Source organism: Bradyrhizobium australafricanum (assembly GCF_020329495.1).
Taxonomy (GTDB): Bacteria; Pseudomonadota; Alphaproteobacteria; order Rhizobiales; family Xanthobacteraceae; genus Bradyrhizobium; species Bradyrhizobium australafricanum.
This window is the reverse complement of the sequence record NZ_JAGKJL010000052.1, coordinates 1-57457: the sequence shown is the minus strand read 5'-3', so window position 1 is coordinate 57457 and position 57457 is coordinate 1. Positions and strand designations below refer to the sequence as shown.

The following is a 57457-nucleotide window of genomic DNA, read 5'->3' as shown; positions in this document are numbered from 1 at the left end:
GCCGACCTTGCCGCGCTGAACGCGCTGGTCGACCGGCTCGACCATGACGCGGCGCTGCAGCCGATCAGGGCAAACCTGCTCTATATCGAGCAGCCGATGCCGCGCGATATCACAAGAGCCTCGCCGCTCGGGAAGCTGGCGGCGCACGGCTTCATCATCGACGAGGCCGACGATTGCTATGATGCATTCCCGCAGGCGCGCGCGCTCGGCTATCGCGGCATCTCCTCGAAATCGTGCAAGGGCATCTACAAGTCGATCATCAACGCCACTCGCGCGGCGGCGTGGAACGCGGATGGCGGCCAGTATTTCATTAGCGGCGAGGACCTGACGTGCCAGGCCGGGCTCGGCGTGCAGCAGGACCTCGCGCTCGGGGCGCTGATCGGTGTCGCCCATGCCGAGCGCAATGGGCATCATTATGTCGATGGCTTTGCCGACACCCCGGCTGACGAGGCCGACGCCTTCCTCACCGCGCATCCCGATCTCTACACGCGCGAGGGCGGCAAGGTCCGCCTCGCGATGCATGATGGCGATCTGCTGACCGGATCGATCGCCGCCGCGCCGGGCTTTGCCAGTTCGATCCATCCGGACTGGTCCACCATGCAGCCGCTCAAGCGGCCAACACCACGCGTTTCGCAGGAGCAGACAGTATGACGACCAAACGCCTCGGCCTGATCATGAACGGCGTCACCGGCCGGATGGGGCTCAACCAGCATCTGATCCGCTCGATCGTCGCGATCCGCGAGCAGGGCGGCGTGCAGCTCGCGAACGGCGACCGCGTCATGCCCGATCCGATCCTGGTCGGTCGCGACGCCGAGAAGGTCGGCGCGTTGGCAAGACGCTACAATATCGAACGCCACACCACTGATCTCGACCGTGCGCTCGCGGACAAGGGCGACACGGTGTTCTTCGACGCCGCGACCACGCAGGCGCGGCCCTCGCTGCTGACCAAGGCGATCAATGCCGGCAAGCATGTCTATTGCGAGAAGCCGATCGCGACCAATCTCGAGGAGGCCGTTGCGGTCGTGAAGCTCGCCAATGCCAAGGGCCTCAAGCACGGCACGGTGCAGGACAAGCTGTTCCTGCCGGGCCTGAAGAAGCTCGCTTTCCTGCGCGACTCCGGTTTCTTCGGCCGCATGCTCTCGGTGCGCGGCGAGTTCGGCTATTGGGTGTTCGAGGGCGGCTGGCAGGAAGCGCAGCGGCCGTCGTGGAACTACCGCGCCGAGGACGGCGGCGGGATTATTTTGGACATGGTCTGCCACTGGCGCTACGTGCTCGACAATCTGTTCGGCGAAGTCGAGAGCGTGACCTGCCTCGGCACGACTGACATCCCCGAACGCTATGACGAGAAGGGCAAGAAATACCAGGCGACCGCCGATGATTCCGCCTACGCCACCTTCCGCCTGAAGGGCGGCGTCATTGCGCACATCAACATGAGCTGGGTGACGCGTGTCTACCGCGACGACCTCGTCACCTTCCAGGTCGACGGCACCCATGGCTCGGCGGTGGCGGGCCTGACCGACTGCGTGATCCAGGCACGCCAGGCGACGCCGCGGCCGGTGTGGAATCCGGACGAGAAGCGGATGCATGATTTCTATGCCGACTGGCAGAAGCTGCCTGAGAACGTCGTCTACGACAACGGCTTCAAGGAACAGTGGGAGATGTTCATCCGCCATGTCTGCGAGGACGCGCCCTGCAAATACACCCTGCTCGAAGGCGCCAAGGGCGTGCAGCTCGCCGAATGCGCGCTGAAGAGCTGGAAGGAGCGGCGCTGGATCGACGTCGCCCCGATATCAGTCTGAGAAGGGACCTTGCCATGAACAAGCCTGTCCGACCGATGTCATCGTTGTCGCTGAAACTGCCGATCGCTGGCGGCGGCCTCGAGACCTATCGCCTGGCGGCGTCGCGGACCTTTCCGGCGAAGCTCGAGGGTACGCTGAACCGCGTGGCATTCTCGGCCGCGCATGTGGTCGCCGATCCGCGCGCCGACGTCGATCCCTGGCTGGCCGCGGCGATCGACTGGGACAAGACGATCGCGTTCCGTGAGCATGTCTGGGACCTCGGCCTCGGCGTCGCCGAAGCCATGGACACCGCGCAGCGCGGCATGGGGCTGGACTGGGCGACCTCGCTCGAACTGATCCAGCGCTCGGTGAAGGCGGCGAAGGCCAAGGGCAACGCGCTGGTGTTCTCCGGCGCCGGCACCGACCATCTCGCCGTCGAGGACGCCAGGTCGATCGACGATGTGATCCGTGCCTATGAGGAGCAGATCGCGGCAGTGGAGAAGGCCGGCGGCCGCATCATCCTGATGGCCTCGCGCGCATTGGCAAAGCTCGGCAAGAGCGCGGAGGACTACGCCAGGGTCTACGACCGTGTACTGTCGCAGGTGCGTGAGCCCGTGATCATCCATTGGCTCGGCGACATGTTCGATCCGGCGCTATCAGGTTACTGGGGCACCGCCGATCTCGACAAGGCGATGGATACGGCGGTTGCGATCATCAACGCCAATGCGGCCAAGGTCGATGGCGTCAAGGTCTCGCTGCTCGACAAGCGGCGCGAGATCGACATGCGGCGCCGGCTCGATCCGCGGGTCAAAATGTACACCGGCGACGACTTCAACTATGCCGAACTGATTGCCGGCGACGACAAGGGATTTTCCCACGCGCTGCTCGGCATTTTCGATGCGATCGCACCGGCGGCGTCCTACGCGCTGTCGCGGCTCGCGGCCGGCGATGAGGCCAGCTTCCACGATGTGCTTGGACCGACGGTGCCGCTGTCGCGCCACATCTTCAAGGCGCCGACGCGCTTCTACAAGACCGGCATCGTGTTCATGGCCTATCTCAACGGGCACCAGGATCATTTCACGATGGTCGGCGGGCAGGAGAGCGCGCGCTCGACCTTGCATCTTGCAGAGCTGTTCCGGCTCGCCGACAAGGCTGGTCTGCTCGCCAATCCGGAGCTCGCAACGCGCCGGATGGCGACGATCCTGGCCACGCGCGGCATCGACGCCTGATGCGCGACTTTTCCAACGACCACCGCTGGCTGTCGCTGAACACGGCGACCGTCCGCAAGCAGGGCGATCTTCTCGCCATCGTCGAGGCCTGCGCGCGCCATGGCATCCGCGCCATCGATCCCTGGCGCGACCAGGTTGCAGCCGTCGGCCTCGATCGCGCCGTCCGTGCGGTCAGGGATGCCGGGCTCGATCTGTCGGGCTATTGCCGCGGCGGCATGTTCACGGCAGATGGCGCGCATCGCAGCGAGGCGCGCGACGACAATCGCCGTGCGGTCGACGAGGCGGCCGCGCTCGGCGCCTCCTGCATCGTGCTGGTGGTCGGCGGCCTGCCGCAATATTCGCGGCCGGGCAGCGCGGCGTCGAAGGACATCGCGGCCGCGCGCAATCAGGTGCACGACGGCATCGCCGAGATGCTGGATTACGCGAAGCAGGCAAAGCTGCCGCTCGCGATCGAGCCGCTGCATCCGGCCTATGCCGCCGACCGCGCCTGCGTGAACACCACAAGGCAGGCGCTCGATATCTGCGACGCGCTCGATCCCGACAGAACCGGCGCGATCGGCGTCGCGCTCGACGTCTATCACATCTGGTGGGATCCGGAGTTGATGAGCCAGATCGCACGCGCCGGCCAGGATCGCCTGCTCGCGTTCCATGTCTGCGACTGGCTGGTGCCGACCAAGGACATCCTCAACGACCGCGGCATGATGGGCGACGGCGTCATCGACATCAGATCGGTGCGCGCCGCCGTCGAGGCGCAGGGCTTTGACGGCTATTCGGAGATTGAGATCTTCTCGAATGACTGGTGGGGCCGTCCGCTGGACGAGGTGCTGCGAACCTGCATCGAGCGGCACCGGACGGTGGTCTAGAACGCCGGCAGGTGGACACAGCGCTGCTTGCCCGCTTCCCGCCTCATCAGGACTCCTCGTTGCGGTGCTCGATCTCCAGCGTGACGAGCCGCGCCAGCAGCGTTGCCGGATAGAGCTGGCCGAAGATCGCCTCGAGATTGCACAGGCTCCGCGCGATCGGATGCAGCGGAGCGACGTCGCCATAACCTGTCGTCGTGAGCGTGGCGAAGCTGAAATAGAGGACGCGACTCGCCAATGTCGGGCTGTCTTCCACCTTCATGCCGGGAAATGCGTCGGGCCTCAGCGTGCCGACAAAGGTGTAGAGCGCCGCGAAGATCACGGCGACCGTGAGATAGAGCAGGACCGCGCCGATCACACGGTGATAGGTGACGCGGCCTGGCGCGAACGTCGCGCGCGCCACCGTCACGGCCATGGTGAGGCCGACGAGCAGCCAGGATGCGGCGAACAGGTTGAGATCGAAAATTGAAGGTGAGCGTAGTCTCAGGATCCCGCCCGTGACGATCATGACGAGCGCGACCAGCATCGTGACGACCGCCAGCGTGCTGCCTGACATCAGGAAGACGCCGCCGACCAGGACCAGCGCGAGCAGGAGCTCAAAAATCTGGAATTCGAACAGGCCCAACGCCTGCAACGGCGCCACCACGAAAATCATGACCAGGAGCAGGACAGTGAGCACCGTCAACAAGGAATCGCCCCAGCGCTCGCGTAGCTCGCCAGTGCTCATCCAGCCGCGCTTCATTCCCGCCCCGTCATTCGGCATTGCATCAGGACGCCGGTAACAGACATTGCTGCGCGCCGGCCGCAAAGGCAAGATGGGGGGCTGGCATTCTGTGGCGCGCCCGGCGATCCGGATCGCCGGCCGGCCGTCTCAGGGGCTCGCGACCCGCTGCAGCGTGTTGAAGCGGGCTTTCTGCTCGCTGCTCAGCATCGCATAGAACTCGTCCAGTGCGGGCTCGATCAGCTTCGCGGCCTTCTGCATGGCCTCGAGCCGGTGCTGCATCGCCTCCAGCCGGCCGACCGGCGTCAGCGGCACGTCGTTCGGGCAGGCCGCCTGCAGGTCCGCGATGGCTTTTGCGGTCGCATCGCTCAGGCGGTCGAGCGCCTCCTTCTGCTTGCCCGCCGGATGAAGCGAGGCCGCGATCCGGTTGATCGGCAGGTGGGCCAGGTCGGATTTCGAATCGCCGCAATTGCCGGCTTGCGCGGTCGCCTCCTGTTGCGCCGAACGCTCGCCGACGTGCGGACCAAGCGCATTGAAGCGGGCCTGTTGCTCGTCGCTGAGCGAGCTGTAGAAATTCTCCAGCGCAGGCCGCACGATCTTGATCGCCTCGAGCGTCGCGCTGATGCGGTTCTCCATCGACCGCAAGCGGCCGGTGGGCGTCATGGCATAGCTGTCCGTGCAGGAGTCCTTGAAGATATCGGCGGCCTTTGCCGCTGATGTCTTCAACTCGTCGAGCAGGGCGCGCTGCTGCTGGTCCGGCCGTACCGCCCGCGCGATGCCGGCAAGCGGCCAGGCCGTGACGCCCTTGTCCGGTTCGCCGCAGAGCTGCTTGATTGCATGCGGGCTCGTGTCGGTGCGTTGACGGGACCGATCGCGGCCTGCGGTCGCCGGATAGTCGCCAGGATTGATGCTGGCATAGGCGGAGTAGGGACTGTTGGTGTCCCAGAACACGGTGTCGACGAAGTCGTCATAGGCGTAGGCCCAATAGCCGGGCTCGTAGGCGTAGGACCAGAACGTGTAGTCAAAGATGTCCGAATAGGCGTAGGGCCAGAACACCGGCCCAAGCCACGCCACGAAGGCCGCGTGGCTGCCGCGGCGCCAGGCATGCCGGGGCGCCCAGCCGCCTTGGCGCGCCGCAAGCCCTGCCTGGCCTTGCGCACCTGCCTGCTCGCGGAAGCGCGCGGCAAATCGCTCACGCTGAGCCGCCTGTGTCGCGGCCGTGATCGCGACAGCAGCGCCAACCGTCGCTGCCGGCGCCAATCTCTGCTGGCGGGCAACGTCGGCCTGCTGCGCACGCTGCTCGCGCTGCAACAGACGGCTCTGCGCCTGCAGGGCACGGTCATGGACGCGTTGCGCGCGTGCACCTTGGACCTTTTGCGACTGCAGTTGCTGCACGCGTTGCTGCAGGCGATCGATCCGGGTTTGCCGCTCGGTGGTCTGGCGCGAGAGCGCGTCACGCTGCCGCTGCTGCGCCGCCTGCTGGCGTTGCTGGATCATTTGCTGCTGCTGCTGCGCGCGCTGTTGAACGCGCTCCGTCGGCGACGGCCGCTCGCTCAAGCGCGAAGGTGGGCTCGGACGTGATGGCGCCGCGATATGCGGAGCTTGACGCTGCGGTGCTCCGCGACGGAATTCGGGGCGTGGCGTTGCGACACGCGCGGCGATATGGGGGGCCTGGCGCACCGACGGGGCGGCGAAATGCGGGGTCGGGCGCGGCGCCATCGCCGGTCGTTGCGGGGCGTGGAACGCGGGTGCCGCCGGCCGTGCCATCGCGGGTGGCCGAGCCATTGCAGGCGGTCTCGCCATTGCGGGCGGCCTGGCCATCGCGGGAGGGGCGGCGTGTACCATCGGGGCGGGACGCGCCATTGCGGCCGGTGCAGCCGGCCTTGCCGCCGGTGGACCCTTTCCGTGTGGCTGGGCGGACGCGCCGCCGTGCGCCACGAGCATCGAGCTGCCAATCAAAAAGACAACAAACAAAGCGCTGCGGGAAAGCATGAGCTTAGCTCTCCGTTCAACAGTCGCCCGCAGTACTTTAACGCACCGACGTCGGATTCGTTCGTTGTGGCTACGGCCGGCGTTACGGTCTTCCGGCGAGGGGAACCGTCAGGAGACGTCCTGCGTGAGGGTCGCCGCGATCCGCTCCGTCGCCCAGTCGACCTGATCGGCCGTGATCACCAGCGGCGGAGCGATCCGGATGGTGTGCTCGTGGGTGTCCTTGGCGAGGATGCCGCGCGCCTGCAGCTCCAGACAGTAGCGGCGGGCGCCGCCGGCTTCCGGGTGCAGCTCGATCGCCAGCATCAGCCCGCGCCCGCGCACCTCGCGGATCACATTGGCGCGGATGTCCTGCAATCCGGCGAGGAAGCGGTCGCCCTGTTGCGCCGCGTTCTCGATCATTCCCTCGTCGATCAGCACGCGCAGCGCCGCCCGCGCCACCGCGCAGGCCAGCGGATTGCCGCCGAAGGTCGAGCCGTGCTGGCCGGGCCGCAGCGTGCCGAGCACAGCGTTGTTGGAAAGCACCGCCGACACCGGATAGAAGCCGCCCGATAGCGCCTTGCCGAGCAGCGTCACGTCGGCTTCGATCCCTTCGTGCTGCTCGGCGAGCAGCTTGCCGGTGCGGCCGAGCCCGGTCTGAATCTCGTCGAGCACAAGCATCACATTATGCGCGGTGCACAGCTCGCGCACGCGGGCGAAATAGCCTGGCGGAGGAATCACGACGCCGGCTTCGCCCTGGATCGGCTCGACCAGGAAGGCCGCGGTGTTCGGCGTGATCGCCTGCGCGAGCGCGGCGGCATCGCCGAACGGGATGATCTTGAAGCCCGGCGCGAACGGGCCGAAATGGTCGCGCGAGCCGGGGTCGGTCGAGAAGCCGACGATGCCGAGCGTGCGTCCGTGGAAATTATTGGCGCAGACGATGATCTCGGCCTGCCCGTCCGGCACGCCCTTGACCTCATAGGCCCATTTGCGCACCGACTTGATCGCGCTCTCCACCGCTTCAGCGCCGCTGTTCATCGGCAGCACCTTGTGCGAGCCGGTCAGCTCCGCGAGCTCGCGGTAGAAGGGAGCAAGCTGGTCGTTGTGGAAGGCGCGCGAGGTCAGCGTCAGCCGATGCGCCTGCTCGATCATGGCTGCGAGGATCTTCGGATGACAGTGGCCCTGGCTCACCGCCGAATAGGCGGAGAGACAGTCGAGATAGCGGTTGCCATCGGTATCCCAGACCCAGACGCCTTCGCCGCGCGACAGCACGACCCCGATCGGCTCATAGTTGTAGGTGCCGAACTGCGCTTCGGTTGCGAGGAAATCAGTGACCGATGCATTCATCATGCGTCACTCCCGCTGCAGCGCACGAGAGACTACATCAAATCGTGCCTGCAGTTGATTTGGGCATCAGTTCCTCCACAGGGAAGTGTGTCGCCGGCCGAATTCGCAGGGGACAATTTATGCGCTGATGCTGCAGGGCACACTGAGGAAGCCGCGGAAGCGCACTCGCCCGCCGCGCACCGGCTCGCCGTCGAGCGCGTAGTTCGGGAAGCGTTTGAGGAACCGCGAGATCGCGATGGCGCCTTCGAGGCGCGCCAGCGCCATGCCGGCGCATTGATGCGCGCCGGTGCCGAAGGCGAGGTGGCGGTTCGGCGTGCGCGCGACGTCGAAAGCTTCGGGGTTGGGAAATTGCGCGGGGTCGCGGTTGGCCGCGCCGATGCACAGCGTGACCAGCGTGCCCGCCGGCAGCTTGATGCCGCCGAGCTCGGTCTCTTCCACGATCATGCGGTTGCCGAGCTGGTTCGAGCTTTCGTAGCGCAGCATCTCCTCGACCGCGGTCTTGACCAGCTCGGGTTGCGCGATCAGCCGTTGCTTCTGATCCGGATTTTGGCTGAGCGCCACCAGCCCGTTGCCGATCAGATTGGTCGTGGTTTCGTGGCCGGCGTTGAGCAGGAAGATGCAGTTGTGCAGCAATTCCTTCGCGGTCAGCCGCTCGCCATTGTCCTCACCCTGGATCAGCCTTGTCAGCACGTCGCGTTCGGGATTGCCCGGCTTGGCGCGGCGGCGTTCAACCAGCGTTTCGAGGTATGCGAGAAAATCCTTCACCGCATTGTTGCCGCGGTCGAACGCGTCCTTGCCGATCACCGGCTCCAGCGCGCCCAGGATCGCCAGTGACCAGTCGCGCAGCGGCTCGCGTTCGTCGTGCGGCACGTCGAGCAGATTGCCGATCACCTCGACCGGAATTGCCGAGGCGAAGTCGCCGATCAGCTCGAAGCGGTCGCGGGTCTCGATCCGGTCGAGCAGGCTGTCGACCAGCGCGATCAGGTCAGGCTCCATGCCGGCGATCGCCCGTGGCGACAATGCGCCCATGATCAGCCGCCGCACGCGGGTATGCGCCGGCGGATCGTTGAAGACGAGGCTGGTCGTGTGATGCTCGTAGAGCAGCGAGTTGCCGTATTTCGGCAAGAACTCCTTCTTCTTGTCGGAGGAGAACGCCTTGGTGTTCTTGTAGGCGGCGATGAGGTCGTCGTAGCGAGTGAGAAAATAGCAGCCGTTCGGCAGCCGCTTGACCGGCGCGTTCTCGCGCAATGCGCGATAGGTCGGATAGGGGTCGGCGTAGAACTCCGGCGTCAGCTTCTCGAGGTCGAAGCCGTCAGCCAGCTCGCGCGCGTGTCCGTTCATGGCGCACCCAACCCAATTAGTTTCATTTGCAACTATCGTAAGCCGCGGGCGGCGGCCGCGCAACACAATTTGCTAGGTGCCGGGAACAGCGCGCCGGGCGCCGCGTGGTGCGAGCAAATCGCAGAGCCATATGCGGTTTTGCGCTTTGATGAAGCGCGCGCGCCCCTCTACAGTCGCGACCAAACAACAAGACCGGAAACGCCAATGCATGCCCGTGCCGACACTGCGGCCTCCTGGCCCGAGGAGATCTTCTCGATATTGCAGCGCTTCGAGGTGCGTCAGGTGCCCTACGTGCCGGACGCCGGGCATTCAGAGCTGATCGAGCGGGTGCTGGGGTCGTCCTCGATGCGCGGCATCGCGCTGACCACCGAGGAAGAGGGCGTGGCGCTGCTCGCGGGTGCCTGGGCCGGCGGCCAGCGCGGCGTGCTGCTGATGCAGTCGAGCGGGGTCGGCAATTGCATCAACATGCTGTCGCTGGTGCAGATCTTCCGCCTGCCGTTCCTCACGCTGGTGACGATGCGCGGCGAATGGGGCGAGTTCAATCCCTGGCAGGTGCCGATGGGCTCGAACACGCAGGGGATTCTCGAATTGTCCGGGATCAAGGTGCTGCGCGCCTCGCACCCTGAAGAGGTCCGCGAAGTCGTCGAGGCCGGCGCGGCGCAGGCCTATAACGCCTGCACGCCAACCGCCGTCCTGCTGTCGCAGCGCCTGATCGGGGCAAAGGTCTTCACCAAATGAGCAAAGCCAATCTCCTCGACCGCCGTGCCGTCGTTTCCGAGCTGCTGAAAGATCGCAAGGGCGCCTTCGCCGTCGGCGGCCTCGGTGCCTCGACCTATGACATCGCTGCCGCGGGCGACCACGACCGCAACTTCTATCTCTGGGGCGGCATGGGCGGCGCCGTGATGATCGGGCTCGGCCTCGCGCTGGCCCAGCCGACGCTGCCGGTCGTCGTGATCACCGGCGACGGCGAGATGCTGATGGGGATGGGAAGCCTCGCCACCGTCGGCCTGCAGCAGCCGAAAAATCTCTCGATCATCGTGCTGGACAATGAGGCTTACGGCGAGACCGGCGGCCAGGCCAGCCATACCGGCGGAACCGCCGACCTCGTGGGTGTTGCCAAAGCCTGCGGAATCGGGGATAGCCGGGCGATCAGCACGATGGCTGAGGTCGAGGCTTTTGCCTCGTCTTTGCAAGACGTTACGGCGGGGCCGCGGTTCGCCAGCGCGAAGATCGACGGGGCCAATCTGGAGCGCGTGCTGTCCAGCCGCGACGGCACCTACCTCGTGAACCGCATCCGAGGGTCGATCGGCCACACTCCTATTTAAAGTGGCTTTCGCGGTGCAATAGAACCTTGACTTTTGGTAAAGTGAGTGATTACTCACGACCCAAATGTCTACCTTACGCATGACGAGTGACTTGCGGCGTCAGTTGATCCTGAGCGCCGCAAAGCGGTGTTTCGCCCGCAACGGCTTTGCCGGCACCACGACAAAGAGCGTGGCGGCCGCGGCTGCCATTTCGGAAGGGCTGCTGTTCAAGCATTTCCCGTCCAAGGCGGCGCTCTATGCCGAGATCCTTGCCGAGGAGTGCGAGGCGGATCCCGATCTCGCGCATCTGCTCGGCCAGGAGCCCTCCACCGCGACGCTGGTCGAGCTGGTGCAAGGCATGGTCGGGCACTTCATGCAGCTGCGTGATGCGCCGGACCAGGAAGAGGCGCAGCGGATGCGGCTGATGGTGACGAGCCATCTCGACGACGGCGAGTTTGCGCGCCTGCTCTACGACAAGGTCGGCAAGCTGATCGGTCCGACCTTCGCCGCCTCGCTCGAGCGGGCGATCGCCGCCGGCGAGGCCACGAAGATCGGCGACGAGCCGCTCAACCTGTTCTGGTTTGCGCACCATACCGTGCTGATGGGTGCGCTGACACAGCTGCCTGCGACACCATGCCTCCCCTACGGCGATGCCGCCGCGGCCGAGCGGCAGCTTTGCCAATTCATCCTTCGCGGCATCGGACTTACCGAAGCCGCAATTTCAACTCATTTGGGCCGCCAGCCGTCGCCGATCGCAGGACCGTCGGTAACTGCAGAAAGTGCATGACATGAATATTCAGACCGAAAGCCACATCTCGGGGCAACCGATCAAGGAGAAGCAAGCCAAGCGTCCCGTCCGCATGGTGCGCTGGTTCATCATCGTAGGCCTGTTGCTGGCCCTGCTCGTCGGTGCGCTGGTCGGCTTCAATGCCTTCCGCAGCCACATGATCGCGCAGTTCTTTGCCAACAATAAGCCGCCGCCGGCGAACGTGTCGGCCGTCGAGGCGAAGACGGAAGTGATTCCGAACCTGCTGACCGCCGTCGGCGATCTCGTCGCCGTGCACCAGGTCAACGTCACGACCGACGTGCCGGGCCGCATCACCGAGATCCTGTTCACCGCTGGCAGCCACGTAAAGGCCGGCACGCCGCTGGTGCAGTTGTTCGACGCACCGGAGCAGGGCGACCTCGCCAACTACAAGGCGCAGGCGACCGTCGGCGAGTTGCAGCTCGACCGCGCCAAGCAGCTCGCGTCGCGCCAGTTCGGTCCGCAATCGACCGTCGACACCGCGCAGGCGGCTTACGACCAGGCCAAGGCGGGCATTGCCAAGACCGAAGCGCTGATCTCCCAGAAGCTGGTGCGCGCACCGTTCGAAGGCGATCTCGGCGTGCGCCAGGTCGAAGTCGGCCAGTACCTGACGGCCGGCACGCAGATCGTGTCGCTGACCGATCTGTCGGTGCTGTACGCCAACCTGACCGTGACCGAGAAGCAGAGCTCGCAGATCAAGGTCGGCCAGGCCGTACGCGTCTCGGTCGACGCCTATCCGGGCCGCACCTTCGAAGGCAAGATCACGACCATCGAACCGCAGATCGCGACAGACACCCGCAACATCCGGGTTCAGGCCACGATCCAGAATCCGGACAGCATCCTCAAGCCCGGCATGTTCGCGACCACCACGATCGTGCTGCCCGGGAAGCCGCCGGTCGTGACCATTCCGGAAACCGCTGTCGACTACACGCTGTACGGCGACTCGGTGTTCCTGATCACCGAGAAGAAGGGCGACGACGGCAAGACCACCCTGACCGCGGACCGCACCTTCGTGAAGACCGGCAACCGCGTCGAGGGCCGTGTCGAGATCCTCAAGGGTCTGAAGGCGGGGGACAAGGTCGTCGCCGTCGGCCAGATCAAGCTGCAGTCGGGCATGCCGGTTGCGATCTCGACCGATCCGCCGCCGCCGGTTCCGGCCGAACCGCCGCGCTACTGATCTTCATTCATCGAACTCGGAGGGCCATCGGCCCTCCGCCACATCTTGCCGCAAGCCGGCAGAACACGAATCGAGTTGGCGATGGCCTTCACTGATATTTTCATCAAGCGCCCGGTGCTGTCGGTCGTCGTCAGCCTGCTGATCCTGCTGATCGGCCTGCGCGCGGCGATGGTTTTGCCAATCCGGCAATATCCGAATCTTTCGAACACCGTCGTGACGATCACCACGTCATACCCCGGTGCGTCGCCCGAGCTGATCAACGGCTTCATCACCACGCCGATCGAGCAGGCCGTCGCGTCGGCCGAAGGCGTCGACTACATGACGTCGAACTCGGTGCTCGGCACCTCGACGATTCAGGTCTACGTCAAGCTCAATCACGATCCGAACCAGGCGCTCACCGAGGTGCTCGCCAAGGTCAACTCGGTCAAATACCTGATCCCGAAGGAAGCCTTCGATCCCGTTGTGACCAAGGCTACCGGTGACACCATCGCCGTGATGTATCTCGGCTTCTCCAGCGAGGAGCTGACCGGATCGTCGATCTCCGACTACCTGACCCGCGTCGTGCAGCCGGTGCTCTCGACGGTCGATGGCGTCGCGTCGGCCGACATCCTCGGCGGCCAGACCTTCGCGATGCGCGTCTGGCTCGATCCGACTCGCATGGCCGGCCGCGGCGTGTCGCCCAACGACGTCGCCGCCGCGATCGCCGCCAACAACTTCCAGGCCGCCGCCGGCCAGACCAAGGGCTTCTTCATCGTCTCCAACGTCTCGGCCAATACCGACCTTCAGAACATCGATCAGTTCAAGCGGATGATCGTGAAGGCGAAGGACGGCGGCTTCGTGCGCATCGAGGACATCGCGACGGTGGAGCTCGCCGCGCAAAGCACCGACGCCAGCGTCGCGTTCAACGGCGAGCATGCGATCTTCATCGGCATCAAGGCGACGCCGCAGGGCAACCCGCTGACCCTGGTGAAGGGCGTGCGCGCGCTGTTCCCCGACCTCGAGCGCAACCTGCCGCCGTCGATGAAGATGAAGGTGGCCTACGATTCCACCAAGTTCATTCAATCGTCGATCGATGAGGTCGAGAAGACGCTCACAGAAGCGGTCCTGATCGTCGTCGTCGTCATCTTCCTGTTCCTGGCCTCGCTGCGGTCGGTGATCATTCCCGTCGTCACCATCCCGCTGTCGCTGATCGGCGTCTGCATCCTGATGCTGGCCGCCGGCTTCAGCTTCAACCTGCTGACGCTGCTGGCGATGGTGCTGGCGATCGGCCTCGTCGTCGACGACGCGATCGTTGTCGTGGAGAACATCCATCGACATCTCGAGGAGGGCCTGCCACCGGTGCAGGCATCGCTAAAGGGTGCCCGCGAGATCGTCGGTCCCGTCGTCTCCATGACGATCACGCTGGCGGCGGTGTACGCGCCGATCGGCTTCCTCGGCGGCGTGACCGGCACGCTGTTCCGCGAATTCGCCTTCACGTTGGCTGGCTCGGTGATCGTGTCGGGCGTGATCGCGCTGACGCTGTCGCCGATGATGTGCTCGGTGTTCCTCAAGAGCGCGGAGGAGGGGCGTTTCGCCAGGCTGGTCAATCGCGTGTTCGGCGCGTTGACGCGCGCCTATGGCCGTCAGCTCGACCGTTCGCTCGACTACCGCCCGATCACGGCGCTGTTCGCCGTGACCATCCTCGGTCTGGTCGGCTTCCTCTACATGCACATCCAGAAGGAGCTGGCGCCGCAGGAGGACCAGGGCATCGTGTTTGCGGTGACCAAGGCGCCGAAATACGCCAACATCGACTACATCGATTTCTACGGCGACAAGATGGACAAGGAGTTCCAGAAGTTTCCCGAGACCGACCTGCGGTTCATCCTGAACGGCATCACCGGTCCGCAGGGCGGCTTCGCCGGCATGCTGCTCAAGCCGTGGGATGAGCGCAAGCGCAGCGCGCAGGCGCTGCAGCCGCTGGTTCAGGCCGAACTGTCCAAGATCGAGGGCATCAGCGCGTTCGCGTTCAGCCTGCCGCCGCTGCCCGGCGGCCCCGGCGGTCTGCCGGTGCAGATGGTGATCTCTTCGACGGCCGGATTCCAGCAGGTGTTCGACCAGATGAGCAAGCTGAAGGATGCGGCGCGCAAGAGCGGCCTGTTCATCGTCACCGACAGCGATCTCGACTTCAACCAGCCGGTGGTCCGGGTGAAGGTCGACCGCTCCAAGGCGAGCGACCTCGGCATCACCATGCAGTCGATCGGCGGCGCCCTGGCGACGCTGCTCGGCGGCAACTATGTCAACCGCTTCAATCTGGAGGGACGCTCCTACCAGGTGATCCCGCAGGTGCCGCGCGCCAGCCGGCTCGCGCCTGAGGCATTCAACGATTACTACGTCCCGACCGCGACCGGGCAGCTGGTGCGGCTGTCGACCGTGGTTTCGGTCGAGACCGGCGTCGATCCCAACGCGCTGACCCACTACAACCAGCTCAACTCGTCGACCTTCCAGGCCGTGCCGATGCCCGGCGTCTCGATGGGCCAGGCGGTGGAGTTCCTGCAGGGTGAAGCCAAGAAGCTGCCGTCCGGCTTCAGCTACGACTTCTTGGCCGACTCCCGGCAATACGTCCACGAAGGCAACCAGCTGCTGGTCACCTTCGCGTTCGCCATCATCATCATCTTCCTGGTGCTGGCGGCGCAGTTCGAGAGCCTGCGCGATCCGTTCGTGATCATGATCTCGGTGCCGATGGCGATCGTCGGCGCCCTGATCCCGCTGTTCTTCGGCGTCGCCACCATGAACATCTACACCCAGGTGGGCCTGCTGACGTTGGTCGGACTGATCACCAAGCACGGCATCCTGATGGTGGAGTTCGCCAACGAGTTGCAGCTCAACGAGGGACTGGACCGCCGCGCGGCGATCGAGATGGCCGCCCGGATCCGCCTGCGTCCGATCCTGATGACGACGGCGGCCATGGTCACCGGCCTGCTGCCGCTGCTCACGGCCTCGGGCGCCGGTGCCGCCAGCCGCTTCTCGATCGGGCTTGTGGTCGTGGCCGGCATGACGATCGGCACGTTGTTCACGCTGTTCGTGCTGCCGATGGTCTACACGGTGATCGCGACCGACCACCAGGCCGCGGCCCATTCCGATCGCGCCAAGCAGATCGCCGACTACGAGCTCGACCGTCGCGGCGGCGCGCTGAAACCGACCTGAGCCCTCCAAGCTCATGCTCGCAGGGAAGGCGGCACTGGCGAAAGCCACTGCCGCCTTTCCTTTGTCTCGTGATAGCCTTTGCCGACGGCGGGCAGAATGCACTCGCCTTAAGGAAATCCGGAGGAAACAGGCATGGCGAGCGAGTTTGCGGCGGGCAATTACCGGTTCATTCCGGCCGTCTTCCAATATTCAAGCGGCGCGCAGGCGAACGCGGGCTATGAGATCGAGCGGGTGCGCTTCGATCGCCTGCTGCCGCTCGCGGAAGGTTTTGCGCGGATCGCGACCTACATCCGCGACGCCGGCCGGCCGCTGACCGCGTTCTGCGCCTGCGAATTGCGTTCGCCGGCCGCCTTCACCGAGGACGGCTTCCGCGCCTTCAACCAGCACTACGTCAAGACGCTCGCCGAATGGGGCCTGTTCGACGGCACCATCAATCCGGTGGCGCGCAGCAACGTCTGTCCCGAGATCGATCCGCCGGCCGAGCCGTCGTTCCATGCGTTCTCGTTCACCCGGCCGAGCACGACGACGTCGCCCTCCTTCGTGATCGCCGGCGGTGCCGAGGCACGCGGCGGCACCGCCAGCTATCCCGACCGCATCGTCTGCTATCGCGATCTCAGTCCTGGCGCGTGGCGGGAGAAGGTCCGCTTCACCGCGAGTGAGATGGAACGCCGTCTGGCGGAGTTCAGCTTCGGCTGGCAGGAGACGACGGCGGTGCAGGCCTACACCGTGCACGACATCCATCCGGTGCTCGTCGACGAGCTGGTCCGCCGCGGCGCCACCCGCTCCGGCCTGACCTGGCACTTCTGCCGCCCGCCGGTGGTCGATCTCGAATACGAGATGGATTGCCGCAGGGTGCTAAGGGAAGTGGTGATTTAGCTTCCGCCGTCATTGCGAGGAGCGAAGCGACGAAGCAATCCATAGCTCCGCATGCGCGGTGATGGTGGATTGCTTCGCTTCGCTCGCAATGACGAGAACTTGGTGTCCCGTCATCCTGAGGAGCGCGGAGCGAGCCTCGAAGGATGAACGGCCCGGTCGGTGGCCGTCGACCCTTCGAGACGCGCGCAAGATGCGCGCTCCTCCAGCGACAACGGCGAAGCCGTTGCGCGGGGGTGACGGAAAGAGCATAGGCGCTCGCTGTGGCACGAATCCACTACCGCGCCTTCGGATCGAGCGCGTCGCGCAGGCCGTCGCCGACCAGATTGAACGACAACACGACCAGGAAGATCGCAAGCCCAGGCCAGACTGCCATCCATGGCGCGCTGGTCAGGAAGCGCTGCGCGGCGTTGAGCATGCTGCCCCAGGACGGCGCCGGCGGCTGCTGGCCGAGGCCGAGGAACGACAGCGCGGCCTCGGCGATGATCGCGGCCGCGATCGACAGCGTCGCCTGCACCAGCAGCGCCGGCAGGATGTTGGGCAGGATGTGGACCAGCGCGATGCGCCAGCGCGGATTGCCCATCGCGCGCGCCGCCTCGACATAATCCTCGACCTTGACGCTCATCACCTGGCCGCGGGTCAGGCGGATGAAGATCGGGGTCGCCGAGACGCCGATCGCGATCATGGCATTGCTAAGACTCGGGCCGAGGAACGCTGCGAGCGCGATCGCCAGGATCAGGAACGGGCAGGCCAGCATGGCATCGGTGATGCGGCTGATCAGCGCGTCGATGAAGCCGCCGCGATAGCCGGCGACGAGGCCGAGCGGCACGCCGACCGCAAGCGCGATGCCGACCGAGATGACGCCGGCAAGCAGCGAGGCGCGGGCGCCGAACACGACGCGGGCGAACACGTCGCGGCCGAGTTCATCAGTGCCGAACCAGTGCTGCGCCGACGGCGCCTTGCGTACCAGCGACCAGCTCGCCGCGACCGGATCATAGGGCACGATCAGCGGCGCGAACACGGCGAGCAGGATGAAGAGCGCGATCACGGTGAGCCCGAGCACGGCACCCTTGCGCCGGATCAGCCGCCGCCAGGCGCGCCGCGCCGGGCTCTCGAGCGTTTCGGCGGCGGCAAGCGGAGCGAGGGGGCTGAGTGCAGCGTCGGTCATCCGATCAGCCCCTCAGCCGCGGGTTGACGAGGATGTAGGCGATGTCGGCGATCAGATTGAGCGTGATGTAGATCGTCGCCGTGGTCAGCACCACGCCCTGCACGACCGCATAGTCGCGGTTGAACACGGCATCGACGATCAGCTTGCCGAAGCCCGGGATCGAGAAGATCTGCTCAGTGAGCACCGCGCCCGACAGCAGCGTGCCGAGCTCGAGCGCGCCGAGCGTGATGATCGGCGTCAGCGCGTTGCGCATCGCATGCTTGAGGATCACGGTGCGCTCAGACAGGCCCTTGGCGCGCGCGGTGCGGACATAGTCGCTCTCCAGCACCTGCAGCATCGCGCTTCGGGTATGCCGCATCAGGATCGCCGCGATCGCATTGCCGAGCACGAAGGCCGGCATGACCGATGCGGCGAGGCTCGCGCGCCAGTTTTCGCTGAGCGGCACGTAGCCGGAGGCCGGCAGCCAGCCAAGTTCGACGGAGAACAGGAAGATCAGCATGATGCCGAGCCAGAAATTCGGCGTCGAGATACCCCACAGCGCGAACAAATTGGCGCCATAGTCCCACGCCGTGCCGATTTTCACCGCCGAGATGATGCCGGCGGGAATGCCGATCAGGAAGGCGACCACGATCGCCATGCCGGCGATTTGCATCGTAACCGGCAGCTTCTGCGCGATCAGGCTCGACACCGGCATCTTGTTGCGCAGGGACTCGCCGAGGTCGCCCGTGAGCACGCCCTTGACCCAATAGGTATATTGCACCGGGATCGGTTGATCCAGGTGATATTGCTGGCGTATCTGTTCGATGACGGCCGGATCGCGCTCCTCGCCGGCCATGACGAGTGCCGGATCGCCGGGCAGCAAATGTTGCAGCGAGAAGATCAGGAGCGAGACGAAGAACAGCGTCGGGACCAGCTGAACCAGCCGCTTGGCGAGGAAGTTCAGCATTGTCGGCCCCGCGTGTCCTGCGCTGTGGCGATCATTTCAATTTCAGCCCGACCACGCGCACCAATCCGTCCGGCATCTGCCGGTAACCCTCGACCTTGGTGGAGTGGGCGATCAGGAGTGTGCGGTGATAGATGTAGATGATCGGCTCGTCATTGAGCACGATCCTGGTCATCTTCTCGTAGATTGCCTTGCGCTGGGCGGGATCGTTGATCAGCCGTGCATCTTCCATCAGCTTGTCGGCTTCCGCGTTGGAATAGCCGCCGTCGTTCTGCGGCGCCTTGGTGTGCAGGAAGACATAGGAATTGCCGTCGGGATCGATCCGGCCGCTCCAGTTGATCTGAAACACCTGAAATTCGCCGGCCTGGGCCTGCTTGAAAGTCGTCGCAAATTCGACCACGCGGATCTTGATGTCAAAGCCTGCTTCGGCCGCCATCGACTGCACGACCTGGGCTACGGCTTCGTTCTCGGCGCCTTTGGGGACCATGTAGTCGATGGCGACGGGCAGCGTGACACCGGCCTCCTTCAGCAGCGCCTTGGCCTTGGCAATGTCGCGTCCCCGAACCGGAAACGCCTTCTGATAGTAAGGGTGTGTCGGGCTGACCCACTGATTGCCCGGCGTGAACTCGCCGTTGAAGACGACCTGGTTGAGCGCCTCGCGGTCAATCGACAGATCGAGCGCCTGGCGCACCTTTTCCGACTGGCTGAGCGGCCCCTTGCTCTTGTCGTTGCCGATGTTGATGGTGAGGCCGAGATAGCCGAGTTCAGGTGCGGTCGACAGCACGAGCCGCTTGTCACTTCGGACGTCCTTGATATCGGTGGCGAGCACGCGCTCGATCAGATCGAGCCCGCCGGATTTCAGATTGGCGAGCCGCACCGTGGCATCGACGATAGGAAGGAACACGATGCGATCGATGAAGACGTTGTCCTTGTTCCAGTAATCCCCGAATTTCTCGAACACCATGCGGTCCTGCTGTACGCGTTCGACGAACTTGTAGGGTCCGGCGCAGACTGGATGCAGCCCGAATTTGTCACCCGCTTCCTTCACCGCCTTCGGCGAAACCATCATGCCGGCGCGGTCGGTCAACTGGGCGATCAGCGGCGAGTAGGGCGTCTTGAGCACCAGCTTGATGGTCAGGGGATCAACGACGTCGACGTGGTCGAGCGCAGCCAATTCCGGTTTGCGAAACGAGGTCGGCAGCGTCAGATGGCGCTCCAGCGAGAATTTGGCGGCTTCGGCGTCGAACGGCTCACCGTCGTGGAACTTGACGCCCGGCCGTAGCTTGATCGTCATCTCCTTGCCGTCGGCCGAGTTCTCGTAGGACAGCGCGAGTTGCGGAACGATGTTCAGCTTCTCGTCAATGTCGAACAGCTTGTCGCAGAAGGCTGAAAAGACGATGCGGCCGACATAGGTGCGTCCGATTGAAGGATCGAGGATGTCGGGGTCCTCGGCGAGCCCGATGCGAAGTGTCGTCTCGGCACGCGCGCTCGTTCCGCACCAGGTCACGAGGGCCGCCATCAGGACCGCCAAGCGCCAAAATCTCATCGCCAACCCCTTATTCCCTACGCCTTTGTTCCCTGTGAAATAACCCCGGGCTGTCCCGAGGCTTCCGCCGCATTGAACGCCGCTACCAGCTTTTCCAGTGTCGGCGAGAACCCGCCATCGGAGGGCACGATCGCCTCCGCGTCGGGCAGCTCGCCCGTCCGGTGACAGGCCGTTGCATATCCGGTGCCATCTTCGCGCAACTGCGGCACTTCGCTGCGGCAGCGCGCGATCACATAGGGGCAGCGGGTATGGAAGCGGCAGCCGGACGGCGGATTGAGCGCGCTCGGCAGCTCACCCTCCAGCACGATGCGGCTGCGCTTCGCACGCGGCTTCGGCACCGGGATCGCCGACAACAGCGCGCGGCTGTAGGGATGGCGTGGCGCGGCGAACAGCGCTTGTGCATCCGCGGTCTCGACGATGGTGCCGAGATTCATCACGGCGACGCGATCGGCGATGTGCTTCACAACGGCGAGATCGTGCGAGACGAAGATGTAGGCGAGCTTCAGGCGATCTTGCAGGTCGCGCAGCAAATTCAGGATCTGGGAACGGATCGAGACGTCGAGCGCCGACACCGGCTCGTCGCAGATGATCAGCTTCGGCTCGACCGCGAGCGCGCGGGCAATTGCGATGCGCTGGCGCTGGCCGCCGGAGAATTCGTGCGGATAGCGCCGCGCGAAGCGCGGCTCGAGCCCGACCAGACGCAGCAGCTGCTCGACCCGCTCGCGGCGGGCTGGCGGCGGCACGAGATTGTGCAGTGCCAGCGGCTCGGTCAGGATCTGGCTCACCGTCATACGCGGGTTGAGCGAGGCGTAGGGGTCCTGAAAGATCAGCTGCGCGTCGCGGCGGAATGCGCGCAGCTGCTCGGCATTGAGCGTGCCGAGGTCGCGGCCCTCGAAGCGGATCCGGCCGGCATCCGGCTCGATCAGCCGCAGCACCAGCCGGCTGACGGTGGATTTGCCGCAGCCGGATTCGCCGACCAGCGCCAGCGTTTTGCCGGCCTCGACCGTGAAGCTGACGCCGTCGACCGCCTTCACATGGGCGGTCGGCCGGCCGAACAGCGAGCGTTCGGCGACGAAATGCTTCACCAGCCCTTCGACCTCGAGCAGCGCCGTCATGACACCAGCCGCTCCAGCGGCGCGCGGATGCAGCGCGAGGCGTGGGTCGGGCTCAGCAGCGCGAGCGGCGGCGGCGATTTGGTGCAGGCATCCTCGACGAACGGACAGCGCGCGGCGAAGCGGCAGCCGGCGGGCGGGTTCGCCATGTTCGGCACCATGCCCTCGATGGTGGCGAGATGGCTGGTGCGGCGGTCGAGCCGCGGGATCGAGCCGAGCAGGCCGACCGTGTAGGGATGCTGCGGATTGGCGAACAGCTCGTCGACCGGCGCGCGCTCGACGATTTCGCCCGCATACATCACCGCGACCTCGTCGCAGACTTCGGCGACGACGCCGAGATCGTGGGTGATCAGGATGATCGCGGCGCCGCTCGCAGCCTTCAGCTCCCGCATCAGATCGAGGATCTGCGCCTGCAAGGTGACGTCGAGCGCGGTGGTCGGCTCGTCGGCGATCAGAAGCTGCGGATCGCAGGCCAGCGCCATCGCGATCATCACGCGCTGGCGCATGCCGCCGGACAGCTTGTGCGGAAACTCGTCGATGCGTTTCTCGGGCGAGGGAATATGCACGCGGCGCAGCAGCTCGATGGTGCGTTCGCGCGCCGCGCGGCGGGAGCCGCCGCGATGGCGCAGAATCGTCTCCGTAATCTGGTCGCCGATGGTAAAGCTCGGATTGAGCGAGGTCATCGGCTCCTGGAAGATCATCGCAAGGCGATCGCCGCGCAGGTCGCGCAACGTCTCGTCCGGCACCTCGAGCAGGTCGAAGCCGTCGAAGCGGATCGCGCCGGACACCGCGGCGGATTGCTTCGGCAACAGCCCCATGATCGCGAGCGAGGTCACGCTCTTGCCGCAGCCGGACTCGCCGACCAGGCCGAGCGTGGCGCCCTTGGCGACGGAGAGATCGACGCTGTCGACGGCATGCGTGGTGCGGCCGTCATCGCCCTGGAAGGTGACGCGCAGGCCTTCGATCTCGATCAGCGGGCCTGCTGTCATTTACGGCTCGTGGTTGCCGCCGCGATGCCGGCGTCGATGGTGGCGCGATCGCTGGTTCCGGCCGGGTTGTCGCGGGTCGGCATGAAGCTCCGGAATGGCGCCCAGTGCTCGCGGCTGACGGCCTCCAGCCGCTCGAGCTCGCGCAGGGGATCGGCGTGGTCGTCGACGCGCAGGTCGAGCAATGGCCATTCCTCCGCGCCGTGAATTAAGAGAGCCGCCGACTGCTTGCCGCGCTTGTCGCCGCCGGCCGCTTCGCCGGCGAACATCGCCTTGATCAGCCGCTCCGCGAACGGCAGCTTCTCGTTCGCGGCATAGACGCGCGCGGTCTCGTCGAGCACCGCGGGGCCGGCCAGCATGTTGCCGGCGATCGAGAACCCGTCGCCGGCGATATGGCCGAACCAGTCGACGCAGTCCTTGCCGGAATGCGCAGCGATGCGGCCCCTGGCGTCCATGACGTGGAGCTGCCGGCTCTCGCGGCCGCTGTCGGGCGCAATCAGCGCCGCGATCACCTCATGCGGGCTGTTGCCGCCGCGCAGCAGCGCGAGGCCGTCGATGCCGTAATAGGGATTGACCAGCGCCTGCGTCGCCACCGCGCCGATCCCGGGTGCGATGTGCGGCACCAGCGCGCCGACCGCGAAGAACCGCGTCGCGACGGCGATGCCGAGCTGGCCGGTGGCGCTGTCGCGGGCGATGATCGACCAGGTCATCTTACGTCTCTTCTCCCTCTCCCCGCTCTTCGCGGGGAGAGGGTTGGGGTGAGGGGCTCGTTCCGCGAAAGCGGCAGATGTCGGGTTTGCGGAGCCTCCCCCTCACCCAGATCGCATCTTCGATGCGACATAGCCGAAGCTCCGCTTCGGCGTTCTTGAGGACGGCCGCCGTAGGCGGCCTGTGCCTCTCCCCGCAAGCGGCGCGAGGTGGAGTTTGAGGCTTGGCCCGCAATTCGATCCGACGTCATCATGATACGATGGTCATCTCGTCTAGCGGCCTGCGGCGTAACCCTGCATGCCGCGCGGATTGGCGGCGGCGCGGCGGCGGGCGCCGACCTTCGAGGCCGCGGTGAGGCGGCCTTCCGACCAATCGGGACCAATCTCGACCACATGGCCGCGGCGCTTCAATTCGTCGATGGTCGATTTTGGCACGCGGTTTTCCAGCACCAGGACGCCGGGCCGCGAGGTGCGCGGCCAGAACGAGATCGGGAAATGCTCGGAGTGCCAGGCCGGCGCGTCGATCGCCTCCTGCAGATTGAGCCTGGCGTGCACATGACGCAGGAAGAACTGCGTGATCCACTGGTCCTGCTGATCGCCGCCCGGCGAGCCCCAGGAGAGATACGGCTCGCCGTCGCGCAGCGCCATGGTCGGCGAGAGTGTGGTGCGCGGCCGCTTGCCCGGCGCGAGCGAAGCAGGGTGGTTCTCTTCGAGCCAGAACATCTGGGCGCGGCTGCCGAGGCAGAAACCGATCTCGGGAATCACCGGCGAGGACTGCAGCCAGCCGCCGGACGGCGTCGCCGAGATCATGTTGCCGGCCTTGTCGATGATGTCGAAATGCACGGTGTCGCCGCGCACTTCGCCGAACCGGCCGACGGTCGGCTCGCCCGCGCCCATGGCGCCGACCGCTTCACGATGCCCTTCGGCGTGTCGCAACTTCACAACGCCGCCGAAGCCCTCGACCGCGCCGGGGCGGAAGTCGAGCGAAGCCTTGTCTTTCGAGATCAGCTTGCGCCGTTCGTTGTTATAGGCATCGGACAGCAGCGTTTCGATCGGGATGTCGGTGAATTTCGGATCGCCGTAGAACGTCTCGCGATCGGCATAGGCGAGCTTGGCGGCTTCGATCTGCAGATGGATGAAGTCGGGGCCTGCGGGATCGAGCCCGTCGAGCTCAAAACCCTTCAGCAGCGCGAGCTGCTGCAGCATCACCGGACCCTGGCTCCAGACCCCGGCCTTCTGCACGGTGTAGCGGCCGTAGTCGTAGGTGAGCGGCGCCTCGATGGTCGGCTGCCAGCGCGCCATGTCGTCGGCCGACAGGACGCCGCGATGCGGCGAGCCGGAAACGTCCATCACCTCTTGGGTGCGGCAGAACTTGTCGATCGCCTCAGCGACGAAGCCCTTCGACCAGGCCTGCCGCGCGCGCTCGATCTGCGCGACGCGATCGCCGCCGGCACTCTCCGCCTCGGTGAGGATGCGTGCGTAGGTCTCCGCGAGCTTCCTGTTGGTGAAGATGGTGCCGGGCTTCGGCACCTCGCCGTTGGGCAAATAGACGTCCGCCGATGTGGTCCAGTATTTCCGGAACAGTTGTTCGACGGTCTTGATGGTGGCCGATGCACGCTCGACCAGCGGATAGCCGTCGCGCGCGTAGGCGATCGCGGGCTCCAGCACGTCGCGCAGTTTCATGGTGCCGTAGTCGCGCAGCAGCAGCATCCAGGATTCGAATGTGCCGGGCACGCAGGCCGCAAGCAGGCCGGTGCCGGGCACCATCTCGAGACCCTCGCTGCGATAATGCGCGATGGTTGCCTTCGCCGGCGCCGGGCCCTGGCCGCAGATCACCTCGCTTTTGCCGCGCTTGACGTCGTGCACGATGATCGGAACGTCGCCGCCGGGGCCGTTCAGATGCGGCTCGACCACCTGTAGCGTGAAGGCGGTGGCCACTCCGGCGTCAAAGGCGTTGCCGCCTTTCTCCAGCGTTGCCATGCCGACCGCGGTGGCGATCCAGTGCGTCGAGGTGACGACGCCGAAGGTGCCTTCGATCTCGGGCCGGGTTGTGAACGGATCGGGGTTGATGTTGCTCATGGCGATTGACCGTTCGTCGGTTTGTTGTTGGGCCTTCTCGGCGGGCGCACTTGATCACAGGCCGGCTGGTATGCCAACCGCTTGGTGCACATGGCCGCTCCCATCCGCGTGATCATGCCGGAACGGCGGCGGGACTGTTGACGGCATGGCACGCGACGCCGTCGATCAGTTCCGGCGTCTTCTGGCGGCAGAGATCGAAGGCGAGGGGACAGCGCGGGTTGAACGAGCAGCCCGGCGGCGGATCGATCGGATTCGGAATTTCGCCCTTCACCGGGATCCGCTGGCGACCGGACATCGCAAGGTCCGGAACCGCGCCGAGCAGCATCTTCGTGTAGGGCATCCGCGGGTTCTCGAACAATTCCCGACCCTCGGCGATCTCGACGATGCGGCCGAGATACATCACGCCGATCCGGCTCGCCATGTGGCGGACCACTGCGAGATTGTGGCTGATGAAGAGATAGGTGAGGCCGAACTTGTCCTGCAGGTCGCGCATCAGATTGAGGATCTGCGCCTGCACGGAAACGTCGAGCGCCGAGGTCGGCTCGTCGCAGACGATGAACTCGGCCTCGGATGCCAGCGCGCGGGCGATCGCGATGCGCTGGCGCTGGCCGCCGGAAAATTCGTGCGGGAATTTTTGGCCGTCGTCGGGGTGCAGGCCGACCAGCGAGAGCAATTCGCCGACCCGGGCCTTGATGTCGCGCTCGCCCTGGATCAGGTCGAAGGCGCGGATCGGCTCGGCGACGATGGCGGCGACCCGGTAGCGCGGATTGAGGCTCGCATAGGGATCCTGGAAAACCATCTGGATGCGCCGGCGCAGCCGGCGGCGTGCCTGGCCCTGCCGCGGATCGGTCATCGAGACGCCGTCGATGACGACCTCGCCCGAGCTCGGCGGCAGCAGGCCGACCACCATGCGGGCGACGGTGGTCTTGCCGGAGCCGGATTCGCCGACCAGCGCGAAGGTCTCGCCGCGCTTGATGTCGAAAGAGACGCCATCGACGGCTTTCAGGAATTCGAGATGGCCGCCCTCGATCAAGCGGTTGAGCCACGGCTTGGAGACGTCGAAGACGCGGCGCAGATTCCTGACCTCGATCAATGTCCCGCTCATGCCGCCGTCTCCTTCGCCGGCTCGAACAGGTGGCAGGCGACGGATCGCGTGCCCTGCCGGATCGGCTCAGGGCGTTCGACGTGGCAGCGATCGAAGGCAAACGCGCAGCGCGGATTGAACGGGCAGCCTGGCGGAATCGCCGACAGCCGCGGCATCGAGCCGGGGATCTGCACCAGGCGCTTGTCCTCGCCGGCGAGGGTCGGGATCGCGCCCATCAGGCCCTTGGCATAGGGATGCAGCGGGTTGCGCACCACCTCCTGCACCGGGCCGATCTCGGCGATGCGGCCGGAATACATCACCGCCACACGGTCACAGGTCTCGGCGATCACGCCCATGTCGTGGGTCACCAGCATCACGGCGGTGCCGTGGTCGCGGCCGAGCCGCTTGATCAGCGCGATGATCTGTGCCTGCACGGAGACGTCGAGCGCGGTGGTCGGCTCGTCCGCGATGATCAGCTCGGGCTCGGCGCAGATCGCAAGCGCGATCACGACGCGCTGGCGCATGCCGCCGGAGAATTCGTGCGGGTAGCCGTCGATGCGCTTTTCCGGCGCGGGAATGCCGACCTCGGCCAACAGATCGATGGCGCGCCTGCGCGCGGCGCTCTCGCTCAGATTGCTGTGGGTGCGAATGGTCTCGATGATCTGGTCGCCGATCCGGTAGAGCGGATTGAGGCTGGTCAGCGGATCCTGGAAGATCATTCCGATCCGCTTGCCCCTGATGCGGCGGATCTCTTCCGGCGGAAGATGGTCGATCCGCGTGCCCGACAGTTCGATCTCGCCGCCGGAAATCCGGCCGGGCGGATCGATCAGGCCGATCACGGCAAGGCCGGTGACCGATTTGCCGGCGCCGGACTCGCCGACCACGCCGAGCACCTCGCCCTTGGCGATGTCGAACGATACGCCGTTGATGGCGCGCAAGGTCGCACGGCGGGTGACGAATTCCACCTCGAGATTGTGCACGGAAAGAACAGGCTTGGTCATCGGAGCTTCGGATTGAGGGCGTCGCGCAGCCAGTCGCCGAGCAGGTTGATGGAGAGGATCAGGCCGGCCAGCGCAATACCGGGGAAGGCGACGATCCACCATTCGCCGGCGAACAGATAGTTGTTGCCGATCCGGATCAGGGTGCCGAGCGAGGGCATGGTGTCGGGCATGCCGGCGCCAAGGAACGACAGCGTCGCCTCGGTGATGATCGCGAGCGCGAGGTTGATGGTGGCGATGACGAGGATCGGGCCCATCGTGTTCGGCAGCACGTGCCGCAGCATGATCTTCGGCGCCGGCAGGCCGATCAGCTGCGCCGCGGCGACGTAATCCTTGTTCTTCTCGACCATCACCGAACCGCGCACGGTGCGGGCATATTGCACCCAGAAACTGAGACCGATCGCGATGATCAGGACGCCGAGCGTGCTCATCTCGTCGAGCCGGTTGCCGAGCAGCGATTTGGCGACGCCGTTGACCAGCAGTGCGATCAGGATCGCGGGGAAGGTGAGCTGCACGTCGGCGATCCGCATGATCACGGTGTCGACCACGCCGCCGAAATAGCCTGCGATCAGCCCGAGGGCGATGCCGAGCGCGCCGGCAAAGACCACGCCGGCCAGGCCGACCGCAAGCGAGATGCGCAGGCCGTAAAGGATCGCCGAGAGCACGTCGCGGCCCTGCTCGTCGGTGCCGAGCAGGAACGGGCTTTGGCCGTCGGCGGTCCACAGCGGCGCGATCCGCGAGTTGATCAGCTGCAGCTGCGCCGGGTCGAACGGGTTCTGCACCGCGAGCCACGACGCGAAGATTGCGAGCAGAAAGAACAGCAAGGTGATCACGGCGGCGACCATCGTCAGCCTGGAGCGGCGGAACGAATAGAAGATGTCGCTGTCGAGCGCGCGCCTGAACCAGCCGGCAGGGGCCTGGTTGTCCTGGGAACGATGGGGGACGACGGCATCGGACATCGGTCAGCCCTCACGCCGCGCGGCCGACGGTCGAGCGCAAGCGCGGATCGACCACGGTGTAGAGGATGTCGACCACGAGATTGATGGTGACGAAGATCAGCGAGACCATCAACAGATATGCGGCCATGATCGGGATATCGACATTCTGCACGGCCTGCACGAAGAGAAGTCCCATGCCCGGCCATTGGAACACGGTTTCGGTGATGATCGAGAAAGCAATAACCGAGCCAAACTGCAGGCCGGCCACCGTAATCACGGGAACCAGGGTGTTCTTCAGCGCATGGCCGAAATGGATTGCGCGCGTGGTCAGCCCGCGGGCGCGGGCGAAGCGGATATAGTCGGTCCGCAACACTTCCAGCATTTCGGCGCGCACCAGCCGCATGATCAGGGTCATCTGGAACAACCCGAGCGTGATCGCCGGCATGATCAGCGCCTTTAGGCCCGAGACGGTCAGCAGTCCGGTGGTCCACCAGCCGAGCTTCACCACCTCGCCGCGGCCGAAGGAGGGCAGCCAGCCCAGCGTCACCGCGAACAGATAGATCAGGAGGATGCCGATCAGGAAGGTCGGCAGCGAAATGCCGATCAGCGATACCGCCTGGAATAATTTGGCAAGCACGGTGTCGCGGCGCAGCGCCGAATAGACCCCCATCAGGATGCCGGCCACCATCGCGAACAGCGTCGCGCAGATCGAAAGCTCCAGCGTCGCCGGCAGCCGCTCCGCCAGCAGCGAAGAGACCGGCAGGCGGAACTGGTAGGACACGCCGAACTTGAACTGCAGCGCATTGATGAAGTAGCGGCCGAACTGCACCAGCACCGGATCGTCAAGGCCGAGCGAGTGCCGGATTTCGGCGCGCTGCGCGGCCGAGGTGTCGATCGAGACGATCTGGTTCACCGGGTCGCCGGCGAAGCGGAACATCGCGAACGCGATCACGCCCACGGCGAGCATCACGCCGATCGCCTGCAGGAAGCGGCGAAGAGTGAAAGCCAGCATCTCTACCTTTCACTGCCTTTGACATTCGGCGCGCGGCTTTGCGCGGCCGGAAAACGCGAGGTCCCGGAAGCCTGCGCTTCCGGGACCCAATTCGCCAAAGCCACTATTCACCCTGCTTGGTCGCCCAGTAGAGCAGCACCTGGTTGTCCGCGCGCTGGGTCAATTTGACCTTTTTCGACACGCCCCACACCAGCGGTTGCTGATGCAGCGGAATGTAGCCGTAATCCTTGATGACGATGTCGTAGGCCTGCTTGATCAACTGGTCGCGCTTGGCAGTGTCGCTCTCGACCAGCACCTTGTCGGTGAGCGCGTCGACTTCCTTGTTGCAATAGCCACCGAGATTGGCCTCACCCCGGGTGGCATCCTTCGGATCGTCGCGGCAGCCGAGAATGTCGTGCAGCACGTTGTGCGAGTCGGAGGTCGCGGGCGTCCAGCCCAGCATGAAGAACGAGGTCTGGTAGCCGCCGGGCTTCAGCACCTTGGCGAAATACTGCGCCTTCGGCTGCGCCAGCAGGTTCACCTTGACGCCGATGCGGGCCAGCATGCCGACCACCGCCTGGCAGATCGCTGCGTCGTTGACGTAGCGGTCGTTCGGGCAGTCCATCGTGACTTCGAAGCCGTTCGGATAGCCGGCGTCGGCCAGCAGCTTCTTGGCACCATCAGGATCGAGCTTCGGCCGGGTGAATTCCTTCGACAGCGGATAGAGCTCGGGGGCGATCATCAACGTCGAGGGGGTCGACATGCCGCGCATGACGCGGGTCTTGATCAGATCGACGTCGATGGTCTTGTAGAAAGCTTCGCGGACGCGGATGTCCTTGAACGGATTCTTGCCCTTGACGTTGGAATACAGCAGCTCGTCGCGCGCCGTATCCATGCCGATGAAGATGGTACGAATCTCCGGCGCGGTCATGACGGTTGCGACGCCGCTGGAATTGACGCGCTGGATGTCCTGGAGCGGAACCGGTTCGATGACGTCGACTTCGCCCGAGAGCAGCGCGGCAACGCGGGTGGCGTCGGAGCCGATCGGGGTGAAGATGATCTCCTTGAGATTATGCTCGGGCTTGCGCCAATAGCCGGGAAACGCCTTGAACACGGTCTTCACGCCGGGCTGGTGGCTCTCGATCGTGAAGGCACCGGTGCCGTTCTCGTGCAGCGCCGCATAGCTCGGCGTGGTTGCGGAGGCCGGCGTCGGTGCAACCGAGTTGTTCTCCTCGCACCACTTCTTGTCCATGATGTACCAGCTATCCCACTGCGAGATCAGGATGGGATTGGGCGAGTCGAGCGTCACGTCGACGGTGTAGTCGTCGACCTTGCTGAACTTGGCGTCGGCCGGGACGTTGCTGAGGAAATTCGAGCCCTTGGCGCGGACGCGCTCGGCCGAGAACAGCACGTCGTCGGCGGTGAAGGGATCGCCATTGTGGAATTTCACGCCCTTGCGCAGATGGAAGCGCCATTTGGTCGGGCTCAGCGTCTCCCAGCTTTCCGCCAGGGCCGGAATGATCTTGAGGTCCTTGTCGCGCGCGGTGAGGCCTTCGTAGACGTGGGCGTGGTGCGCGATCGTCGTGGTTTCCTTCAGCGTGTAGGGATCCAGCGACTTCAGCTCGCCCTGGTTCGCATACTTCAACGTCTGGGCCGATGCCGGCAAAGCAAAGGCGACGAGTGCGGCGACAGTCGCCGCAAACAAACTCCAACGTACCGACATGTAATCCCGCGTCCCCGTTCTTGTCCGCCGGCTGCTTTGTCCGGCTGGTATTATTGATCCATGTTGCCAGAGTTTACCGGCCGCGCAAGCGCGATTTGCCAAAGGGTTAACCCGTCCGCGCGGGTGCAGCGCAATGAACCGGATTGGAGAGTAGGCCGTTGGCGCGAACGCGTGACATTCGACTTTCGGAGTGCCGCTTGTCGGTCACGGGAATGATCACCGGCGCGCCTCGAGCAACCGCTCCTGACGGTTTGGAGCAACCGCTCCAAACGGTTTGGTTGACCATAACGGATGATTGAGGCCGACTGCCCCCCGGGGCAGGTACGGCTCGCTTGCGCAACTCGCCCCGTCCCGGCGATACTATGGCGGGCCAGGGCGCATTTGAGGAGGCGGATATGAAGGTCAACGTCGAGATAGATTGTACGCCCCTCGAAGCGCGGCAGTTCTTCGGCCTGCCGGATGTGGGACCGATGCAAACCGCCGTCATGGACAAGCTGCAGCAGCAGATGCTGTCGAACATCGAGAAGATTTCGCCGGAATCGCTGATGCAGAGCTGGTTCACCTTCGATCCCAAGCTCGCCGAGCGCTTCCAGGACATGTTCGTGGCGATGGCCGGCTTCGGCGGCGCGAGCAAGAAGAAATAGTGGCCGGCATGGACAGGAGCGTTGATGGGACCGAACGCCGGTTGCGCCCGCCGAGCCTGTTCCTGATGCTGGCGGAGGCGCGCGGCGTGCTCGAACTCAATTCGAGCCTGCTGTTGTCGCCCCTCCTGATGCAGGCGCCGAAGGGCGATGGTCATCCGGTGCTGGCGCTGCCGGGCTTCCTCGCCAGCGACCTGTCGATGGCGCCGATGCGGCGCTATCTGAAGGAGCTCGGCTACGACGCCTATGCCTGGAACATGGGCCGCAATTTCGGCGGGATTTCCAGCAGGCGGGCTGCGCTGCGCGATCTGCTGAAGCGGGTCCATGAGGCGACCGGGCGCAAGGTCTCGATCATCGGCTGGAGCCTCGGCGGCGTCTATGCGCGCGACCTGGCGTCGCAGATGCCGGAGCTGGTGCGCTCCATCATCACGCTGGGCAGCCCGTTCGCCGACGACATCCGCGCCACCAACGCGACGCGGCTCTATGAGCTCTTGTCCGGCGAAGGTGTAGGCGACATCCCGGAGATCCGCGCCGCGATCGCCGGCGACATGCCGGTGCCGACGACCTCGATCTATTCCCGCACCGATGGCATCGTGAACTGGCGGACCTCGCGCGTGCGGCCGTCGGCCACCGCCGAGAACATCGAGGTGCATTTCGCTAGCCATATCGGCCTCGGCGTCAATCCCGCGGCGCTGTGGGCGATTGCCGACCGGCTGGCCCAGCCGGAAGGGGAATTCCGGCATTTTGACCGCTCGGGCCCCTTTGCCATTGCCTACGGGCCGGCAGAACAGGCACTATCCTGACCAAACGACGAGAAGCGCCGCCCAAGGCGCCCGCGTAAGTAGGCTCTCGGGAGGAGATCATGAGCGACGCCAAGAAGCTGTCCTCGCTGGACGCATCGTTTCTCTATCTGGAAACGCCGGAAATGCCGATGCATGTCGGCAGCATGGCGATCTTCCGCCTGCCCGACGGCTACAAGGGCGACTTCTTCGAGGAGTTCAAGGCGATGATCGCCTCGCGGCTGCACATCGCGCCGATCCTCAAGGCGCGGCTGCAGAAGGCGCCGCTCGACATCGATCACCCGTCCTGGGTCGAGGACGATCAGTTCGACATCGACCGTCACATCTTCCGCGCCAGCCTGCCGGCGCCGCACGATCGCGCGACGCTGGAGCGTATCGTCGGCTGGATGCACGCCAAGCTGTTGAACCGCGCCCGACCGCTCTGGGAGTTCTATGTCTTCGAGGGCATGAGGGACAACGAGATCGGGCTCTATTCCAAGATGCACCATGCCTGCATCGACGGCGGCGCCGGCGCCGCGCTGACCAGCATGATCTACGACCTGACGCCGGTGCCGCGCGAGATCGAGCCGCCGAGCGCGAAGAAGGTCGCGCAGGAGCCGCGCGACATCGCGGCCAATCTGATCGATGCCTATCAGCAGCTCTGGACCCAGCCGTTCGAGGCGGCCGCCGCTGCGCAGAAGAGCCTGGAGCTGCCGCGCTCCGGCAAGAGCGACCTCGGCTCGATCCTGTTCGACAACGCCATGTTCCAGATCGAGAGCGCGGTGAAGTTCGCCGGCTCCATGCCGACGGTCATGAAGAGCCTGTCCGACGTCGTCGCCAAGGTCGCCGATCCGAGGTCGCGCGAGAGCCTGCAGGCGATGTCCTCGCCGCCGACCATCCTCAACAAGGCGATCTCGTCTGAACGCAGCTTTGCCGGCACCTCGATCTCGCTGTCGCGTGCCAAGGCACTGGCGAAGGCGTCGGGCGGCAAGCTCAACGACGTCGTACTGGCGCTCGCCTCCGGTGTGGTGCGGCGCTATCTGATCAGCCAGGGTGCGCTGCCGAACAAGTCGCTGACGGCAGGTGTTCCGATCTCGCTGCGCGAGGAGGGCAACGCCGAATCCAACAACCAGGTGTTCGGCATGATCTGCTCGATCGCGACCGACATCGAAGACCCCAGGAAGCGGCTGGAAACCATCATCGCGCAGTCGACCAGGTCCAAGGAGATGTCGCATCCGCTGCGCGCCTTGGTGCCGCAGGTCACCAACATCTCGCTGCTGGGGGCGCCGATCCTGGTGCAGATCCTGGCGCTGCTCTACAGCCGCTCCGACCTCTCCAACGTGCTGCCGCCGGCCACCAACATCACGGTCTCGAACGTGCCGGGGCCGCGGCAGACGCTGTATGCGGCGGGTGCCGAGCTGCTGCACATCTTCCCGGTTTCGATCTCGACCCACGGCGTGGCGCTCAACATCACCGTGCAGAGCTACCGCGATCAGCTCGATTTCGGCTTCATCGTGGGCGCCAACATCATTCCCCACGTGCAGGTGATGTGCGACATGCTGCCGCTCGAGTTCGATGTCCTCGAGGCGGCGTTCGCTCCCCCGCCTGCGGACATCAAGGGCGCAGCTGAATAAGGATCCCGGTCGATGATTGAAATGCCACCGCTGCAGTTCGCTGAGACGAACGGCATCCGCATGGGGTTTTATGAAGCAGGCCCCAAGACCGACACGCCGCCGGTGGTGCTGTGCCACGGCTGGCCTGAACTGGCGTTCTCCTGGCGCCACCAGATCAAGGCGCTGGGCGAGGCCGGCATCCGGGTGATTGCGCCGGATCAGCGCGGCTATGGCGCGACCGACCGGCCGGAGCCGGTCGAGGCCTACGACATGGAGCACCTGACCGGCGACCTCGTCGGCCTGCTCGACCATCTCAAGGTCGACAAGGCGATCTTCGTCGGTCACGACTGGGGCGGCTTTGTCGTCTGGCAGATGCCGCTCAGGCATCCTGCGCGGGTCGCCGGCGTCGTCGGCGTCAACACGCCGCATTGGGACCGCGCGCCGATGGACCCGATCGCGCTGTTCCGCCAACGCTTCGGCGATCACATGTACATCGTCCAGTTCCAGGATCCGGCGCGCGAGCCCGACCGCATCTTCGGCAGCCGCGTCGAGCAGACCTTCGACGCCTTCATGCGCAAGCCGGCGCCGCGTCCGGCGGACGCGCCGCCCGAACAGCCGATCGCCGGCGTCGGCGCCTCGGCGCGGCTCAATCTGGCGTTTCCGCAGATGATCGCGAATTACGACGCCAAGCATGATCCGCGCACGCCGATCCTGTCGGCGGACGAGAAAAAAGTGTTCGTCGACACCTTCACCAAGACCGGCTTCACCGGCGGCATCAACTGGTATCGCAATTTCACCCGCAACTGGGAGCGCTCGGCCGGGCTGGACCATCACGTCCGGGTGCCGTCGCTGATGATCATGGCCGAGAACGACGCGGTGCTGCCGCCCTCGGCCGCCGACGGCATGGAGCGGCTGGTGCCGGACCTCGAGAAGTACCTGGTCAAGGACAGCGGCCATTGGACGCAGCAGGAAAAGCCTGACGAAGTCAGCGCGAAGCTGATCGAATGGCGCAGAAAGCGATTTGGGTGACGATGACGTCGTCATTCCGGGGCGATGCGCAGCATCGAACCCGGAATCTCGAGATTCCGGGTCTGGTCCTTCGGACCATCCCGGAATGACTGAGGTTAGAGGGGCAATCTCAACATGGCGTCCGGCAACAGACTGAGTCCGATTCCGCATCCGCCGACGAAGCCGGTGGTCGGCAATATGCTGTCGCTGGACTCGACCGCGCCGGTGCAGCATCTCGTCAAGCTCTCCAAGGAGCTCGGACCGATCTTCTGGCTCGACATGATGGGTGCGCCGCTCGTGATCGTGTCCGGCCACGACCTGGTCGACGAGCTCTCCGACGAGAAACGCTTCGACAAGGCGGTGCGCGGCTCGCTGCGCCGGGTGCGCGCGGTCGGCGGTGACGGGCTGTTCACGGCCGACACCAGGGAGCCGAACTGGAGCAAGGCGCACAACATCCTGATGCAGCCGTTCGGCAACCGCGCCATGCAGTCGTACCACCCGAGCATGGTCGATATCGCCGAGCAGCTGGTCAAGAAATGGGAGCGCCTCAACGCCGACGAGGAGATCGAGGTCGTCCACGACATGACGGCGCTCACCCTCGACACCATCGGCCTCTGCGGCTTCGACTACCGCTTCAATTCGTTCTACCGCCGCGACTACCACCCGTTCGTGGAATCGCTGGTGCGCTCGCTCGAAACCATCATGATGACCCGCGGCCTGCCGCTCGAGGGTCTGTGGATGCAGAAGCGGCGCAAGACGCTCGCCGACGACGTCGCCTTCATGAACAAGATGGTCGACGAGATCATCGCCGAGCGGCGCGGCAACACGGCCGCGACCGACGACAAGAAGGACATGCTGGCGGCGATGATGACCGGTGTCGACCGCGCCACCGGCGAGCAGCTCGACGACGTCAACATCCGCTACCAGATCAACACCTTCCTGATCGCCGGCCACGAGACCACCAGCGGCCTGCTGTCGTGCACGATCTATGCGCTGCTGAAGCACCCCGAGGTGCTGAAGAAGGCCTATGAGGAGGTCGACCGTGTCCTCGGGCCCGACGTCAACGCGCGGCCGACCTATCAGCAGGTGACGCAGCTCACCTACATCACCCAATGCCTGAAGGAGGCGCTGCGGCTGTGGCCGCCGGCGCCGGCCTACGGCATCGCGCCGCTCAACGATGAGATGATCGGCGGCAAATACAAGCTGAAGAAGAACACCTTCATCACCATCCTGGTGATGGCGTTGCATCGCGATCCCAGCGTCTGGGGTCCGAACCCCGACGTGTTCGATCCCGAGAATTTTAGCCGTGAGGCGGAGGCCAAGCGCCCGATCAATGCCTGGAAGCCGTTCGGCAACGGCCAGCGCGCCTGCATCGGCCGCGGCTTTGCCATGCACGAGGCGGCGCTGGCGATCGGGATGATCCTGCAACGCTTCAAGCTGATCGACGTGCATCGCTACCAGATGCATCTGAAGGAGACGCTGACGGTCAAGCCGGATGGCTTCAGGATCAAGGTGCGGCCGCGCGACGACAAGGACCGCGGCGCGTTCACCGGCAGCACGGGGGCGGTTGCGGCCGCGCCGAAGGCGCCGCGCGCGCCGACCACGCGTCCCGGCCACAACACGCCGATGCTGGTGCTGTACGGCTCCAATCTCGGCTCCGCCGAGGAACTGGCGACCCGCATGGCGGATCTGTCGGAGATCAACGGCTTCGCGACGCGGCTGGGTCCGCTGGACGACTATGTCGGCAAGCTGCCGGAGGAGGGCGGCGTGCTGATCATCTGCGCCTCCTATAATGGCGCGGCGCCCGACAACGCCACGCAGTTCGTCAAATGGCTCGAGAGCGACCTGCCGAAGGACGCCTTCGCCAAGGTCCGCTACGCGGTGTTCGGCTGCGGCAACAGCGATTGGGCGGCGACCTACCAGTCGGTGCCGCGTTTCATCGACGAGCAGCTCACCAAACATGGCGCGCGCGCGGTCTATCCGCGCGGCGAAGGCGATGCGCGCAGCGATCTCGACGGCCAGTTCCAGAAATGGTTCCCGGAGGCGGCCAAGGTCGCGACCAAGGAATTCGGCATCGACTGGAATTTCACCCGCACCGCCGAGGACGAGCCGCTCTACGCGATCGAGCCGGTGGCGCAGGGTGCGGTCAATACCATCGTGACGCAAGGCGGCGCGGTGCCGATGAAGGTGCTCGCCAATAGCGAGCTGCAGACCAAGGCAGGCGCTCATCCGTCGGAGCGTTCGACCCGGCATATCGAGGTCGAGCTGCCGGCCAGTCTGAAATACCGCGTCGGCGATCATCTCAGCGTGGTGCCGCGCAACGATCCGACATTGGTCGATTCCGTTGCGCGCCGCTTCGGCTTCCTGCCGGCCGACCAGATCCGTCTGCAGGTCTCGGAAGGCCGCCGCGCGCAATTGCCGGTCGGCAATGCCGTGTCGGTCGGGCGGCTGCTCACCGAGTTCGTCGAGCTGCAGCAGGTCGCGACCCGCAAGCAGATCCAGATCATGGCCGAGCACACCCGCTGCCCGGTGACCAAGCCGAAGCTGATGGCCTATGTCGGCGACGACGACGCGTCGGCCGGGTGCTATCGCACCGACGTCTTGGCGAAGCGCAAATCGGTGTTCGACCTGCTCGAGGAATATCCGGCCTGCGAGCTGCCGTTCCACCTCTATCTTGAAATGCTGTCGCTGCTGGCGCCGCGCTATTATTCGATCTCGTCGTCTCCGGCCGGCGAGGCGCAGCGCTGCAGTGTCACCGTGGGCGTGGTGGAGGCGCCGGCAAGTTCCGGCCGCGGCATCTACAAGGGCGTCTGCTCGAACTATCTGGCGCGCCGCCGCGCCGGCGACACCGTCCACGCCACCATCAAGGAGACCAAGGCCGGCTTCCGCCTGCCCGATGACAATGGCGTGCCGATCATCATGATCGGGCCGGGCACCGGGCTCGCACCGTTCCGCGGCTTCCTGCAGGAGCGCGCCGCGCGCAGGGCGCAGGGCGCGACGCTGGGGCCGGCGATGCTGTTCTTCGGCTGCCGGCACCCCGAGCAGGACTTTATCTATGCGGATGAGCTGAAGGCGTTCGCAGCCGACGGCGTCAGTGAACTCCACACCGCCTTCTCGCGCGCCGGCGGCCCGAAGACCTATGTGCAGCACCTCATCGCCGCGCAGAAGGACCGGGTCTGGGAGCTGATCCAGAAGGGAGCGATCGTCTATGTCTGCGGCGACGGCGGCAGGATGGAGCCCGACGTCAAGGCGACCCTGATGTCGATCTATCGCGAGCGCACCGGTGTCGACACCGACGCCGCCGCGCGCTGGATCGAGGAAATGGGCACCAGGAACCGCTACGTGCTCGACGTCTGGACAGGTGGGTAGCTGCTTCGTTGTAGCCCGGATGGAGCGAAGCGTAATCCGGGACAGCGTCGCATGCGGGCGGACTGGCCCCCGGATTTCGCTTCGCTTCATCCGGGCTACGGCAGAGGTGCCGGCCATGTTACAAGCCGCCGCATGATTCCATGGGAAAAGATCGATACCGCGCGCATTCCCGGAACCGAGGGTGAATTGCGTCTGATGCGGCGCGGCCGCGAATTCTCGATCATGCTCGGCACCAACGAGCTGATGAACAGCCGCCTGTCGGGCTCGGAAGAGGCGTTGGCGACGCTTGCCGCGAAGAGGATCGAGACGGTCGAACGGCCGCATTTTCTGATCGGCGGCCTCGGCATGGGCTTTACGCTGCGGGCCGCACTCGCCGTGCTCGGGCCCGAGGCGAGAATCGTGGTGGCCGAACTGGTGCCGGCTGTCGTTGCCTGGGCGCGAGGCCCGATGGCGGAGATCTTCGGCGACAGCCTGAACGATCCGCGCGTGAGCATCCGGGAGGAGGATGTTGCCAGCGTGATCGAACGCCAACCGCTCAGCTTCGATGCCATCCTGCTCGACGTCGATAACGGGCCTGAAGGTCTCACCCGCAACGCCAATGACGCGCTGTATGATGTCTCCGGGCTCAAGATCGCACACGCCGCGTTGCGGCGCGGCGGCGTGCTCGCCGTCTGGTCGTCCGGTCCGAATGCCAGGTTCCCGAAATCGCTCACCCGGGCCGGATTCGCGGTCAACGAAATTGCCGTCCGCGCCACCGGCCGAGGCCGCGGTGTCCGCCACGTGATCTGGATCGCGGTCAAGTAATAGCGGGCGTCCCGGCGCGCTCGCCAGCCTGATCATGCCAGTGGCTGAACACAAGCCACCACGATGCCTTAGAACATCGTGTTGCTGTTGGCGGGATTCTCCGGAACGGGCTGCGCCACGTCCCAGTGCTCGACGATCTTGCCGTCCTCGAGCTTGAAGATGTCGACGATCGCGTTGCCGCGGGTGCCGGGCTCGCGCACGGCGTGGACGTGGAGGATCACGTAGTCGCCGTCGACGAATGAGCGCTTGATCTCGCTGTGCGAGTTCGGAAACTTCTCGCGCAGGAAGCCGATGAACTTGCGAAAGCCTTCGGGGCCGTCGGCCGCGCCGGGATTGTGCTGCACATAGCGGTTGCCGACATAGGCGAGCGCTGCGTCGGCGTCCTTCTGGTTCAGCCCCTTCTCGTAGAACGCCAGCACCGCCTTGCGGTTGGCCTCTTGCTGCGCCTCGCCGGCGGCCGCCATTGCCGATGAAGACGCGAGTGCGAGGAGGAGAGCGGCGACGGCCGTCCGTGGCCGGAGAAGAGTCTTCATCTGGTTGCTCCCGGTGGCTGAGCGGTGGATAGCGCTCTCTACAGCGTCCATGCCGCGCCCGGAAGAACGCACTCCCGGCTCACATGGTTACCGGGAGATACCGGAGCCCCGTTCCGATTGAATCGGGACGGGACTCTCGATTCTGGCTTTGAGGCGTTTTCTTCACGCGAACCGGGATTCACTTCGCTCGAAAACGCTCCGGCCTCACGCCGCCTTCGCCGCAGCGCCATGCGCGTGCTTGTCGATGGCGTCGATGATCTGTGGCCACATCGGAATCGGCAGGGCGTGGCCCATGCCCTCGATCATCACGAGCTTCGCGCCCGGGATCGAGACCGCGGTGTCCTTGCCGCCTTCGGGATGCACCAGCGGATCGATGGTACCGTGGATCACCAGCGTCGGCGCCTTGACGCCGCGCAGGCGCTCCTTGCGGCTGCCCGAGGCGAGGATGGCGCGGAGCTGACGGCCGACGCCCTCCGGATTGAGGCCGCGCTCGAAGGTGCGCCGCGCGCGTTCGGGATCGAGCGCCTCATCCTCGGGAAACGAGCCGTTGCGCAGGACTTTCCAGGTCTGCCCGAAGCGGACGAAATACTCTTCCTTGCTCTTCGGCGGTGGCGCCATCAGCACCGCGGTCGCCTCGCGGGTCGGGCCCGGGATCTTCGGATTGCCCGTGGTCGACATGATCGAGGTCAGCGAGCGCACGCGTTCGGGGAAGGTGATGGCAACCTCCTGCGCGATCATGCCGCCCATCGAGGCACCGACCAGATGCGCGGTGCGGATGCTGAGCGCATCCATCAGCCCGATCGTGTCCCTCGCCATGTCGGCCAGCTTGTAGGGCGCTGCGACCGGGATCTTCAGGAAGCGGAGCTTGAGCAGTTCGAGCGCGGTCAGCCGCTTGCCGCCGCTCAGGCGGGAGGATTTGCCGATATCCCTGTTGTCGAATCGGATGACGCGAAAACCGCGCGTGGCGAGCTGACGGCAGAACTCGTCGTCCCAGTGGATCATCTGGGCGCCGAGGCCCATGATCAGGAGCAGCGGCTCGGCATTCGCATCGCCAAAAATCTCGTAGCAGATGTCGATGCCATTGGCGCGGATGATCTGCGGCGGCTGATGGGCGAGCGTGGTCACGGGCGTCCCTTGCTGGTGTCGCGGTCAGGAACCTCTATGCCACGGATTGACGCAGCGCAGAAGAGCCTCGGCGTCGCCGGTCGCGCCGCGCAGTTGACCGATCAGCAGCAACAGTGTCGTATGGCAGAAACAAATCGAAGCGCGGCAAGCGCCCGAAATTGGTGTGGAGGAGCGCCGCATGGCCGACAAGGGCAACGACCCTGCCGTGATCTGGCAGACGATGATTGGCGAGATGGAGAAGGGGTTCAACTCCTTCGGCAACCAGCTCATGAGCTCGCCGGAATTTTCCAAGGCGATGAACCAGGCCGGCGGCGTCGCGGCCGGCGCGCAGAAGCAGCTCGGCGAGCTGATGGAGAAATATCTGCTGGCGATGAATCTGCCGAGCCGCGCCCAGCTCGTCGGCATGGCGGAGCGCCTGCAATCGATGGAGAACCAGCTCAACGAGATCAAGACGCTGCTGCAGCAGGTGCACCACAATTCGCTGGCGCCGGACGACGGCCATGGCGCAACGCCGCGGCCACCGCGGACCAAGCAGCCGCCGGCGGAGGGAGGCAGCAAATGAATGCTCCCACCCCCTTTGATTTCGCCTCGATCTCCGAGCGGGTCCAGTCCGAGGTGCAGCGCGCGATCCAGCGCAGCATCAAGGGCGTCGAGTATTTCTCGAGCTCCGGTCCGTCGCTCGGCTCGACGCCGAAAGACGTGCTGTATTCGCGCGGCACCATGAACCTCTATCACTACCGGCCGCTGGCCAGCGAAGTCTATCGCGTGCCGGTCCTGATCGTGATGGCGACCACCAACCGCGGCTACATCCTCGACCTGGTGCCGGGGCAGAGCTTCATCGAATTCCTGCTCAGGCGCGGCTTCGACGTCTACATGCTGGACTGGAGTGCGCCGAAGCCGGAGGAAAAATCGCTGCGCATGGAGGATTACGTCCTCGACTTCATTCCGGAATCGGTCCGCCGCGTGCAGCAGGATTCCGGCGAAAAGGACGTCTCGGTGATCGGCTATTGCTTCGGCGGCGTGCTGTCGCTGCTCTACGGCTCGATCTTCAACGACGGGCCGATGAAGAACCTGATCTGCTTCACCACCCCGATCGATTTCCGCGAGATGAAGCTGTTCTCGAATTTCGCCGACCGTCGTTATTTCGACGTCGACCGCCTGATCGACAGCACCGGCAACATGCCGCCCGAACTGATCCTGCAATCGTTCGACATGTTGCGGCCGGCCGCGCGTGTCGTCGGCCAGATTCAGCTCTGGGACAACATCTGGAACGACGAGTTCGTCAAGTCGTACCGGATGTTCGATCGCTGGGCGACCGACACGCTGCCGCTCGCGGGCGAATATTTCCGCGCCATCACCAAGGACCTGATGTGGGACAACAAGCTCTACAACGACACCATGACGGTCGGCGGCCGCGAGGCGAAGCTTGCAGACATCAAGGTGCCGATCCTGCATGCGGTCGCCGAGCACGACCACATCGTGCCGTATGATGCGGCAAAGCATCTGATCACCAAGATCGGCTCCGAGGACAAGGAGGAGGTGATGCTGAAAGGCGGTCACGTCTCGCTGGTCGCCGGCGCCAATGCAATCAAGCGGCTGTGGCCGAAACTGGACTCCTGGTTGAGCAAGAGATCGACCTAAGAAGGGTCGACTTGAGAGAGATCGACATGACCGAACAACGTTCCTATCCGCGCCGCGTCAAGACCGAGGCGGGCGACATCGAGTTTCGCCTGATGATTCGGGACCACGAGGCCGCGGTGCTGGCCTTCGCGCAAAAGCTGCCGACGCATGATCTCTTGTTCCTGCCGCGCAATATCAGCCAGCCGAAGGTGCTGTCGGCCTGGATCAACGAGATCGAGCGCGGCGACATCACGAGCCTGCTCGCGATCAAGGACGGCAAGGTGGTCGGCTGCGGCACCCTGGTGCGCGATCCGCATTCCTGGTCGCCGCATGTCGGCGAGATCCGGATGGTGGTGTCGCTCGACGTGCGCGGGCAGGGCGTCGGCCGGGCGCTGTCGCAGGAGACCTTCGCCATCGCGCTCGGTGCCGGGCTGGAGAAGTTCTCGGTGCAGATGACAGTCGACCAGCGGGCGGCAATTGCGCTGTTCGAGAGCCTCGGCTTCAAGGCGGAGGCCCTGCTGCGCGACCATGTCCGCGACGTCGAGGGCAAGACCCACGACATCGTCGTGTTGGGGCACAATGTGGCTCAGGTCCGGGCCCAAATGGAGGCTTACGGGGTATCCGACGCGGTCGGAGGTAATTAGAAACCTCATTCTGCTGGTTCTCTAGGCAATCTGCCGGATCTTCGTGCTGTTCACAGGTTTGTGATATCGCGCCGCAACATCGATGTTGCGGTGCACCATGAGGTGTGTCATAACACCGTTGCCCCGGGCCAAACCGGACGGGGTGAGCCCATAGCTCAAACCTGAGGATGGAGAGACCCCAATGACCACCGAAACCAATTCCGTGCTGAACAGCGTCAAGGAAGCCTTCGCGCCCGTCACCGAGGCGTTCACCAAGCTTCAGAACCTGGAAGTTCCGGAAGCCGCCCGTGAGTTCGTGAAGAAGCAGGCCGAGGCGGCCAAGACCCGCGCTGCCGATGCCTATGCCGGCTCGGAGAAGGTGACCAACGTGATCGAGTCCGCTGTTGCCGGTTCGGTGACCGAAGCCGCCAAGATCAGCCGCAACATCCAGCAGGCGATCTACCAGGACGCCGAGGCGTTCTTCGCTGGTATCGACAAGCTCGCGTCCGCCAAGTCGCTGAGCGAAGCCGCCCAGATCCAGTCGGAGCTGGCCCGTGCGCGTGGCGAACTGTTCGTCTCGCGGGCGAAGGCCACCACCGAGTATCTCGGCAAGCTCGTCACCGACGGTGCGAAGACCGCGCAGGACAACTTCGCCAAGGTCTACGGCAAGACCGCCTGATCGCGGCCGCGCTGACCAACTGCCCTTTTCGAAGGCCCGCCATTTTGCGGGCCTTCTTTTTTGGCGGTGTCCTTCATAGCTCATGTGTCCACCGTCATTCCGGACGACGCGAAGCGGCGATCCGGAATCTCGAGATTCCCCGGTGCGCAATTGCGCACCTGAGGTTCGTGCTTCGCACGCCCCGGAATGACGGCGGTGAGCCATGCTATGCTTCGTTCGTCACCCCCGCGAAACCACATGACCCTTCCCGCCGCCCTCATCGCAACGCCAGTCGACGTCGAACGCGCGGCCGAGCTGCGGCGCGTCAAGTGGCTGGCGACCGGCGTGCTGGCGGCAACCTTCGTCATCTTCATCGCAGCGAAAGCACTGCTGCCGGTGCATCCGGTGTTCGGTTTCATCGCCGCGTTTGCCGAGGCCGCAACCATCGGCGGCCTCGCCGACTGGTATGCCGTCGTCGCCTTGTTCAAGCGGCCGCTCGGCCTGCCGATCCCGCACACCGCGATCATCCAGAGCAATCAGGCGCGCATCGCCGAGAAGCTCGGCGAGTTCATCGAGAACAACTTTTTGGAATCCGGGCCGGTCGAGGCCAAGCTGCGCGAGATCGATTTCGGTTCGTTCATCGCCGACTGGCTGCGCGACCGCAAACGTTCCGAGGATCTCGCCCGCTTCGTGCTGCGGATGCTGCCCGAGGCATTCGCGGCGACCGAGAGCTCGGGGTTGATGCAGTTCATCAGCCGCCGCGTCACGACGCAGGTGCTCTCGATCGACCTCGCGCCGCTCGCGGCCGGCGCGCTGCGCGGCTTCGTGCAGGAGGGCAAGCATGGCGGCCTGCTCGACGACATCCTGCGCGTGCTGCACCAGACGCTGACGCAGCAGGAGACCATGGCGGTGATCCGCGACAAGGTCCGCGCCGAGATGCCGACGCTGCTCAGGCTCTATCGTGCCGACAAGTTCGTGGTGAACCGGATCATCGCTTCCGCCACGAAATTCTTCGAGGAAGTGCGCAACGACCCGCAGCATCCGTTCCGCGGCGAGTTCGATCGCATGCTGCTGTCCTTTGTCGACCGGCTCGGTAGCGACAAGGCGTTCGCCGATCGCATCGATGGTCTCAAGCGCGATCTGATGGCGCGGCCGGAGCTTGCCAATCTCGGGCGCACCATCTGGGCCAACGTCAAGGACTTCATCGAACGCAGCGCCTCGGGTGAGTCGCAGGTGCTGCAGCATCAGCTGGCGCGAATGTTGGTCGAGGCCGGCGACGCGCTCGACGGCGACACCGACCTGCGCGGCGAGATCAATCAGGGCCTCGTGGCGATCCTGCGCACCGTCGTCGCCGAGCAGAAGAGCGGCGTCTCGGGCTTCATCGCCGACCAGATGAAGAGCTGGGACATGGAGCAGCTGATCTCCCTGATCGAGGTCAATGTCGGCAAGGACCTGCAATACATCCGCTTCAACGGCGCGCTGATCGGCGGGCTTGCCGGCCTCGCACTTTACACTCTGGAGTACACGCTGCGGCTGCTGTGACCGATTGGGCACGAACGTCACTTTAGTTGTGGCAAGTGTGACCTGGACCGCTTGCACGAAAGTGGCCGGTTCCCTAGCTTTTCAGGACAGATTGTTGCGTTGCGGAACGATTCCGCCGGGTTCGCGTCAACTCCGTTGACCCATTCTCGTTGGTCCCATTGCCGGCGGCCCTGCCGGAAGAGGAGCTGAAATGTCCGTTGCTGCGCAGACGCTACGCCCGCCGTCCAGGACACTGATGTTCCTGGAAGGCCGCGCCATTCATGAGCTCGGCGCCTTTCTTGGTGCATTGCCGCTGCTCAGCCTCGCGCCGCGCGGCGATGGGCATCCGGTGCTGGTGCTGCCGGGGCTGATCGCTTCCGACATGTCGACCCGGCCGCTGCGCGACTTTCTCAGGAGCAAGGGCTACGCCGTCAGCGGCTGGCGCCAGGGCCGCAATCTCGGGCTTCGCGCCGGCGTGCAGGACGGGATGGTCGAGCTGCTGCAGGAGATGAATGAAACCACCGGCCGCAAGGTCTCGGTGGTCGGCTGGAGCCTCGGCGGCCTCTATGCGCGCCAGCTCGCCAAGATGATGCCGGAGCGCGTGCGCCAGGTGATCACGCTCGGCAGCCCGTTTGCCGCCGGCCCGAACTCGACCAACGCCTGGCGCGTCTATGAGATGGCCAGCGGCCGGCGCGCCGATGAAGAGGATTCGCGTTTCGGCGGCTCGCTCGCCAGCGCGCCGCCGGTGCCGACCACCGCGATCTTCAGCCGCACCGACGGCGTCTGCGCCTGGCAGGGCTGCCGCGAGCAGGCCTCGTCAATGACCGACAGCATCGAGGTCGAGAGCAGCCATTGCGGCATGGGTCATCACCCGGCCGTGGTCTACGCGGTTGCCGATCGCCTCGCGCAGAAGGAAGGCGAGTGGGCGCCGTTCGATCGCAGCGGCTGGCGCAGCATCGTCTATCCCGATCCAAATCGCTGACTTGCTTGCCTCGCCCCGCTTGCGGGGAGAGGCCGGATCGCATGAAGCGCAGCGCAATGCGATCCGGGTGAGGGGGAGTCTCCACGGGCGCAACTCGCACCGTGATTGCGGAGAGCCCCCCTCATCCCGACCTTCTCCCCGCACGCGGGGAGAAGGAAAAGAACCCGCATTGTCGTGAATCGACAAAACGCGCTATGCGTTGAGGCATGCCACAGCCGCTTGCCCGCATCGTCGACCAGCTGAAGCGCGAGCCGTCACGCACCGGCTCGATCATCATCACCGTGTTCGGCGATTCCATCGTGCCGCGCGGCGGCTCGGTGTGGCTCGGCACGCTGCTCGAATTCTTCAAGTCGCTCGATATCGACGGCAATGTGGTGCGCACCGCGATGTCGCGGCTCGCCGCCGACGGCTGGCTCGAGCGCAACAAGGTCGGCCGCAACAGTTTTTATCGGCTGAATGCCAAGGGCCGGCAGACCTTCGACACCGCGACCCGACACATCTACGATCCGCCGCCGTCGGACTGGACCGGCCGCTTCGAGCTGCTGCTGATCGGCAATGCCGAGGACCGCGACGCCGCGCGCGAGGCGTTGAAGAATGCCGGCTTCGGCAGCCCGCTGCCCGGCGTATGGGTCGCGCCGTCGGGCGTGCCGATCCCCGATGAAGCATCGCGCGCGATCCGGCTCGAAGTCTCCGCGGAAGACGACAGCGGACGCCGGCTGCTCAGCGAAAGCTGGCCGCTCGACCGCACCGCGGACGCCTATCTGAAGTTCATGAAGACGTTCGAGCCGCTGCACGGCTCAATCATCCGCGGCGAGACGCTGAGCGACGCCGACGCCTTCACCGCGCGCATACTCTTGATCCACCATTACCGCCGGGTCGTGCTGCGCGATCCGCTGCTGCCGTATCCGCTGCTGCCGAAGGATTGGCCGGGCAGGGCGGCGCGCAAACTCTGCGGCGAGATCTATCGCGGGCTGCTTTCGCCGTCGGAACAATGGCTTGACGACCACGCAACCAATGAGGACGGGCCGCTGCCGAAGCCCAATGGGGCGGTGGCGCGCCGTTTCGAGGGCGTCTGAACATATTACAAAAACTTCTTGCGTTATAAAATTTGTGTTATATATTGCTGCCTAACAACACATTGGGAGGTCGGCCATGTACACGCAGGCGCTCAACTCATCCGACGGCGACGATCGCGGCGTCGAGGATGTCGCCCGTGCCAGTCAGTTCCAGGCCCGCATCGATGCCGACGAGCGCATCGAGCCGAACGACTGGATGCCCGCCGCCTACCGCAAGACGCTGACGCGGCAGATTTCCCAGCACGCCCATTCCGAAATCGTCGGCATGCTCCCCGAGGGCAACTGGATCACCCGCGCGCCGTCGCTGCGCCGCAAGGCTGCGCTGCTCGCCAAGGTGCAGGACGAATGCGGCCACGGCCTCTATCTCTACGCCGCCGCCGAGACGCTCGGCACATCGCGCGAGGAGTTGGTCGACGCGATGCTCTCGGGCAAGGCGAAATATTCCTCGATCTTCAATTATCCGACGCTGACCTGGGCCGACATCGGCACCATCGGCTGGCTGGTCGATGGCGCGGCGATCATGAACCAGATCCCGCTGTGCCGCTGCTCCTACGGCCCCTATGCGCGCGCGATGATCCGCGTCTGCAAGGAAGAGTCGTTCCACCAGCGCCAGGGCTTTGAGATCATGGTGACGCTGTGCCGCGGCACCGCGGAGCAGAAGGCGATGGCGCAGAACGCGTTCGATCGCTGGTGGTGGCCGGTGCTGATGATGTTCGGTCCGCCGGACCAGGTCAGCCAGCACAGCGACACCTCGACCAAATGGAAGATCAAGCGCTTCTCCAATGATGAGCTGCGCCAGAAATTCATCGACGCCACCGTGCCGCAGGCCGAATTCCTCGGCCTGACGATCCCCGATCCCGGCATGAAGCAGAACGCAAACGGCAATTGGGAACACAGCCCGATCGACTGGGACGAATTCAAGCAGGTGCTATCAGGCAACGGCCCCTGCAACCGCGATCGCCTCGCCGCGCGCCGCAAGGCGCATGAGGAGGGCGCCTGGGTGCGCGAGGCCGCGATGGCCTATGCCGAGAAGCGCAAGCGCCGCCAGCTCGCGCAAGCCGCAGAATAGGGAGCGCCGCCATGGCCACGCCGAACGTTCCGCTCTGGGAAGTCTTCATCCGCAGCCGCAATGGCCTGGCGCACAAGCATGTCGGTTCGCTGCACGCAGCCGACTCGACGCTCGCCCTGCAGGCCGCGCGCGACATCTACACCCGCCGCGGCGAGGGGCTGTCGATCTGGGTGGTGCCCTCGAACGCGATCACCGCGTCCGATCCGTCCGAGAAGGGCATGATGTTCGAGCCGGCGGAATCCAAGATCTACCGTCACCCGACCTTTTACGACGTCCCCGACGAAGTCGGGCACATGTGAATTTCACCCGTCATGGTGAGGAGGCGCGCAGCGCCGTCTCGAACCATGACGCCCGATCGTAACCGCGGCCATCCTTCGAGACGCCTGCTGCGCAGGCTCCTCAGGATGACGTCGAGCAAGTGGATGCAGGTGGAATAGAGAACATGGCGACCGCCAACATCGAAGTCTCCGAAACGCCGCTGGTGCTCTACGCGCTGCGCCGCGCCGACGACGCGCTGATCCTCGGCCATCGGCTGTCCGAATGGTGCGGCCACGCGCCCGCCATGGAAGAGGACATGGCACTCGCCAATATGGGCCTCGACCTGCTCGGTCAGGCCCGTGAGCTCTACAGCTACGCGGCCAAGGTCGAGGGCCGAGGCAACGACGAAGACAAGTTCGCCTATCTGCGCGACGTCAGGCAGTATCGCAATCTGCTGCTGGTCGAGCAGCCGAACGGCGACTTTGCCCGCACCATGGTGCGGCAATTCTTCTACGCGGCATTCGCCGATCTCTACTGGCGCGCGATGATGGCCTCGTCCGATCCGACCTTTGCTGCGATCGCGGCGAAGTCGGAAAAGGAGAGCGCCTATCATGTCAGGCATTCGTCGGAATGGATCGTTCGCCTCGGCGACGGCACCGAGGAGAGCCATCGCCGCGCGCAGGACGCCATTGACGATCTCTGGGCCTATACCGGCGAGATGTTCGCGGTGGACGACGGCGAGCGCGGCCTGATCGATGCCGGCATTGCGATCGACCCGGCGGCGCTGCAGCCGCGCTGGCTGAAGACGGTCACCGGCATCGTCAACGAGGCGACGCTGGCGTTGCCGAAGAGCGATTGGATGCAGCAGGGCGGCCGCAGCGGCCGGCACAGCGAGCATCTCGGCCATCTCCTCAGCGAGTTGCAATCGATGCAGCGGACCTTTCCGGGGGCAACATGGTGACCGTTGCACTCAGCGATGCCGATCTGCGCCGGCGCGCCTGGAGCGCGGCCGCGCAGGTGGTCGATCCCGAAATCCCGGTGCTGACCATCGCCGATCTCGGCGTGCTGCGCGATGTCGCGGTCCACGACGGGCATGTCGAGGTCGCGATCACGCCGACCTATTCCGGCTGTCCCGCCATGAACATGATCGCGCTCGAGATCGAGCTCGCGCTGGAGCGTGAAGGCATTCATAAGCCGAAGGTCCGCACCGTGCTGGCGCCGGCCTGGACCACCGACTGGATGAGCGAGGACGGCCGCCGCAAGCTGAGGGAATACGGCATCGCGCCGCCGCTGCCGGGCTCCTCGCGCCGCGCGCTGTTCGGCGAGCAGCATGTGATGTGCCCGCAATGCAGCTCCGTTGATACCGAACTGCTCTCCGAATTCGGCTCGACCTCGTGCAAGGCGCTGTGGCGCTGCAAGAGCTGCCGTGAACCCTTCGACTACTTCAAGTGTCATTGACTATGATGTCGTTATTTGCCGCCAAGGCCGTCATTGCGAGCGAAGCGAAGCAATCCATGCTTCGGCGCACGCTGAGCGATGGATTGCTTCGTCGCTTCGCTCCTCGCAATGACGGGGAGAGATAAGCGATGTCCCTTACGCCACGCTTCCACCGCCTGTCCGTCAGCGATCTGCGCCGCGAGGCGTCGGACGCAATCTCGATGACTTTTGCGATCCCTGACGATCTGCAAGGCGACTACAGTTTCACGCCCGGCCAGTATCTGACGCTGCGCACCACGATGGACGGCGAGGAAGTTCGCCGTTCCTATTCGATCTGCTCCGGTCCCGACGATGGCGAATTGCGCATCGCGGTGAAGAAGGTCGACGGCGGCGCGTTCTCGAACTGGGCGGCAGAGGAATTGAAGACCGGCGACGAGCTCGACGTGATGACGCCGACCGGGCGTTTCGGCGTCGCCCACGTGCCCGGCGAGGCGCGGACCTATGTCGGCTTTGCCGCCGGTAGCGGCATCACGCCGATCCTCTCGATCATCAAAGGCGTGCTGGCGCGCGAGCCGGACAGCCGCTTCTTCCTGTTCTACGGCAATCGCTCGACCGAGGGCGTCATGTTCCGCGAGGCACTGGAGGAGCTGAAGGACCGCTTCATGCAGCGGCTGTCGGTATTCCACGTCATCTCGGGCGAGGAGCAGGACATTCCGATCCTGCACGGCCGGCTCGACGGCGAGAAGGTGCGGGTGCTGCTGCGCTCGCTGGTGCCGGCTGCGACCGTCGATCACGTCTTCGTCTGCGGACCGGCCGCGATGAGCGAGACGATCGAGGCGACCTGCCGCGAGATCGGCATCGCCGACGAGCGTATCCATGTCGAACGCTTCGTGTCGGAATTCGGCGGCAAGCCGCGTCCGAAGGTCGTCGTTCCGGCCGGCGCGCCGCCCAAGGCGATTGCCGGGCTGATCATCGACGGCAAGCGCCGCGAGGTCCCGGTGGCCGACGGCGAGTCGATCCTCGACGCCGCGCTGCGCGCCGGCATGGACCTGCCGTTCGCCTGCAAGGGCGGCATGTGCTCGACCTGCCGCGCCAAGCTGGTCGAAGGCGAGGCGCCGATGGACCTGAATTATTCGCTGGAGCCGTGGGAGCTGAAGGCGGGGTTCATCCTCACCTGCCAGGCCAAGCCGTGCTCTGAGAAGGTCGTGGTCGACTACGACCACGTCTAGTTGTTGATTGTCATTCCGGGGCGCGAAGCGAACCGCAGATGCGCAATTGCGCATCGGGGAATCTCGAGATTCCGGGTTCGATGCTGACGCATCGTCCCGGAATGACGGAAGTAGCGTTGACGCCTCGCGCGTCACGCCCAACACTGACGCTTGACACCAAGAGGCCCTCCGCAACGGGCCCGCGCACAGGGAGTTCGACGTGAACGTGAAGGCCACGCTATCATCAGAGGATGTCGCCCGCGCCTGCGCGGACGCGATGTGGAAGGAAGACGACGCCAGCAAGGGTCTCGGCATGGAACTCGTCGAGATCAGGCCGGGGCAGGCGGTGATGGCGATGACGGTGCAGCCGCACATGGTCAACGGCCAGCGCATCTGTCATGGCGGCTACATCTTCACGCTGGCCGATTCAGCCTTCGCCTTTGCCTGCAACAGCCGCAACGATCGCGCGGTGGCGGCGCAGGGCAACGTCACTTTCATCCGGCCCGGCAAGCTCGGGGATCGTCTGGTGGCGACCGCGCGCGAGATCTCGCGCAATGGCCGCTCGGGAATCTACGACGTGAGCGTGACCTCCGGCGACAGCGTGATCGCCGAATTCCGCGGGCATTCGCGCGTGATACCGGGCACCTGGCTGCCCGACACGGACATCAAGGCATAAAGGCTTCAGGGGAAACGTCGATGGCAACGGCAAAGCTCAAGGTCAAGGACAGCGGTTATCACGCCGAGCTCGATGCGGCCGAGCGCGCCTCGCGCGACGAGATCATGGCGCTGCAGACCAGGCGGCTGGCCTGGTCGCTCAAGCATGCCTATGACAATGTCGCGCACTACTGGAAAGCGTTCGATGCCGCCGGCGTGCATCCGTCCGATTTCAGGCAGCTGCCCGATCTCGCCAAATTTCCGTTCACGGTGAAGACGGATCTGCGCGACAATTATCCCTTCAATATGTTCGCGGTGCCGCGCGAGCAATTGGTGCGGGTCCATGCCTCCTCGGGCACGACCGGCAAGCCGATCGTGGTCGGCTACACCAGGGCCGACATCGACACCTGGGCGGATGTGATGGCGCGCTCGATCCGCGCCGCCGGCGGCCGCACCGGCATGCTGATGCACAACGCCTATGGCTACGGCCTGTTCACCGGCGGCCTCGGCGCGCATTACGGCGCCGAGCGGCTCGGCTGCACGGTGATCCCGATCTCCGGCGGCATGACCGAGCGGCAGGTGCAGCTCATCAACGACTTCCGGCCCGACATCATCACGGTGACGCCGAGCTACATGCTGGCGATCCTCGACGAGTTCAAGCGGCAGGGCCTCGATCCGCGCAAATCGTCGCTGAAGTTCGGCATCTTCGGTGCCGAACCCTGGACCAACGCGATGCGAGTCGAGATCGAGCAGGCGTTCGACATGGACGCCACTGACATCTATGGCTTGTCGGAGGTGATCGGTCCCGGCGTCGCGCAGGAATGCGTGGAGACCAAGGACGGCCTGCACATCTGGGAGGACCACTTCTATCCGGAGGTGATCGATCCCCTGACCGGCGAGGTGCTGCCCGACGGCGAGAAGGGCGAGCTGGTGTTCACCTCGCTGACCAAGGAAGCCTTCCCGATCATCCGCTACCGCACCCGCGATCTGACGCGGCTGTTGCCCGGCACGGCGCGGCCCGGCATGCGGCGAATGGAGAAGGTGACCGGCCGCTCCGACGACATGATCATCCTGCGCGGCGTCAATGTGTTCCCGACCCAGATCGAGGAAGCGCTGCTGGCGACCGACTGGTGCGGCGGTCATTTTGTCATCGAGCTGACCCGTGAGGGCCGCATGGATGAGATGACGGTGCTCGCCGAAGCCCGGCCCGAGAGCTGGGATGGCGAAGGGCTGGTTGTTCACGCCGAGAAGGTCTCCGCCTTCATCAAGAACACGATCGGCATCTCGACCCGCGTCCGCGTCGTTGCGCCCGAGACGCTGGAGCGTTCGCTCGGCAAGGCGAAACGAGTTTACGACAAGCGGCCGAAAGAATAGCCTAATCCCTGCAATTCAACAGGGCGCAGGGTATGGCCGACACCAATGAAACGACCGCTGCGGAGATCCTGGCTGATATCCGCGCCGGCAAGGTAACGGCGGTCAGTGTCGTCGAGGCCGCGCTCGATCGTGCGGAGCGGCTCAAGCACCTCAACGCCTTCATCGTGCTGAACCGCGACGGCGCGCTTGCTGCGGCGCGCGAGGTCGATGCCGGGACGCGGACCGGCGTGCTGGCCGGGCTTTCGATCGTCGTGAAGGACAATATCAACACATCAGATCTGCCGACATCGGGCGGCACGCCGGCGCTGCAACACGCGCGGCCTGCGCGCAATGCGCCGTCGCTGCAAAAGCTGCTCGATGCGGGCGCCGTCGTCATCGGCAAGACCAATCTGCACGAGCTCGCTTTCGGCATCACCAGCACCAATCTCGCGCCGTTCGCGGGACCGGTGCGGAATCCGTACGACACGAGCCGGATCCCGGGCGGGTCGTCCGGCGGAACGTCGGCGGCGATCGCCGCGCGCATCGCCACCTGTGGCCTCGGATCGGACACCGGCGGCTCGACCCGCGTGCCCGCGGCGCTGACCGGGACCGTGGGCCTTCGGCCTTCAGTCGGCGATGGCGGCGCCGAGCGGCGTTATCACGACGACAACCAGGTGGTTCCGATCAGCCATACCCGCGACACCGTCGGCCCGATGGGACGCACAGTTGCTGATGTCGTGCTGCTCGATGCCGTGATATCAGGCACGCCGCTGGCGTCAGCCGTTCCGCTACGCGGCGTGCGTCTCGGCATTCCCGCCTGTTTCTGGAGCGGCCTCGATCGCGATGTCGAAGCCGTCGCCCGCGCAGCCTGTGCCCGGCTCTCGGCGGCCGGCGCGGTGTTGGTCGATGTCGATATGCCCGATCTGTTCGAGCAGAACGGCAAGGTGTCCTTCGTGGTCGCGCTGCACGAACCGATCGCCGATATCCCGGCCTGGCTTGCCGCTTCAGGGATCGAGGGGATCACGCTGTCCGACATCGCGGCCGGCGTCGCCAGTCCTGATGTCGTCGGCGCATTCGGTGCCATCACTACGGACGCGTTCGGCGCCGCCTATGATGATGCAATCAACGTGCAGCGGCCGGCGCTGCAGGCGATCTATGCCACCTACATCAGGAACAACAGGCTGGACGCCATCCTGTTTCCGACCACGGTCGCGCCCGCGCCGCTGATCGACGAAAAGACCGGGTCCGGCGAGATGTCGGTCAATGGCGGCGCGCCGGTGCCGACCTTCGGCACCATGATCCGCAACACCGACCCCGGCAGCAATGCCGGCCTTCCCGGGCTGTCGCTCTATGCCGGCATGACGTCCGATGGCCTGCCGGTTGGGCTCGAGCTCGACGGTCCGGTCGGAAGCGATGCCAGGCTGCTCGGGCTCGGCCTGTCGATCGAGGCGATCCTGGGCACGGCCCCGCCGCCGAAGCTCTGACACCGCCGGCCGCAACAAGCCCCTTGAATTGATCGGTCAGTCGATTAGTCATGACCGGAGGCCACTTGGCCGCCACCATCCGCGCGCTTCAACAGCGCGCTTCATGACCAGGACTGGAACGCTGATGCCGCCGGCCCCGCAAGCAAACCGTCATCCTGTCGACGCCCGCTGCGTGCGCCTGCTGACGAAGGCGGAGAACGCGGCGGCGGTGGCGCCAGTGGTCGAGACCCTTGCGTTGTCGCGCGGGGCGGACGATCTGCTCATCGAGGTGAGGGCCGCCGCGGTCAATCCGTCCGACGTCAAGGCCGCGACCGGGCTGATGCCCTATGCCATATTCCCGCGTACCTCGGGCCGCGACTACGCCGGTGTCGTAATCGATGGTCCCGCTGAATTCATCGGGCGCGACGTGTTCGGCTCGTCCGGCGACCTCGGCATCCGCCGCGACGGCACCCATGCCACGCATCTGGTGGTCGAGCGCGATGCCGTGGTGGAAAAGCCCGCCGGCATCTCCTGGGACGAAGCCGCCGGGATCGGCGTGCCCTTCGTCACTGCGATGGAAGGCCTGCGCCGCGCCGGCCTGCCGAAGGCGGGCGAGACCGTGCTCGTGATGGGCGTAAACGGCAAGGTCGGCCAGGCTGCGGTGCAGATCGCGAGCTGGCACGGCGCGCGCGTGATCGGCGTGGTACGCAAGAGCGAGCCCTATGAAGGCCACAGCAATTCGCCGGTCGAGGTGATCGACGCCTCGACCACCGACGTCGCCGCTCGCGTGCGCGAGCTGACCGGCGGCAAGGGCGCCGACATCGTCTACAACACGGTCGGCGATCCCTATTTCCAGGCCGCGCACAAGTCGCTGGCGCTGCGCGGCCGCCAGATCCTGATCGCGGCGGTCGACCGCATCGTGCAGTTCAACATCCTCGAATTCTACCGCGGCCAGCACACCTATGTCGGCATCGACACGCTTGCGCTGTCGTCGGTTGCGACCGGCGAGGTGTTGCGCGAGCTTGCGCCGGGCTTTGCCGGCGGACATCTGAGGCCATTCCCGATCAAGCCGAGCGCGATTTATCCGCTGGAACAGGCCAAGGCGGCGTTTGTTGCCGTGGCAGGCTCGTCGCGCGACCGCGTGATTTTGCGACCCTAGTTCACCGTCATTGCGAGGAGCGAAGCGACGAAGCAATCCATTCTCTCCAGTGTGATAGTATGGATTGCTTCGCGGAGCCTGTCATCCGGCGGCGCTTCGCGCCGACCGGTTGGCTCGCAATGACGAACGTAATTGAAGGACTATTATGGACCCCGCCACGATCGTCATCCTCGCCGCCCTGATCATCGGCCTGATCTATGGCTCGGTCGGGCTGCTCAGTGGCTTCTGCATGATGAGCGGCCTGCGCGGCTGGTGGGCGGAGGGTGACGGCCGCCTGGCGCGCACCTATGCGCTGGCGATGGGCGTCGCGATCGCGGCCTCGCAGCTTTTGGCGGCGGCAGGCCTCGTCGATCTCGGCAAGTCGATCTATCTGCAGCCGTCCTTCTCGGCGCCGGTGATGTTCCTCGGCGGGCTGCTGTTCGGTTATGGCATGGTGCTGTCGAACGGCTGCGGCTCGCGGGCGCTGGTGCTGCTCGGGCGCGGCAATCTGCGCTCCTTCGTGGTCGTGATCGTGCTCGGCATCTTCGCCGAGATGACACTGAAGGGCCTGATCGCGCCGGCGCGGATCGCGATGGTGCAGGCGTCACAGGCCACAGTGTCAGCCAATTCGGTGCCGGCGCTATTGGCGGACATCGGCCTCGGCGCGGTGCCGGCGCGGATGGTGGCGGCCTCGGTTCTCGCAGCCGTCTTGATTATTTTCGCCTTTGCCCATGCGCCATTCCGCAAGTCGCCGGGCCAGATCGCGGCCGGCCTGATCGTCGGCCTGCTGGTGGCGGGAGGCTGGTACGCGACCGGCTATCTCGGCGCCGATGATTTCAATCCGGTGCCGGTGACGTCGCTGACCTTCATCGCGCCGATCGCCGACGCCCTGCAATACGTCATGCTGTCGACCGGCTCGACGCTCAATTTCGGCATCGTCACCGTGTTCGGCGTGTTCGCCGGCAGCCTGATCACGGCCATCGCCACCGGGCGCTTCCAGCTCGAAGGCTACCGGTCGCCACAGCATATGCTGCGCTCGGCGAGCGGCGCCGCATTGATGGGCGCGGGCGGCGTGATGGCGTTCGGCTGCTCGGTCGGGCAGGGGCTGACCGGATTGTCGACGCTGTCGCTGTCGTCCCTCATCGCGATCGCCGGCATCATGCTCGGCACCGGCGCCGGCCTGCGCGGTGCCTTGCGGGTCAGGCCGCTCGCAACGGCCTAGGGCGTTTACTCATAACCGTCGGCTTCCAGTCATAAAGCGGAAGTTGCCCGGTTCGGTAGTTATCGGCGGCTTATGACCCAGCTCGGACATTCGGCAAACGTCGAGCCATTTTTCTGCTACATGTGGCATCGGATTTCCCGGGCGGGGGGGCGTCATGAGCGACGAGCGCGTGGAGCGGAGACAAGCAGCCGTGCCGTCGGCAGACGAGGCGAATATCGAGCCCATCTTGCCGGATATGGCTGCACGCACCGAACTGCATTCGATTAACACCTTGACGCTATCGGATACGCAATTTTTGCGCGGTGAGGCCGTCGGGAAGGCAACGACGACTTCTGGACAGCTCCGGCTCGCGACGAACTCTGGTCAGTTGCCGGTCGTGGTCCTGCAGCATGGTTCCGCCGGTATGGCGCCTAACGTCGAGATGTGGGTCAGGGAGCTCAAC

At 65.3% G+C, this 57457-nt stretch carries 52 protein-coding genes and 1 pseudogene (1 of these 53 cut by a window edge); 35 read left to right on the top strand and 18 right to left on the bottom strand.

The window, feature by feature from the left end; translation table 11 throughout:
* The 4 genes in view from J6525_RS34360 to J6525_RS34345 are tightly spaced (at most 14 nt apart) and all read left to right on the top strand, a layout consistent with a single transcriptional unit that may run on beyond the window.
* Positions 1-651, top strand: the 3' end of a protein-coding gene (locus J6525_RS34360) for a hypothetical protein (RefSeq protein ID WP_225647989.1). The gene continues 756 nt to the left of window position 1, outside the view; the window shows 651 of its 1407 coding nt (coding positions 757-1407); its start codon lies off the left edge, out of view; the stop codon is at positions 649-651.
* Positions 648-1799 (top strand): Gfo/Idh/MocA family protein, encoded by a 1152-nt coding sequence (locus J6525_RS34355; RefSeq protein WP_225647988.1) that lies wholly within the window; start codon positions 648-650, stop codon positions 1797-1799. Before J6525_RS34360 ends, J6525_RS34355 begins: the two co-directional genes overlap by 4 nt.
* Positions 1800-1813: 14 nt before the next feature.
* Positions 1814-3007 carry a dihydrodipicolinate synthase family protein gene (locus J6525_RS34350; RefSeq protein WP_225647987.1) on the top strand — a complete coding sequence of 398 codons (1194 nt, stop codon included), beginning with the start codon at positions 1814-1816 and terminating at the stop codon, positions 3005-3007.
* Positions 3007-3870 carry a sugar phosphate isomerase/epimerase family protein gene (locus J6525_RS34345; RefSeq protein WP_225647986.1) on the top strand — a complete coding sequence of 288 codons (864 nt, stop codon included), beginning with the start codon at positions 3007-3009 and terminating at the stop codon, positions 3868-3870. Before J6525_RS34350 ends, J6525_RS34345 begins: the two co-directional genes overlap by 1 nt.
* 46 nt (positions 3871-3916) lie before the next feature.
* Here J6525_RS34345 and J6525_RS34340 read toward each other — a convergent pair whose 3' ends face one another.
* Positions 3917-4609: a potassium channel family protein gene (locus tag J6525_RS34340; protein WP_028331847.1), complete on the bottom strand. Its 693-nt coding sequence runs from the start codon at positions 4607-4609 to the stop codon at positions 3917-3919.
* Positions 4610-4738: 129 nt separating this feature from the next.
* A complete protein-coding gene (locus tag J6525_RS47315) occupies positions 4739-5662 on the bottom strand; it encodes a Spy/CpxP family protein refolding chaperone (protein ID WP_225647985.1) in 924 nt (307 codons plus the stop codon).
* A gap of 51 nt (positions 5663-5713) precedes the next feature.
* Here J6525_RS47315 and J6525_RS34330 point away from each other — a divergent pair, with 51 nt between their 5' ends.
* Complete coding sequence (locus tag J6525_RS34330; RefSeq protein WP_225647984.1) at positions 5714-6169, top strand: hypothetical protein; 456 nt, start codon at positions 5714-5716, stop codon at positions 6167-6169.
* A 519-nt stretch (positions 6170-6688) separates the two neighbouring features.
* Here J6525_RS34330 and rocD read toward each other — a convergent pair.
* Complete coding sequence (gene rocD, locus J6525_RS34325) at positions 6689-7903, bottom strand: ornithine--oxo-acid transaminase (protein ID WP_225647992.1); 1215 nt, start codon at positions 7901-7903, stop codon at positions 6689-6691.
* A gap of 117 nt (positions 7904-8020) precedes the next feature.
* The gene (locus J6525_RS34320; protein ID WP_225647983.1) at positions 8021-9244 is read right to left on the bottom strand and encodes a cytochrome P450; all 1224 of its coding nucleotides are present in this window, start codon (positions 9242-9244) and stop codon (positions 8021-8023) included.
* Between the two features lie 204 nt (positions 9245-9448).
* On the opposite strand from J6525_RS34320, the gene J6525_RS34315 reads away from it, so the two are divergent.
* The 6 genes from J6525_RS34315 (at position 9449) to cnbZ (ending at position 16589) form a co-directional block, all read left to right on the top strand.
* Positions 9449-9982 (top strand): thiamine pyrophosphate-binding protein, encoded by a 534-nt coding sequence (locus J6525_RS34315; protein ID WP_018270486.1) that lies wholly within the window; start codon positions 9449-9451, stop codon positions 9980-9982.
* Entirely contained in the window at positions 9979-10569 is a 591-nt protein-coding gene (locus J6525_RS34310; RefSeq protein ID WP_028338816.1) for a thiamine pyrophosphate-dependent enzyme, read from the top strand. The genes J6525_RS34315 and J6525_RS34310 overlap by 4 nt, the downstream gene beginning before the upstream one ends.
* Positions 10570-10633: 64 nt before the next feature.
* Positions 10634-11335, top strand: coding sequence for a TetR/AcrR family transcriptional regulator (locus J6525_RS34305; protein WP_026192475.1), 702 nt, complete (start codon positions 10634-10636; stop codon positions 11333-11335).
* Between the two features lies 1 nt (position 11336).
* Positions 11337-12530, top strand: a complete 1194-nt coding sequence (locus tag J6525_RS34300) for an efflux RND transporter periplasmic adaptor subunit (RefSeq protein WP_038383848.1) — start codon at positions 11337-11339, stop codon at positions 12528-12530.
* Positions 12531-12611: 81 nt separating this feature from the next.
* Positions 12612-15713, top strand: coding sequence for a multidrug efflux RND transporter permease subunit (locus tag J6525_RS34295; RefSeq protein WP_092083242.1), 3102 nt, complete (start codon positions 12612-12614; stop codon positions 15711-15713).
* A 132-nt stretch (positions 15714-15845) separates the two neighbouring features.
* Positions 15846-16589, top strand: coding sequence for a 2-amino-5-chloromuconate deaminase CnbZ (gene cnbZ / locus J6525_RS34290; RefSeq protein ID WP_225647982.1), 744 nt, complete (start codon positions 15846-15848; stop codon positions 16587-16589).
* A 274-nt stretch (positions 16590-16863) separates the two neighbouring features.
* On the opposite strand, the gene J6525_RS34285 is transcribed toward cnbZ, so the two are convergent.
* The 12 genes from J6525_RS34285 to J6525_RS34230 all read right to left on the bottom strand — a co-directional run bounded on the left by J6525_RS34285 (position 16864) and on the right by J6525_RS34230 (position 30861).
* A complete protein-coding gene (locus tag J6525_RS34285) occupies positions 16864-17754 on the bottom strand; it encodes an ABC transporter permease (protein WP_225647981.1) in 891 nt (296 codons plus the stop codon).
* Positions 17755-17758: 4 nt separating this feature from the next.
* Positions 17759-18700, bottom strand: coding sequence for an ABC transporter permease (locus tag J6525_RS34280; RefSeq protein ID WP_225647980.1), 942 nt, complete (start codon positions 18698-18700; stop codon positions 17759-17761).
* 31 nt (positions 18701-18731) lie between these two features.
* Complete coding sequence (locus tag J6525_RS34275; protein ID WP_225647979.1) at positions 18732-20243, bottom strand: ABC transporter substrate-binding protein; 1512 nt, start codon at positions 20241-20243, stop codon at positions 18732-18734.
* A gap of 17 nt (positions 20244-20260) precedes the next feature.
* Positions 20261-21358, bottom strand: coding sequence for an ABC transporter ATP-binding protein (locus J6525_RS34270; protein ID WP_225647978.1), 1098 nt, complete (start codon positions 21356-21358; stop codon positions 20261-20263).
* Positions 21355-22344 carry an ABC transporter ATP-binding protein gene (locus J6525_RS34265; protein ID WP_092083246.1) on the bottom strand — a complete coding sequence of 330 codons (990 nt, stop codon included), beginning with the start codon at positions 22342-22344 and terminating at the stop codon, positions 21355-21357. Before J6525_RS34265 ends, J6525_RS34270 begins: the two co-directional genes overlap by 4 nt.
* Positions 22341-23051, bottom strand: a complete 711-nt coding sequence (locus tag J6525_RS34260; protein ID WP_092083247.1) for a DUF1028 domain-containing protein — start codon at positions 23049-23051, stop codon at positions 22341-22343. The genes J6525_RS34265 and J6525_RS34260 overlap by 4 nt, the downstream gene beginning before the upstream one ends.
* Positions 23052-23321: 270 nt before the next feature.
* Positions 23322-25127 carry a gamma-glutamyltransferase family protein gene (locus J6525_RS34255; protein WP_092083248.1) on the bottom strand — a complete coding sequence of 602 codons (1806 nt, stop codon included), beginning with the start codon at positions 25125-25127 and terminating at the stop codon, positions 23322-23324.
* Positions 25128-25239: 112 nt separating this feature from the next.
* On the bottom strand, positions 25240-26232 hold the full coding sequence (locus tag J6525_RS34250) for an ABC transporter ATP-binding protein (protein ID WP_225647977.1): 993 nt from the start codon (positions 26230-26232) through the stop codon (positions 25240-25242).
* Positions 26229-27212, bottom strand: coding sequence for an ABC transporter ATP-binding protein (locus J6525_RS34245; RefSeq protein WP_225647976.1), 984 nt, complete (start codon positions 27210-27212; stop codon positions 26229-26231). Before J6525_RS34245 ends, J6525_RS34250 begins: the two co-directional genes overlap by 4 nt.
* Positions 27209-28168 (bottom strand): ABC transporter permease, encoded by a 960-nt coding sequence (locus tag J6525_RS34240; RefSeq protein ID WP_225647975.1) that lies wholly within the window; start codon positions 28166-28168, stop codon positions 27209-27211. Before J6525_RS34240 ends, J6525_RS34245 begins: the two co-directional genes overlap by 4 nt.
* A 10-nt stretch (positions 28169-28178) precedes the next feature.
* Positions 28179-29159: an ABC transporter permease gene (locus tag J6525_RS34235; RefSeq protein WP_028331828.1), complete on the bottom strand. Its 981-nt coding sequence runs from the start codon at positions 29157-29159 to the stop codon at positions 28179-28181.
* Between the two features lie 103 nt (positions 29160-29262).
* Entirely contained in the window at positions 29263-30861 is a 1599-nt protein-coding gene (locus J6525_RS34230) for an ABC transporter substrate-binding protein (RefSeq protein WP_225647974.1), read from the bottom strand.
* A 395-nt stretch (positions 30862-31256) separates the two neighbouring features.
* On the opposite strand from J6525_RS34230, the gene J6525_RS34225 reads away from it, so the two are divergent.
* The 6 genes from J6525_RS34225 to J6525_RS34200 all read left to right on the top strand — a co-directional run bounded on the left by J6525_RS34225 (position 31257) and on the right by J6525_RS34200 (position 39075).
* Positions 31257-31505 carry a DUF6489 family protein gene (locus tag J6525_RS34225; protein WP_225647973.1) on the top strand — a complete coding sequence of 83 codons (249 nt, stop codon included), beginning with the start codon at positions 31257-31259 and terminating at the stop codon, positions 31503-31505.
* Positions 31506-31513: 8 nt separating this feature from the next.
* Positions 31514-32305 carry an alpha/beta hydrolase gene (locus J6525_RS34220; protein ID WP_092083351.1) on the top strand — a complete coding sequence of 264 codons (792 nt, stop codon included), beginning with the start codon at positions 31514-31516 and terminating at the stop codon, positions 32303-32305.
* 59 nt (positions 32306-32364) lie between these two features.
* Positions 32365-33915 carry a WS/DGAT/MGAT family O-acyltransferase gene (locus tag J6525_RS34215; RefSeq protein WP_225647972.1) on the top strand — a complete coding sequence of 517 codons (1551 nt, stop codon included), beginning with the start codon at positions 32365-32367 and terminating at the stop codon, positions 33913-33915.
* Positions 33916-33927: 12 nt separating this feature from the next.
* The gene (locus J6525_RS34210) at positions 33928-34923 is read left to right on the top strand and encodes an alpha/beta fold hydrolase (protein WP_225647971.1); all 996 of its coding nucleotides are present in this window, start codon (positions 33928-33930) and stop codon (positions 34921-34923) included.
* Positions 34924-35037: 114 nt separating this feature from the next.
* Positions 35038-38271: a bifunctional cytochrome P450/NADPH--P450 reductase gene (locus J6525_RS34205; RefSeq protein WP_225647970.1), complete on the top strand. Its 3234-nt coding sequence runs from the start codon at positions 35038-35040 to the stop codon at positions 38269-38271.
* 132 nt (positions 38272-38403) lie between these two features.
* A complete protein-coding gene (locus tag J6525_RS34200; protein ID WP_225647969.1) occupies positions 38404-39075 on the top strand; it encodes a spermidine synthase in 672 nt (223 codons plus the stop codon).
* A 68-nt stretch (positions 39076-39143) separates the two neighbouring features.
* Here J6525_RS34200 and J6525_RS34195 read toward each other — a convergent pair whose 3' ends face one another.
* Positions 39144-39539 (bottom strand): nuclear transport factor 2 family protein, encoded by a 396-nt coding sequence (locus J6525_RS34195; RefSeq protein ID WP_376708595.1) that lies wholly within the window; start codon positions 39537-39539, stop codon positions 39144-39146.
* Between the two features lie 273 nt (positions 39540-39812).
* The gene (locus tag J6525_RS34190; protein WP_225647967.1) at positions 39813-40733 is read right to left on the bottom strand and encodes an alpha/beta fold hydrolase; all 921 of its coding nucleotides are present in this window, start codon (positions 40731-40733) and stop codon (positions 39813-39815) included.
* Positions 40734-40911: 178 nt separating this feature from the next.
* Between J6525_RS34190 and J6525_RS34185 the strand changes: the two genes are divergently transcribed.
* From J6525_RS34185 to J6525_RS34100, 18 genes and pseudogenes are all read left to right on the top strand, one after another.
* Positions 40912-41295: a hypothetical protein gene (locus tag J6525_RS34185; protein WP_057017659.1), complete on the top strand. Its 384-nt coding sequence runs from the start codon at positions 40912-40914 to the stop codon at positions 41293-41295.
* Positions 41292-42374 (top strand): PHA/PHB synthase family protein, encoded by a 1083-nt coding sequence (locus J6525_RS34180; RefSeq protein ID WP_092083259.1) that lies wholly within the window; start codon positions 41292-41294, stop codon positions 42372-42374. Before J6525_RS34185 ends, J6525_RS34180 begins: the two co-directional genes overlap by 4 nt.
* A 26-nt stretch (positions 42375-42400) precedes the next feature.
* Positions 42401-42997, top strand: coding sequence for a GNAT family N-acetyltransferase (locus tag J6525_RS34175; protein WP_225647966.1), 597 nt, complete (start codon positions 42401-42403; stop codon positions 42995-42997).
* A gap of 181 nt (positions 42998-43178) precedes the next feature.
* Positions 43179-43655: a phasin gene (locus tag J6525_RS34170; protein ID WP_028331816.1), complete on the top strand. Its 477-nt coding sequence runs from the start codon at positions 43179-43181 to the stop codon at positions 43653-43655.
* A 237-nt stretch (positions 43656-43892) separates the two neighbouring features.
* A complete protein-coding gene (locus tag J6525_RS34165; RefSeq protein WP_092083261.1) occupies positions 43893-45176 on the top strand; it encodes a DUF445 domain-containing protein in 1284 nt (427 codons plus the stop codon).
* 190 nt (positions 45177-45366) lie between these two features.
* Positions 45367-46137, top strand: coding sequence for an esterase/lipase family protein (locus J6525_RS34160; RefSeq protein ID WP_225647965.1), 771 nt, complete (start codon positions 45367-45369; stop codon positions 46135-46137).
* Positions 46138-46343: 206 nt separating this feature from the next.
* Positions 46344-47213, top strand: a complete 870-nt coding sequence (paaX, locus tag J6525_RS34155; protein ID WP_225647964.1) for a phenylacetic acid degradation operon negative regulatory protein PaaX — start codon at positions 46344-46346, stop codon at positions 47211-47213.
* Positions 47214-47289: 76 nt separating this feature from the next.
* A complete protein-coding gene (gene paaA / locus J6525_RS34150; protein WP_225647963.1) occupies positions 47290-48282 on the top strand; it encodes a 1,2-phenylacetyl-CoA epoxidase subunit PaaA in 993 nt (330 codons plus the stop codon).
* 11 nt (positions 48283-48293) lie between these two features.
* On the top strand, positions 48294-48581 hold the full coding sequence (paaB, locus tag J6525_RS34145) for a 1,2-phenylacetyl-CoA epoxidase subunit PaaB (RefSeq protein ID WP_024579339.1): 288 nt from the start codon (positions 48294-48296) through the stop codon (positions 48579-48581).
* A gap of 143 nt (positions 48582-48724) precedes the next feature.
* Positions 48725-49501: a 1,2-phenylacetyl-CoA epoxidase subunit PaaC gene (gene paaC / locus J6525_RS34140; RefSeq protein ID WP_225647962.1), complete on the top strand. Its 777-nt coding sequence runs from the start codon at positions 48725-48727 to the stop codon at positions 49499-49501.
* Positions 49495-49998: a 1,2-phenylacetyl-CoA epoxidase subunit PaaD gene (gene paaD / locus J6525_RS34135; protein WP_225647961.1), complete on the top strand. Its 504-nt coding sequence runs from the start codon at positions 49495-49497 to the stop codon at positions 49996-49998. The genes paaC and paaD overlap by 7 nt, the downstream gene beginning before the upstream one ends.
* Positions 49999-50126: 128 nt before the next feature.
* Positions 50127-51206, top strand: a complete 1080-nt coding sequence (paaE, locus tag J6525_RS34130) for a 1,2-phenylacetyl-CoA epoxidase subunit PaaE (RefSeq protein ID WP_225647960.1) — start codon at positions 50127-50129, stop codon at positions 51204-51206.
* 199 nt (positions 51207-51405) lie between these two features.
* The gene (gene paaI, locus J6525_RS34125) at positions 51406-51861 is read left to right on the top strand and encodes a hydroxyphenylacetyl-CoA thioesterase PaaI (RefSeq protein WP_225647959.1); all 456 of its coding nucleotides are present in this window, start codon (positions 51406-51408) and stop codon (positions 51859-51861) included.
* Positions 51862-51881: 20 nt separating this feature from the next.
* Positions 51882-53213 carry a phenylacetate--CoA ligase PaaK gene (paaK, locus tag J6525_RS34120; protein ID WP_225647958.1) on the top strand — a complete coding sequence of 444 codons (1332 nt, stop codon included), beginning with the start codon at positions 51882-51884 and terminating at the stop codon, positions 53211-53213.
* 32 nt (positions 53214-53245) lie between these two features.
* Positions 53246-54676, top strand: coding sequence for an indoleacetamide hydrolase (iaaH, locus tag J6525_RS34115; protein ID WP_225647957.1), 1431 nt, complete (start codon positions 53246-53248; stop codon positions 54674-54676).
* A gap of 103 nt (positions 54677-54779) precedes the next feature.
* Positions 54780-55814, top strand: a complete 1035-nt coding sequence (locus J6525_RS34110; protein WP_376708594.1) for a quinone oxidoreductase family protein — start codon at positions 54780-54782, stop codon at positions 55812-55814.
* A gap of 145 nt (positions 55815-55959) precedes the next feature.
* On the top strand, positions 55960-57015 hold the full coding sequence (locus J6525_RS34105) for a YeeE/YedE family protein (RefSeq protein ID WP_225647956.1): 1056 nt from the start codon (positions 55960-55962) through the stop codon (positions 57013-57015).
* A gap of 154 nt (positions 57016-57169) precedes the next feature.
* Positions 57170-57457, top strand: a pseudogene (locus J6525_RS34100) (hypothetical protein); the annotation flags it as partial.

Coding starts and splice junctions, on each gene's coding strand:
- J6525_RS34180 (WP_092083259.1), top strand. CDS start 41,292: ATGAATGCTCCCACCCCCTTTGATTTCGCCTCGATCTCCGAGCGGGTC.
- J6525_RS34205 (WP_225647970.1), top strand. CDS start 35,038: ATGGCGTCCGGCAACAGACTGAGTCCGATTCCGCATCCGCCGACGAAG.
- J6525_RS34285 (WP_225647981.1), bottom strand. CDS start 17,754: ATGACCGACGCTGCACTCAGCCCCCTCGCTCCGCTTGCCGCCGCCGAA.
- J6525_RS34210 (WP_225647971.1), top strand. CDS start 33,928: ATGATTGAAATGCCACCGCTGCAGTTCGCTGAGACGAACGGCATCCGC.
- J6525_RS34305 (WP_026192475.1), top strand. CDS start 10,634: ATGTCTACCTTACGCATGACGAGTGACTTGCGGCGTCAGTTGATCCTG.
- J6525_RS34265 (WP_092083246.1), bottom strand. CDS start 22,344: ATGACAGCAGGCCCGCTGATCGAGATCGAAGGCCTGCGCGTCACCTTC.
- J6525_RS34170 (WP_028331816.1), top strand. CDS start 43,179: ATGACCACCGAAACCAATTCCGTGCTGAACAGCGTCAAGGAAGCCTTC.
- J6525_RS34315 (WP_018270486.1), top strand. CDS start 9,449: ATGCATGCCCGTGCCGACACTGCGGCCTCCTGGCCCGAGGAGATCTTC.
- J6525_RS34340 (WP_028331847.1), bottom strand. CDS start 4,609: ATGAAGCGCGGCTGGATGAGCACTGGCGAGCTACGCGAGCGCTGGGGC.
- paaX (WP_225647964.1), top strand. CDS start 46,344: ATGCCACAGCCGCTTGCCCGCATCGTCGACCAGCTGAAGCGCGAGCCG.
- iaaH (WP_225647957.1), top strand. CDS start 53,246: ATGGCCGACACCAATGAAACGACCGCTGCGGAGATCCTGGCTGATATC.
- rocD (WP_225647992.1), bottom strand. CDS start 7,903: ATGAATGCATCGGTCACTGATTTCCTCGCAACCGAAGCGCAGTTCGGC.
- J6525_RS34230 (WP_225647974.1), bottom strand. CDS start 30,861: ATGTCGGTACGTTGGAGTTTGTTTGCGGCGACTGTCGCCGCACTCGTC.
- J6525_RS34260 (WP_092083247.1), bottom strand. CDS start 23,051: ATGACCTGGTCGATCATCGCCCGCGACAGCGCCACCGGCCAGCTCGGC.
- J6525_RS34110 (WP_376708594.1), top strand. CDS start 54,780: ATGACCAGGACTGGAACGCTGATGCCGCCGGCCCCGCAAGCAAACCGT.
- J6525_RS34235 (WP_028331828.1), bottom strand. CDS start 29,159: ATGCTGGCTTTCACTCTTCGCCGCTTCCTGCAGGCGATCGGCGTGATG.
- paaA (WP_225647963.1), top strand. CDS start 47,290: ATGTACACGCAGGCGCTCAACTCATCCGACGGCGACGATCGCGGCGTC.
- J6525_RS34255 (WP_092083248.1), bottom strand. CDS start 25,127: ATGAGCAACATCAACCCCGATCCGTTCACAACCCGGCCCGAGATCGAA.
- J6525_RS34345 (WP_225647986.1), top strand. CDS start 3,007: ATGCGCGACTTTTCCAACGACCACCGCTGGCTGTCGCTGAACACGGCG.
- J6525_RS34160 (WP_225647965.1), top strand. CDS start 45,367: ATGTCCGTTGCTGCGCAGACGCTACGCCCGCCGTCCAGGACACTGATG.
- J6525_RS34185 (WP_057017659.1), top strand. CDS start 40,912: ATGGCCGACAAGGGCAACGACCCTGCCGTGATCTGGCAGACGATGATT.
- J6525_RS34280 (WP_225647980.1), bottom strand. CDS start 18,700: ATGCTGAACTTCCTCGCCAAGCGGCTGGTTCAGCTGGTCCCGACGCTG.
- J6525_RS34225 (WP_225647973.1), top strand. CDS start 31,257: ATGAAGGTCAACGTCGAGATAGATTGTACGCCCCTCGAAGCGCGGCAG.
- J6525_RS34200 (WP_225647969.1), top strand. CDS start 38,404: ATGATTCCATGGGAAAAGATCGATACCGCGCGCATTCCCGGAACCGAG.
- J6525_RS34240 (WP_225647975.1), bottom strand. CDS start 28,168: ATGTCCGATGCCGTCGTCCCCCATCGTTCCCAGGACAACCAGGCCCCT.
- paaD (WP_225647961.1), top strand. CDS start 49,495: ATGGTGACCGTTGCACTCAGCGATGCCGATCTGCGCCGGCGCGCCTGG.
- J6525_RS34250 (WP_225647977.1), bottom strand. CDS start 26,232: ATGAGCGGGACATTGATCGAGGTCAGGAATCTGCGCCGCGTCTTCGAC.
- J6525_RS34215 (WP_225647972.1), top strand. CDS start 32,365: ATGAGCGACGCCAAGAAGCTGTCCTCGCTGGACGCATCGTTTCTCTAT.
- J6525_RS34175 (WP_225647966.1), top strand. CDS start 42,401: ATGACCGAACAACGTTCCTATCCGCGCCGCGTCAAGACCGAGGCGGGC.
- paaC (WP_225647962.1), top strand. CDS start 48,725: ATGGCGACCGCCAACATCGAAGTCTCCGAAACGCCGCTGGTGCTCTAC.
- J6525_RS34310 (WP_028338816.1), top strand. CDS start 9,979: ATGAGCAAAGCCAATCTCCTCGACCGCCGTGCCGTCGTTTCCGAGCTG.
- J6525_RS34350 (WP_225647987.1), top strand. CDS start 1,814: ATGAACAAGCCTGTCCGACCGATGTCATCGTTGTCGCTGAAACTGCCG.
- paaB (WP_024579339.1), top strand. CDS start 48,294: ATGGCCACGCCGAACGTTCCGCTCTGGGAAGTCTTCATCCGCAGCCGC.
- paaK (WP_225647958.1), top strand. CDS start 51,882: ATGGCAACGGCAAAGCTCAAGGTCAAGGACAGCGGTTATCACGCCGAG.
- J6525_RS34105 (WP_225647956.1), top strand. CDS start 55,960: ATGGACCCCGCCACGATCGTCATCCTCGCCGCCCTGATCATCGGCCTG.
- J6525_RS34270 (WP_225647978.1), bottom strand. CDS start 21,358: ATGACGGCGCTGCTCGAGGTCGAAGGGCTGGTGAAGCATTTCGTCGCC.
- J6525_RS34300 (WP_038383848.1), top strand. CDS start 11,337: ATGAATATTCAGACCGAAAGCCACATCTCGGGGCAACCGATCAAGGAG.
- J6525_RS34195 (WP_376708595.1), bottom strand. CDS start 39,539: ATGGCGGCCGCCGGCGAGGCGCAGCAAGAGGCCAACCGCAAGGCGGTG.
- J6525_RS34245 (WP_225647976.1), bottom strand. CDS start 27,212: ATGACCAAGCCTGTTCTTTCCGTGCACAATCTCGAGGTGGAATTCGTC.
- J6525_RS34320 (WP_225647983.1), bottom strand. CDS start 9,244: ATGAACGGACACGCGCGCGAGCTGGCTGACGGCTTCGACCTCGAGAAG.
- J6525_RS34295 (WP_092083242.1), top strand. CDS start 12,612: ATGGCCTTCACTGATATTTTCATCAAGCGCCCGGTGCTGTCGGTCGTC.
- J6525_RS34275 (WP_225647979.1), bottom strand. CDS start 20,243: ATGAGATTTTGGCGCTTGGCGGTCCTGATGGCGGCCCTCGTGACCTGG.
- paaE (WP_225647960.1), top strand. CDS start 50,127: ATGTCCCTTACGCCACGCTTCCACCGCCTGTCCGTCAGCGATCTGCGC.
- J6525_RS34220 (WP_092083351.1), top strand. CDS start 31,514: ATGGACAGGAGCGTTGATGGGACCGAACGCCGGTTGCGCCCGCCGAGC.
- J6525_RS34355 (WP_225647988.1), top strand. CDS start 648: ATGACGACCAAACGCCTCGGCCTGATCATGAACGGCGTCACCGGCCGG.
- J6525_RS34165 (WP_092083261.1), top strand. CDS start 43,893: ATGACCCTTCCCGCCGCCCTCATCGCAACGCCAGTCGACGTCGAACGC.
- cnbZ (WP_225647982.1), top strand. CDS start 15,846: ATGGCGAGCGAGTTTGCGGCGGGCAATTACCGGTTCATTCCGGCCGTC.